The following is a 57,671-nucleotide window of genomic DNA, read 5'->3' on the forward strand; positions in this document are numbered from 1 at the left end:
GGATTCGAACCAACGGCCCCCTCCTTAAAAGGGAGATGCTCTACCGGCTGAGCTAACGAGACATTTTCTGAAATAAAAATGTGATTATGCCAAAATTAGCTCTATTTGTCAAGCTTTTTTAAATCATTTTTGGCATTTTCTCTCCAAATAACGAGAAAATATACTTATAGGTAAAGTCAAAACAAGATATGTAATAGCCAAAATTACATAAGCTTCAAGAGTAGCAAAAGTATAAGAATTTATCTCTTGCGCACTTTGGGTTAATTCATTTACAGCAATAACGCTTAATAAGGAACTATCTTTAATTAAATTTGCAAATTGTCCACTCAGCGGTGCTAAAATATTTTTTAAAGCTTGGGGAAAAATTACATACGCAAAAACCTGCATCTCTTTTAACCCTAAAGCCCTAGCGCTCTCAAGCTGAGATATAGAAATACTTAAAATTCCAGCTCTAAATATTTCAGCTAAGTAAGCAGCAGAAAAACATGATAAAATAATAACTCCAGCCACATATCGATTATCAAGTCCTAAATTATTTGCAATGATATAATATATCAATAATACCTGCACTAGTAAAGGGGTTCCTCTGACAAGCTCTATGTAAAATGTAGATAAAAATCTTAAAAAAACAATCGAACTTAAAGAAAAAGCACAAAAAACTCCACCCAAAATTATACTCAACAATAAAGAAAAAAAACTGATTATTAAAGTATTTAAAAAACCTTGAAGAAATTTTTCTTTATAGGTTGCAATTGCGCTAAAATCAAAATGATAAGCACTTATACTAAAACTACAATAACAAAACAATATTAAAAATAAAATCAAAAGAATTAAATTAGTGATTATTTTTGACTTTGATAGAGGTTTTAAAGGTTTAAAATTCTTATTTTTTTGAGTAAACAAAGACAATAAAAATCTCCAAAATTACAATTTATTCATTTCTTAAAGTATCTAAAATATTAATTTGAGTTGCTTTTTTTGCAGGATAAAAAGATGATAAAGCTATGATTATTAAAGCACCCACAATGGTTAAAGAAAAATCCATTAAAGACAAATCAAGTGGTAATTTACTGGTTCCATAAACATCAACAGGTAAAGTTACAATATCAAAATTTCCCAAAAGCCATAAAGCAAAAAATGCAAGTACCACACCCACTATCATACCACCACCACCAATAAGCATACCTAAGGCAAAAAAACTCTTTTTTACCTCATTTTTGCTTGCACCTAGAGCAAGTAAAAGTGCTATTTCACTGCGACGATTCATTACTATCATCAATAAAGAACTTACTATATTTAAACTTGCAACCAAAATAATAAGCATCAACACTATAAAAAGCGCTCTTTTTTCAAGTTCTAAGGCTGAAAAAAAATTTTTATTTTGCTCCCACCAACCCACCACAGCATAATCATCTTTTAAATAAGATTTAATTTTTTCAACATCCTTAAAAGCATTATCGCTATATACATGAATTCCATCATAATTTGGATTTTTAGGTATTCCAAGTACTTTTTTCAATGCATCAACATCTGTGTACATATAAGCTTTATCATAAAATGCAAGCCCTGAAGTAAAACGCGCTTTAACATCAAAACGTTTAGTTTGCGGTACTAAAGAAAATCCACTAGGATTAAGATTTGAAAAAATAAGTGAAAGTTTGTCATTTTTATGCAAACCAAATTCATCAGTAAGTGCTGATCCTACAAGTATATCAAAACCACTTAAATTCTCATCCTTTAAAGCTTTAGCAACCACTTCGTTTATTTTTTTTTCATCATTAAAATTAACGCCAAAAAGCACACCACCTTCAAAACGATTATCTCCCTTTACAACAACTTGAGTGCTTAAATAAGGGCTAAATAACAAATTTGGAAATGTTTTTCTTAACTCATCTATAAATTCATCATTTACAGGAGCATAGAATTTAGGCAAAATAGTAATAGGATAATTCATCACAAAAAAGCGTTTTTCAAATTCTTTATCAAAACCATTCATAATTGCCATAGCTACAAGCAAAACGCAAAGTCCTACACAAACTCCTAAAAAGGCCAAAAGCATAGAAAGATTGATAAAGGGTTGCTCTTTATCAAATCTTAAATACTTAAAAAGTAAATATTTTAAAACGCTTTTATTCAAGCTAAAATTCCTTGCTTAGGACCACTTTTTCCATGGCATTCTTTAAATTTTTTTCCACTTCCGCAAGGACAAGGAGCATTGCGTGGAACTTTTTTAAATTCAGCTTCGCCAAGATTATCTTCGCTTGCGCCCATTTCTACTGAGCTTTGAAGTAGCTTTTCATTTTCTTCATTGGCTTTATTTTCTAAATTTTGCGCCTCTTCTTGATTAAATTGCACGCTAAAAAGTAGTTTAATACTATCAAATTTAATACGATTGACCAACTCCAAGAAAAGATTATAACTTTCTTTCTTATATTCCACAAGAGGATCTTTTTGATTGTATCCACGAAGTCCTATTCCTGTTTTTAAAATATCCATTTGATACAAATGCTCTCTCCAAGCATTATCCAAAACTTGCAAATATAAAATACGCTCTATATTACGCAATTCTTTAATCTCAAGTCTTAACATCTTTTCATTATAAGAATTTTCAAGAATTTGACTTAGCTTGTCTTGCATTTCAATGACGCTTAAATTCTCAAAATCTTTTTCACTAATCTGAGTTGAACATTCATACAAAATTTTTGCTTTCAAATTTTCAAAATTTACATTAGAACCGCTTTCGTCAAGCATATAATCATTCATTACATTTGCGCTATATTCAGCGATATTTTGAGAAATTTTAGCTCTAATATCATAGTTTTCATCTAAAAGCTCATTACGATAACGATAAATAGTTTTTCTTTGTTCATTTGCTACATCATCGTATTCTAACAAATGCTTTCTGCTTTCAAAATGCAAGCTTTCAACTTTTTTTTGCGCATTTTCAACCGCTCTTGTAACGATTCTTGATTCTATGCTTTCGCCCTCTTCTATGCCCAAGCGATCCATAATACTTTTAATACGATCCCCACCAAAAATTCTTAAAAGATTATCTTCTAAACTTAGATAAAAACGACTTATTCCAGGATCACCCTGCCTTCCTGCACGACCACGAAGTTGATTATCAATACGGCGGCTTTCATGTCTTTCTGTACCGATGATATAAAGCCCACCCAAAGCCCTAATCTCATCATCGATTTTTATATCCACACCACGACCTGCCATATTTGTAGCGATAGTTACAGCACCTTTTTTACCTGCATCTTGGATAATCAAAGCTTCTTGCTCGTGATTTTTAGCATTTAAAACATGATGAGGGATTTTCTCTTTTACAAGCATATTGTGAAAAACTTCACTGCGCTCTATACTTGCGGTTCCTACAAGTACAGGCTGACCTTTAGCATTGGCTTTTTTAATCTCTTCAATTACAGCTTTGAATTTTTCATTTTGAGTTTTATAGATAAGATCATCTTTATCTTGTCTTTTAATAGGAATATTTGTCGGTATAGAAATAACATCTAAACTATAAATTTGAGAAAATTCAGTCGCTTCTGTTTGTGCAGTTCCTGTCATACCTGCAAGTTTATTGTACATTCTAAAATAATTTTGAAAAGTAATATCTGCTAGAGTTTGGCTTTCTTCTTGAATTTTTACATTTTCTTTAGCTTCTAAAGCTTGATGCAATCCTTCGCTAAAACGACGTCCTTCGCTTAAACGCCCTGTAAATTCATCAACAATGATAACTTCATTATTTCTTAAAACATAATGCACATCTTTTTCAAAAAGATTATGTGCTTTTAAGGCTTGATCAAGCTGATGAGCTAAGATAGCATTATCAAGACTGTATAAATTTTCTACGCCAAAAAGTTTTTCAGCCTTAGCAATACCTGCTTCTGTAATTAAAATATTACGATTTTTCTCATCTACTACAAAATCACCCTCAGGTTTTGCAGGGGGTAAAACTGCTTCACCTTTTTGCATTTGTTTAGCTACTTCATTGGCTTTAATATAACCATCTAAAGTACGATTTGTAGGACCGCTGATGATAAGCGGAGTTCTTGCCTCATCAATTAAAATACTATCTACTTCATCTACGATAACAAAATTATGCTCTCTTTGAACTTTTTCAGCTTTTGAAAATTTCATATTATCACGCAAATAATCAAAACCAAACTCATTATTGGTTCCATAAGTAATATCACAATCATAAGCTTGCTTGTGTTCTATATCACTATTTTGAGAAGAAAGCACCACGCCAACACTAAAACCTAAAAAATTATAAATCGCACTCATTTGCTCAGCATCTCTTTTGGCTAGATAATCATTTACTGTAACGACATGTACGCCTTTGCCACTCATGGCATTTAAAACAACAGGTAAGGTCGCTACAAGAGTTTTACCTTCTCCTGTTTTCATTTCTGCGATTTTTCCATCGTGCAAAACCATACCACCGATTAACTGCACATCAAAATGACGCATATTTAAAGTTCTCTTACCTGTCTCTCTGACTATAGCAAAAACATCATTTAAAACATCATTTTCGTTTTTTTCTCCGCTTAAAATTTGCTCTTTAAATTTTGCAAATTCAGCTTTTAATTCATCATCGCTTAAATTTTGATAGTTGCCTTCTAAAGCATTGATTTGTGCTACACGCTTGAAATATTTCTTAACTTCACGATCATTTTTTGTGCCAAACACGGCTTTTAAAGCATTTAAAAACATTTCTAAACCTTTATAAATTTTTCAAACTATCATTATAACGATTATTTAATTAAAATTAGCTAGAATGACATAAAAAATATATTTTTTTAAGGAAAATAAATGAAAAAAACATTCTTGATATTTTTTATTTTTATAGGACAACTTTTTGCCCTTGATCTTAATTTTAATACCTTTTCAAGCAATTTTACCCAAATAGTGAAATCCAAAAACTCTACACTTTCTTATTCTGGGCATTTTATACTGAGTAAAGATCAAGCATATTGGAGTTATGATACTCCTAGTAAAAAAGAGATTTATATCAACAAAAATCAAGTAACCATAGTAGAGCACGATCTAGAACAAGTCATTTTCTCTCATCTTGATAACATTCCAAATCTTAATGAAATTTTCAAAAAAGCAAGTCTTATAGACAAAGATAAACTTGTAGCAAAATATGATAATATAAACTATACAATTAAACTCAATCAAGAGCAAATTCAAAGCATATCCTATAAAGATGAATTTGAAAATGATGTTATAATCAATCTAAACAATCAAATTAAAAATCCAAAAATTAATTCCGATGTTTTTAAGGCAAAAATTCCGCAAAATTATGATATAGTTCGCTAATTTTGCGTTGAATTTTCATCAAGCTTTATATCATAGCCTGTTTGTGGCAAATGATAAGGCTTGCTTGCATTATTTTCTTTGAATATTTGTGGAGGATTGGCGATTAAATCTCTTTTAATTTTTTCTTCTATATCTGGAGTCATTTTAGGTGTATTTAAATTATCTATATTGATTTCTCCATTGTTATTTTTATTTTCTTCATCTGAATCTTTGAAAAGCTGTTCAACTTGTTTGGCTTCTAAATTTGGGACACTAGGAGCTGGGATCTTTTCAACACTAGGAACTTGAGTTTTAGGAACTTCTAAGTTTTCAAGTGCTTTTTTTACCTCACTACCCATACCTTTCTCTTTAGCCTCAGTGCTTTCTAAAAAACGTTTAAACTCCTCTAAATCAAATTTTTCCACTCCACTTAAAGATATGATATATATATCATCTAGTTTAATCTTATATTTCTTATCTAAAAATTTTTCTAAAGTTTTTTTAAAATTATTTTTTCCAATTTCTGTAAAAATATCTTCGTAAAAAAACCCTGAAATTACTGTATTTACAGCATCAATTAACTTATTTTCATTTTCTTTTAAATTATTCCCATCAAATTCCAAAGAAATTTCAACTTTTTTAAGAACATTTGCTCCACTTTTAGAATACAAATCTGTTCTTATTTTATCTATTTCAAGATTTTGAGCATTTAAACTCAAAACCAAAAAAACACTTAAAAATATTTTTTTCATTTAATGCCTTTAAATGATTTGTTCTTGTATTTCGAGATCTAAAAAATTATGTTTTTTATAAAATTCAATCACATTAGAATCTATTTTTAAAATATTAGCAAAATAAAATCCAAAATTTATCTTTTTTGTAGAATAAATTTTTAAAGTATTTGGGTTTGTAGCGCGAGAAAGAGCGACATAAAGCTGTCCATTTTCAAAAATATGATCAATATCACACACTAATTTTTCAATACTCATACCTTGTGATTTGTGTATAGTAATAGCATAAGCTAATTTAATAGGAAACTGTGTAACACTTGCGAGAATATTAACAACAAAATCTTTACCTGATTGCTCAAGTTCTTCCATGAAAAAAGTATAAGGTTCAAGTAAAATTTTCATCCCATTATTTTTAATAATGCTAATATAAATTTTCTCCTCTTCATAAAGAATATCTTCTATAATGCCTTGCTCTCCATTATAATAATTCTTATCCCAATTATTTACGCAAAAAATAATACGAGCGCCTATTTTAATATTTAATTCTTCCAATATATTTAAGCTTCTAATCCAAGAATCAAGCTCTTCATCTTTTATTCTCTTATCTTCTTTTTTAACCTGAGCCTTAAAGCATACAAGCGGGGTCTCAAGTTTGCTTAATTTTTCTTGATTGATATTGTTTACTTTTTTATTGATACCACAAAGTAAAGTATAATCATCTTCTAAATTTTCTAATTCTTTATAATCAATTCGCAAAGATTCAAAAAAGCTTAAAATTTTTTCATCTAAAAAACCTTGTCTAATCAAAGATAAATGGTTATAAAATTCCATATTTTGCGTTCTTTTAGGTTGAGAAAGTTTAATATTCTTAAAATTTAAATCTTGCCAAAAAAATGAAGAAAAAGCATAATAAGAATGGTTAAATAAAGTTTCTTTTTTTTCTTTAATTACTGGAGGCAGTTGAAAAAAATCTCCAACAACTAAAATTTTTCCATTAAATTGAGAATTTTTAAGTCTAAAGCCTATCATTTCAAAAACATTTGCGCTAACCATGGAAATTTCATCGATAATAATAAGCTCAATCGTTTTTAAAAGCTCTTTAAGTTTTGTTAATTTTTCTTTTTGTTTTTGATTGCGATCCAATGCACTTAATTTCATCATATCATCACAATACCCTAAACAAAAAAAGCTGTGTAAAGTAACACCGCCTATATTAAACGCCGATAGAGCACTAGAACCAAGAGCTATGGCTAATTTTTTTTGTTTTCTATAAGATTTGATAAGCTCATTTGTCAAAAAGCTTTTACCAACTCCAGCGCCACCACTTAAAAAAACATTATCATAAGCTAAAATTTTTTCTAGTTTATCAAGCATTATATTTCCTTAGCTTTAATTATAACTATTTTTTCTAAAAGGTTGATTATGAAATCTTGTTTATATTTTACTTTTATAGTGCTATTTTTAACAGCTTGTTCAACAAAAAATTTAACTTCGCTTCATCATGAAAATTTAGAACAAAAAAATGAAAATAAACATTATGCAAAACTTGAATACGAACAAAATGTAAGCATTTTACCACAATTTACTTACAATATTAATTTTGATGCAAAACGATATAAAAAATATTTCTTTAACCCTTGGCATGATTCATTTAAAAACTACAAAGGACAAAATATTTTTTGGTCCTTTCCTTTATATTTAAATTCAAAAAATACTTATTATTTTTTCAATAAACAAATTATTCCGCTTTCATGGTTTAAAAATACTATAAATAACGCAAATATCCAAGAATTTGGCAAACTTAATCAAAAAGCTTTGATTATCCAAAATACAATCATTAAAAATCTTCCAACCCAAAGAGCTATCTTAAAAAGTCCTTTTTTTGAAAATGAAGGAATTCCTTTTGACTATGCAAGCGATGGCATTTTAAATACTGGATCCCCTGTCTTAATTTCACATTTTAGTAAAGATAAGCGTTATGCTTTTGTTTTAGGTGAAGCTGGATTTGGATTTGTTGAAAGTAAAAATTTGGAATTTTTCTCAAACGATAGAGCGAAAATCTATGAAAATCTCAACTTTATCACACCACTAAAAGAAAAATTTGCTATCTATAGCGAGGATGGTAAATTTTTCTTTGAAAGTAGAATTGGTGCTATCTATCCTTACTACAAAGAAGATAAAAACTATTTTTATGGAAAAATAGGTTCTAAAAAATATAAAATTTCTAAAAAAGATGTATCTAAATTTCCTTTACAATTCAATGATAAAAATTTAAAAAATCAACTTTCACAAGTTTTAAATTTGCCTTATGGCTGGGGCGGTTATAATTTTGAAAGAGATTGTTCTTTACTAACTCGTGATATCTTTTCAGCTTTTGGACTTTATCTACCAAGAAATTCAGCTGCACAAAAAAATTCTTTTAATCATTTTGATATAAGCACTCTTAGCAATTCTCAAAAAAAAGATTTTTTAAACCGCTTTGGAAAAGCTTATTTAAGCTTACTTTATTTACCTGGACATATTATGCTTTATGCAGGACAAATTACAGATAATAATATTGCCATACATAATATATGGGGCTTAAGAAAAGATGCAACCCAAAGACTTCTCATAAGTTCTAGCGTCATCACTTCTTTAGAAATAGGAAAAAATGAAATTTTAGAAGATAATTTGCTTTTATCAAGACTTAAAGAAATAAGTTTTATAAATTTAAATGAACAAGAAAAAGAGCAAATAAAAAGCTATCTTGAAAATATACAAAACAAATAAGATTTATTGATTTAATCAATAAATCTTTTAGTTAAATCTGCAAAATATTCTATGCGTCTATCTCGCAAAAAAGGCCACCAACGACGCACATTTTCACTTCTTTTTTTATCTATTTCTATGATTTTTACACATTCGTTTTGAGAATCTAAAAGACAAAGTTCTTCACCTTGAGGGCCAAAAACAAAAGAATTTCCCCAAAATCTAATGCCCTCTTCTATCCCGCTTACATCTTTTTCAAAACCTACTCTATTGATAGCTACTACATATAAACCATTAGCTATAGCATGTCCTTTTTGTACGCCAAGCCAAGCATTGAGCTGTCTTTGTTTTTCTTCATCTTTATCCTTATCAAACCAACCAATTGCCGTGGGATAAATAAGAATCTCAGCTCCTTTTAAAGCCATAATTCTTGCTGCTTCAGGATACCACTGATCCCAACAAATAAGCACTCCAAGCTTACCTAAACTTGTATTTATAGGTTCAAAACCCAAATCTCCAGGAGTAAAATAAAATTTTTCATAAAAACAAGGATCATCGGGTATGTGCATTTTGCGATATTTGCCTGCTATAGAACCATCTTTTTCAAAAACCACTGCAGTATTATGATAAAGTCCGGCACTTCGTTTTTCAAACAATGAAGCAATAAGCACTATTTGATTTTTTCTAGCTATATTTGCCCAAAATTTCACATCTTTTTCATAATCATTAGCATAGTCAAAAAAATCCACATTTTCACTTTGACAAAAATACTCACTTTGATGAAGTTCTCCTAAGCAAACAAGCTCAGCTCCTTGTTTAGAGGCTTCTTCTATAAATTCGCAAGTTTTTTTTATAGTTTGTTCTTTATTTAAATGAAATTTTTGTTGTATTAAAGCGATTTTCATTGTCTTTGCCTTTCTTGTTCTGCATCATCATAAGGATCTAAATGAATTTGTATATCCCATTTTTCATTTTCAAACATCTTACGCACACCTTCTTCTATTTCATCTGAAATTTTATGCGCATTTAAAAGCGAAATTATAGGGCAAAAAACCAAATGCACGCTTAAATAATTACAACTTGGAGTTTTACGCGTCTTTAATTCATGATAGGAAATTATTTCAGGATTATTAGAAATCAAAGTACAAATTTTATCCACTTGTTCCTTAGGTAAAGCCTCATCCATTAAAAAAGCTAAAGCTTTTTTAATGATTTTAAAAGCAGAAAATGCCGTATAAAGACTGATCACTATCCCAAAAATAGCATCAATAATATGTAAATTTGTAAAATAAATCAAAACCAAAGCCCCTAAAGTACAAGCATTGGTTAAGCAATCTGTTTTGTAATGCAAAGCATCACTTTCTATAATCAAACTTTTGGTTTTTTTAGCTACATAATTTAAAAAAAGTACAAGAAAAAAAGTCATAATTAAAGCAAAAATCATCACATAGATGCTTGAATTTAAATCTTTAATTTCTTCTTTATAATAAATCTTTAAAATACTCTCATAAAAAATAAAAATCCCCACGCCAACTATAAAAACACCTTCTAACAAACCCATTAAAGCTTCAATTTTAGAAAAACCAAAATTATAATTTTCATTCGCCTTTTGTGAGCTTTTTTTAAGAGCCAAAAAATTAAAAGCAGAAATAGCAAAATCCATTAAAGAATCAATCGCACTTGAAAGTACTGCAACAGAACCACTTGTTAAGCCTACTATAAATTTAACCAAGGCTAAAACAATGGCACATAAACTTGCTACAAGAGTTGCTTTTTTTTGCAAACTCATCTTAAACCTTTGAAACGATTTTGACAAGAACAATGCAAAGAACCGTTTTGTCGTAAAAACACTCTTGCATCTACTCCTATAATTTTATGACTAGGTAAAGCTTTAGAAAGTCTTTTAGCTATGATTTCATCATTTTTATCCTTATAAAAAGGCACAATTAAAGCATTATTTATAAAAACAAAATTCGCATAAGTTGCGCCCAATCTTCTTCCTTCATAGTATAAAGGATTAGGTATAGGAAGTTCTACTAAATCAAAGCCTGTTTTTTTAAGCTCTTCTTTCATTTTTTGCAAAGGCAAATAATGTTCATCCTCTTCATCTTCACAAATACAATGTGCTATGGTATTTTTATCTATAAATCTTGCTAAGGTATCGATATGATGATCTGTATCATCACCTTTTATGAAACCATTTTCTAGCCAAATAATTTGCTTTAAACCAAAAATTTCTTTTAATTTTATATCAATTTGGGTTTTGTTTAGATGAGAATTTCTATTTTCATTTAAAAGACAATGAGAGCTTGTAAGCATCACACCCTCTCCATTAAAGTCAATACTTCCTCCTTCTAAAATAAAATCAACCTTTTTAAGTTCCTCTTTAAATTTTTCTTTAAAAAGCTTAGAATTTACAGCATTATCAAGCTCACTTTGAAATTTATTTCCCCAAGCATTAAAAGTAAAATCAAGAGCCTTTAAACGACCATTTTCTATTATATCTATAGCTCCAAAATCACGTATCCAAGTATCATTGGTATCACATTTAAAATACTCTACATTTTTTATATCTTTAAAATTTTCAAAATCACTCTGTTTAGGAGCTATAAGTAAAACTTTTTGAAATTCACTCACTGCTTTTACAAATTCTTTATAACTTTGCAAAATTTCCTCTAAATAGGGATTCCAATCGCTTTTTTCATGGGGTAAAGAAAGCATGAGGTATTCTTGCTCACTCCATTCAGGAATTGATTTTATCATTTAACTACCTTTTTTGATAATAAAATTATAATTGTATCATTTTTTAGACTTTTGTCAAATTTAAGAAGATTACCTCGATATTTCGAGGCTTTAGGGTATTATTTAAAAAAGATCTTCATTTCATCATTACTTAAAACAAGTTTTCCATTTTCATTTGAAATTTTAAAAATTCCTTTGAAATTTGAAAGGAAAGAATTTTCAAAATCCATTACATCCATTGGATGACAAAGCATTTGAGTTGAAGCTACGCGATCACCTTCGATTTGCAAAGTATCCACCTTAGTTTGGTAAGAACCAAAAAAACGATTACACCCTGAATAACCATAAAATTTATTATTTTCAAAACTAATATTTGGACTTTCCTCTGCGTTTTTTGGATTAAAAGTTTTACCATTAACTATAATTTTTTCTATTTTGAAAAGCTGATTTTGTACAAGTTCATTATTACCTTTAGAAGTAGATGAAGTAACAGAAGTACTAGCACAACCTGCAAAAAAAGTTGCAGCTAAAGCAATTTGAAGCGTTTTTTTCATTTTATTCCTTTAAATTTGAAATTGGTTAAGTTCGCTTTCGAGATTATGACACACTATTTTTAACTCATCTACAACTTGAAGTAGAATTTTAGAAATTTCTTCATTCTTTTCACTTACTTCAACATTTTCTTGCATACGAGAAAGTAAATTTTATATATTCTCTTGGGAAATTTTTATTTTTTCAGTACATTGAGTTACCAAAGCCCTAGCATCTTCGTTACATAATTTAACCTCATTAGTATCATCAACCAATAAAGCGGTGTCATCATTTAAAGCTTGTATACTTTGAGTATTTTTCTTTAATTCTGCGTTAACCTCATTAATACTTTGCAAAAGCTCTTTTGTAATTTGAGCTACATTTCCCAAAAATTCTTCACTGTTCTGAGCCAACTGCCTATCATCCTCAGCAATTACAGAAAAACCTAGTCCAAATGCACCAGCCCTAGCTACTTCTATGCCAGAGCATTTAGGGATGGTAATTTTGTTTTATCTGCGATCTTATCCATCATTTGAGTTGCTTTTTGTATATTACCTGCTTGATTGACCATGTTTTCAACTTTTTTAGCCAATTCATTTTCATTTTGGGATACTATTGATACTTTATTAGCAACATTAAACAAAGATTTAAGCATTTGCTCTAATAATAAAAAGGATTTTTCATTGGCACTATTTGCCTTATTTGACAAACTAGCAAGTTCTCTAAGTTCATTGCCAACATTTGCACCAAGTTTAAAACTTTGATCTATTTGCTTATGACTTTGTGAACTGATATCACTTAAAAAATAGCATTTGAATTTAAAAGATTGCTTTGTTTTTCTACATTTTTTAAATTATGACTTGCACTGCTAACTGTCTTGTGAGTTTTTTCGATAAATTGATTGATATATCCACAAGCTAAAGCAATTTCATCTTGACCTTTAACTGAAATACGAGCTTTTAAAATTGCCGCTTCCTTGAGCTAATTCTTTAGCATGATTTAAAAGCTCTAAAACGGGCTTTCCAACAACAACTTTAAGCATTAAAAGAACCACCACAAAGGGTAAAAATCAAAGCAATAGTAAATATTATAATATAAGATTGACCGGTTTTGCTTATATCTTTTTAAACACCTTCTAAAGAATGTGATATATCCATAACCCCAATCACACTTCCTGCATTAGCATTTCATGACAAGTAACACAACTTTCATCTGCAATCAAAGGGCGTATCAATCTTAAATACACAACACCATTTATATTTTCTTCTAAAGCTTGAATTTTAGGATTTGAAAATTGTTCTATAATACGCTTATCATTTGAAATTTGAGGGGCTTTCATCTCAAAAAGATCTATAGTATCTTTTGAAGGATAAATTTTAATATCACTAATACCCTCTATACTTTTTACATCTTCAATGGCTTCTTTAATTTTTTCAGGATCTCCTAAATTCATAGCCATTCTCATTGTTTGAAAAACAGAAGTACTTACGGTATTTAAATTTGCCCTGCTCATTTTATTGGCAGTATTTTTAAAATCCAAATTTAAAATCACTTGCATTACAATGAAACTTATAAGCAACACCACAAAAATTGCAGCAGAAACCTTAAATCCTATAGTTTTAAACATCATAGTTTCCTAAAAATAAAATTTTTCGGAAATATTTTACACATAATTTATTTAATTTTTATTGAATTATGTGTAAAAAACATAACATTCCATTAAACTTAATGTAAGAAATGTCTTACTCCTGTAAAATAAAGCGCCATACCATACTCATCAGCCGCCTTTACCACTTCATCATCTCTTATACTTCCGCCTGGTTCTACTATAGCTTTAACCCCTACTTTACTTGCTTCATCTATGCTATCTCTAAAAGGAAAAAAGGCTTCACTTGCTAAAACGCAACCTTGCAAATCAAGTCCCATTTCTTTAGCTTTAGCGATTGCTGCCTTTGCTGCATCGATTCTACTTGTCATACCCATACCTATAGCCACCATAGCGCCATTTTTTACATAAACAACATTGTTTGATTTGGTAAACGCTGCTATTTTCATAGCGATTTCAAGATCTTTTAATTCTTCCTTACTTGCCTCTCTTTGACTCATAAGCTTTGCATTTTTAAGCTCATCTTCGCCCACTTCATCGCTGTTTTGATATACAAAACCCCCATCAATATGTTTAAAATCATATTTATCAAAACCGCGGATTAAAAATGGACTTTCTTGAGTGAAAATTTTAATGCGTTTTTTACCTTCAAACACGGCTAAAGCTTTTTCATCTACATTGGCTGCGATGATTACTTCTACATAAATTTCATTGATTTTATTTGCTAAAGCCTCATCAAGAGTTCCATTGATTGCAACCACTCCTCCATAAGCACTAACGCTATCGCATTTTAAAGCATGTATATAGCTTTGTACTAAATTTTCTTTTATAGCAAAACCGCAAGGATTTCCATGTTTTACTATAGCAATAGCTGGAGCTTTATCGAAACTACTAGCTAAATTTAAAGCTGCGTTAATATCGGTTAGATTATTAAAACTTGCTTCGCCTTTAAGGGCTTTGAAATTTGCACTAAAAAAGGCATCAAACTCATATAAAGCCCCTTTTTGATGTGAATTTTCTCCATATTTTGTATCAAATACTTTTTGCCCTACTATAAATTTACTCGCTCCAAAACCTCCGTTAAAGCGTTCATTCATATAATTTGCAATATAAGCATCATAATTTGCCGTATGCTCATAAGCTTTTATCATCAAATTTAAACGAAAATTCTCATCATTTTGACCTTTTTTTAAAGTCTCAATCACTTTTTCATAATCAAGCGGATCGCAAAGTACCATCACATCTTTATAGTTCTTTGCTGCACTTCTTATCATCGCAGGCCCACCTATATCGATATTTTCTATAATTTCATCAAAATCATCACTCATAATAGTGGTTTTTTTAAAAGGATATAAATTTACACAAACTAGATCAATGCCTAAAATTTCATTTTCTTTTGCTTGTTTGATATGATTTTCATCGCTTCTTTTGTGTAAAATCCCACCGTGAATCTTAGGATGCAAAGTCTTCACACGCCCTTCAAAAAGCTCAGGACTCTTTGTAAAATCACTCACTTCTATAACTTTTATTCCATTTTCTTTTAAAAGCTTAAAAGTCCCGCCTGTTGAAAGAATCTCAAAGTCTAAATTTTCAAGCTCTTTGCCAAATTCTACTATGCCTTCTTTATCACTCACACTAAGTAATGCTCTCATTTTTACCTTTCTAAATGTTTTTTAACTTTTTCGTAAGCTTCGTTGATTTTTTGAAATTTCTCTACACCGATTTTAAGCTCTTCTTCACTAACATTGTTTGCATTTAAAATATCAGGATGATATTTTTTTGCTAAATTGCGGTATTGTTTTTTTACTGCATTTAAATCTGCATTATTTGAAAGTTCTAAAATAGCAAAAGCTTCATCAAGGCTTAATTCTTTTTTAGTACTTTTTAAATTTGAAAGACTTGCTATAAAAGCGTCTAATTCGCTTTTTGCTATATCAAAGGCTTTAGCGATTTGCTCTAAAATTTCACGCTTTTTAGCATTAAAATCTGCATCGATTAAAGCCATAAAAACAAGCACACGCAAGACATTAAAACGCTCATTTTTAGGCAAAGGCACTTCTTTTAAAAAATCTTTTGCCACATAAAAAGCATCACTTAAATTTTCTTTATGTTCATTAAAACTTGCTTTTAAAAAAGCTCTTTCTTTTTCATCTTTGGCATTTGCATCTAAAAGATCTTTGATCATTTCAGCTTCATTTTCACTTACCCTACCATCACTTTTTGCAATTTTTGCCAAAAGTGCGATAACATAGTAATTCATACGCCTTTTAAACTCATCCATTCTTTCTTCCATAACCCCACGAGCAAAACCCTTAGCAAAGCCTTTGGCTCCTCTTGTAGCTGAGTTTAAAAAATCCTGTTTCCCCCAAGTTTTATAATACCAGTAAAACACCAAAATAACGAGTATAATTAAAACTAAAGTCATTGGATTTGCTCTTTAAAACTTTCAAAATAAAGCTTGTCAAGTTCAGCCTTGCTTAACTCAATGTTATCAAGTTTAAAATGTTTTTGGCTTGTACTCACACCTAATTTATAAGCTTTTACTCCAAATTCTTTGGCTAAATTTAAAAAAGCTTCTTCATTTTCTTTGCTAAGCCCTACTATAGCACGACTTGCACTCTCATCAAAAATCATTTTTTCATCATCAAAACCACTTGTTAAATTTACACCCACACTAGAAATAGCAAACATTTTTGCCAAAGTCATAGCAATACCCCCTATTCCTACGCTATTGGCACACTCAAGTAAAGAATTTTGATTGGCTTTATAAAGCAAATCCCAAAGTGCAATTTCAGCTTTATAATCAAGCTCTTTAAGACTTCCTGATACTTTTTTATCTTGGATTTTCATTACCATAGATCCACCAAATTCCCCTAAACTTTCACCCAAAAGATAAACACTTAAATTTTCTTTTTCAAAATTAGCTTTTAAGGTTTTATTTGCATCTTCTAAAACCCCTACGCTTACTATAGTAGGACTTGGATAAATACTTACGCCTTCAGTTTCATTATAAAGTGAAACATTGCCGCTTACTACTGGGGTATTTAACTCTTTACAAGCTTCTTTAATGCCTTCGCAACCTTGTGCAAATTGCCACATCACTTCAGGATTTTGCGGATTTCCATAATTTAAACAATCACTTATTGCCAAAGGCTTAGCCCCCGTGCAAGCAACTTTTCTTCCTGCTGAAGCTACTGCTAAAGCTGCTCCTATTTTAGGATTTACATAATTTAAGCGTGAGTTACATTCTATAGCCATAGCCACACTTGCACCATTTTCTTTGATACGAATAACACTAGCACCTAATCTTCCATCAGCTTTTATAGTATTGGTTTGCACACTTGAGTCAAATTGATCATAAATAAAAGCTTTGTTGTTAATATTTTCATTTTGAAGCATTTGTATAAAAAGCTCTTGAATGCTTAATTTTAGCTCAAATTTATAATCTTTAATTTCACTTAAATATTTTGGCTCACTTATAGGACGACTTAAAATCGGCGCTTTTTCACTTAGAGGCTCGATAGGAATAAGCCCTACAAGCTCATCATGCCAAAAAAGCTCCATTTTTCCTGTATTGGTAACTTCACCTATAACCACAGCATCTAAATCCCATTTTTTGAAAATTTCTATAACCTTATCTTCATAGCCTTTTTTCGCACAAATAAGCATTCTTTCTTGAGACTCGCTAAGCATTAACTCATAAGGAGTCATACCGCTTTCACGTATAGGAGTTTTATCTAAGTAAAGTTTCATGCCACTGCCACTTCTTCCTGCCATTTCAAAAGAACTTGAAGTAAGCCCTGCAGCACCCATATCTTGAATACCCACAATATAATCAGTTTTAAAAAGCTCTAAACAAGCTTCCATAAGAAGTTTTTCACTGAAAGGATCGCCAATTTGCACTGTAGGACGCAAAGATTTGCTTTCTTCATTGAAGCTATCACTTGCCATAACCGCTCCACCAAGTCCATCACGCCCTGTTTTTGAACCCACATAAATCACAGGATTTCCTACACCTTCAGCCTTAGCATAAAAGATATCTTCACTTTTACAAACCCCTAAAGCAAAGGCATTAACTAAGATATTTCCATTAAAACACTCATCAAAAGCACATTCTCCACCTATAGTTGGCACACCCATGCAATTTCCATAATGAGAAATTCCATTTACCACACCTTTAACAAGGTATTTTTGATGTTTGCCGCATTTTTCATCATGAATATTGCCAAATTTTAAAGAATTTAGCCCTGCAACCACTCTTGCACCCATAGTAAAAACATCACGCAAAATTCCCCCTACTCCCGTAGCCGCACCTGCAAAAGGCTCGATAAAGCTAGGATGATTGTGACTTTCTACCTTAAAAACTGCTGCCATACCTTGCCCAATATCAATAACCCCTGCGTTTTCTCCTGGGCCTTGAATCACCCAAGGTGCTTTAGTTGGAAAACCATTAAGATATTTTTTACTGGATTTATAAGAGCAATGCTCGCTCCACATCGCAGAAATAACCCCAAGTTCTAATAAATTTGGCTCGCGTCCTAAAATTTCTAAAATTTGTGCATATTCTTCATCACTGATTTTATGTGCTTTTATGGTTTCTTTGTCCATTTTTATCCTTTCATTTTCCTAAACAAAAATTACCAAACATTTCGTCTAAAATTTCATCTCTTTGAAAATCTTTGGTAAATCTTGCAAGTTCATTAATCGCTAAATTAAGCTCAAAAGCAAAAAGTTCTAAAGAACTTTCCTCTAAAAGCCCTTTAGCTCTAAAAATCGCTTCACTTGAAATTTTACAAGCATTAATAAGATCTAAAGAACTTACCATAATACCTTCGCTATCAAAAGAATTAAAATAATTTTGCAATTCTTCTTTTAATAAAGTGATGTCTTTTTGAGCACTAAGCTTGATAAAATTTTTATTTTGAGTATTTTTGAAAACATTTTCTAAATCACTTTTATTTAAAATCCAAAAGATTTTTTTATCAGTATTTGCTAATAAGTCAAAAATTTTCTCATCTTCTTTATCTTGCACTCTTGAAGCATCAAAGACTGCCAAAATAATATCTGCATCTTCTAAACTTTTTTTACTTAAAGCTACGCCGATTTGTTCTATAACATCTTTACTTTCCCTAATACCCGCTGTATCTATAATGCGTAATAAATGCGTTCCTAATTTAAAGCTCTCTTCTATAGTATCACGAGTGGTGCCTGCTATATCTGAAACAATAGCTCTTTCATAAGAAAGCAAGGCATTTAAAAGCGAAGATTTGCCTACATTTGGCTTACCTACAATAGCGATTTTAAAACCTTCTATGAGTCCTTTTTTGCTTTGAGAAAGCGTATAAATTTCTTTTAAAATTTTAGAATTTTCTTCACACATAGTAGAAATTTGTTCTAATAAATCAGAAGGTAAATCATCATCAGCATAATCAATACTAGTTTCTACAAAAGCTAAAGTTTTAACCAAATCTGTGCGAATTTTTTCTAAAAGTTCTCCTAAGTTTCCTTGCATGTTGCGTGCTATAATTTTAGCTGCAAGTGCAGATTTTGAAAGTATGAGATCTTGTATATTTAAAGCTTTTAAAGGAGTCATTTTGCCATTTAAACACGCTCTTTTGCTAAATTCCCCTGCTAAAGCAAGTCTTGCTCCTAAACTCACAAGTTCTTCGAGTAAAACTTCACTCACACTAAATCCTCCATGAGTTTGAAACTCTACTATATCTTCCCCTGTAAAACTATAAGGGGCTTTAAAATATATCATTATAGCTTCATCGATAATTTCATTATTTTGATTAAAAAGTTTTGTAAAAGTAGCATGGCGTGGGGTAAGTTTGGTTTTGTGGCTAAGCTTTAAGGCAAATTCTAAAGCCCTTTCACCGCTTAATCTTACAATAGAAATCGAACCCACACCATGAGCTGTGGCAATAGCCGCTATAGTATCACTCATCTTTTTTGAAAAAGTCGTTTATTACAACAAATCTTTGATCATTATTTTGCTTAATTCCTACATACTTATCTGGAAATTTAGCTCTTAACTGCTCTAAAGCGATTTTTATCAAAACCCCATCCAAAGGTTTGGTTTGTCCGCGTCCATGAATTTTAATTTTTTCAATCACGTTTTGTAAATAAAGCTGCATACCTTGAATTTGATTTTCTAAAAATTGAGCGATCTCAAGGCGCACTAAAAGATTATATTTTAAATTGATCCAATTATGTAAAAGATAAGAAATAGCCTTGTAACGATGTGCTTCTTTACCTATCATCAAAGCAGCATCTTCCCCATCCAATCGAATCAAAACGCAATCTTCATCATACATTCTAAGTTCACTAAGCTCTATTTTAAACTGGGAGCTTTCTAAAAGTTTTACAAGCTGAATGCGAATCTCATCTAAAATATCCTGAGTATTACGCACTCCTTTGCTTTCTCGATGAAAACTATCAAAAATTTCATCACTTTTTACTGTATATTTTTCTTTTTGGCTTTTATTTTTTTCATTTTTTGTTTCAATCTTGTTTTCTTGTTTTGGCTCATGTGTTTCTGGTTTGTGATTTTTTGAACTTGTAAATTCTTTTTTAGGATTTTTTTTCAAAATCCTTTTTTTTGCTTTAGCCTCTATAATTGCCTTTTTTCTTCCAAATCCAAAAAAACCTTTTCTTGGATGCTGAATAATCTCATATTCTAAGTCCATCACGGAACATTCTAAACTTCTTGAAGCTTCTGTTAAGGCACTTTGAAGATCAATGGCTTCGATTTTCATTTTTCATGCTCCGCTTGTTTTTTGTGATGTTCTTTAGCAAATATTTTATTGATAACCCATTGTTGAACCAAAGAACAAAGGTTATTTACAAACCAATAAAGCGTAAGTCCTGCTGGGAAAGTGATAAAGAAAAAAGTAAAAATCACTGGTAAAAATTTCATAATCTTAGCTTGCATAGGATCTTGTATAGTCATAGGTGTAATAAGTTGTTGTAAAAACATCGTTGCACCCATTAAAATAGGCAAAATGAAATAAGGATCCATTACCGATAAATCATGTATCCAAAACGCCCAAGGAGCTGCTTTTAGCTCAATAGCATTAAGCAAAACGCGATAAATAGCAAAGAAAATAGGAATTTGTAAAAGTATAGGCAAACAACCACTCATAGGATTTGCACCATGTTTTTTATAAAGCTCCATCATGTGCATATTCATTTTTTGTGGATCGCCTTTATAACGCTCTCTAATATCTTTCATTTTAGGAGCAAGATCTTTAAGTTTATTCATAGAAATCATAGACTTATAAGTTAGCGGGAATAAAATAATACGCACAATTAAAGTCATCACAACGATAGCCCAACCCCAATTTCCTATATACTGATGCAAGAAATTCAAAAACTCAAACATAGGCTTAGCAATAAAAGTAAACCAACCATATTCAACAACTGCTTCAAGGCGTGGATCTATACTTCTTAAAATCACATGTTCTTTAGAGCCTATATAGCCCCCTGCTTTAAATTCATTATCACTATAAGCAAAAACTATAGGGTTTTGATTAGCATCCTTGCTGATTGCCACATTTAAAGGTTTATCAAAATTATAAAAGAAAGTTGCATAGTATCTATCAAAAGCCGAAGTCATTACGACATTATTAGCACTTTCATCCTTTTCTACATCTCCATCTTTATAAGTTTCGATGGTTTCTTTATTATCCATTACCAAAGCACCATGAACTGTATAACTATCTACGGCAATATTTGGACGATATCCTGGACTTATAAAATAATTTGCATTCTTGCTGAGTTTAACTTCTATCTCATAATTTCCTTTTGGATAAAAAGTAATATCTTTTTCGATTTTCAATCCAGAAAGATTTTGAGTGAGTTTTAAAACTTGACTTCCATTTTCATCAACAAAAAGATTGCTAGCGTTAGCAACATAAGGAATTTTAAAAGCCTCTGAGTTAATACTTGGATCACTAAAACGCATTTCTAAAGGATAAGGACTATTTTCCTTGCTAACAAGATTTATAAATTCTCCTTTCTCATTTTGGTATTTTTTATCTTTTAAATAAAAAGCAGAAATTCTACCAAAAGAGTCAATTTGTGCTTCAAAATGCTTGCTTTGAACCTTAGATATCACACTATCTTGTGAAACTAAAGCTGCACTTGGAGTATTTGTGGTGGTATTTTGTATATTAGGAGTGTTATTTATGCTTGTGTTTTGTTGATTTTGTTGTGTAATGTTTTGTTCTATTTTTAAAGGTTGTTTTGGAATGAAAAAATAATCGTAAACAACAAAAAATAAAAAAGAAATCACAACAGCTAAAAGTATACGCTTTTGCTGAAAAATATTATTTGAATTATTCACTGATTTGTCCTTTTAAAGATGATTTTTATAAGATAAAAACTTTTATTTTTATAAGGTATATATAAAAAACAAAGTTGTTTTTTTGCTAAAAATATAGGCTTAAAACATAAATTTATAGGATAAAAATTTTTAGAAACTCTAGGATAATCAAAACCCCCTTTAAAAAAAGGGTTGCATCTTAAAACTCTAAAAAAAGTAGAAAAAAAAGCTAGAAAAAAATTCTTTTTTTGAAACTGCCAAAGCGCATACTCAGAACAACTAGGATAATACCTACAAGCAGCGGGTTTTAAAGGGCTTAAGAATTTCTGATAAAAACGGAGTATTTTTAGGCATATCATTTGAAACATTCTAGTTTTTTCAATCCCCATTTTAGATTTTTTTCTAACCTAGAAAAAGAAAGTTCAGTGATTTCATTTTTAGCTACAAAAATATATTTGCCATCTCGAAGATATCTTTCAAACTTAGCAAACAAAGCCCTTAAAATTCGTTTTGAACGATTTCTAACCACTGCTTTTCCAACTTTTTTACTAGCAACAACTGCTATTTTTTTTTCATAACTATTCAGATAAAAAATAATCACACCTTCGCAATGCCATTTTTTACCTATTTTGTATACAGATGAAAATTCCTCGTTTGTGCTAAATTTATCAAAATTTTTCACACAGCAAGTCTTTTTCTACCTTTAGCGCGTCTTGCATTGATCACCTTGCGACCATTTTTAGTTTTCATACGAACACGAAAACCATGAGTACGTTTTCTTGGAGTGCCATGTGGCTGATAAGTTCTTTTCATTTGATTTTTCCTTAAAAAATTATAAAATAAACTTGTATTTTATCTTAATCTTACTTATAAATTGCTTTTGATTAAGAGTAATTTTTAAATTCTTTTGATAAATTTTGAAATTATTTTTAAAAGGTTAAAAATGTCAGAATTTAAAATTATTGATTTAAGACAAGAAGATTTAGATATTTTACAAGAAATGATCATAGAATTTGCAAAATACGAAGATATGTTAGATTTTCTTCAATGCACGAAAGAAAAACTGGAACATTCTTTACTAAAAAATAAATTTGCTCGTGCTTTTTTGTTAAAAGAAAATGAAAAAACTATAGGCTATATGATTTATTTTTATACTTTTTCGTCTTTTTGGGGCAGCGGTGGAATTTATCTTGAAGATATTTATATACGAGAAAATTTTCGTAAAAAAGGTTATGGAAAAGCTGTGTTTAAATTTTTAGGAGAAATTTGCAAAAAAGAAAATTTAAAAAGACTCGACTGGGTTTGCTTAAATGATAATATTTTAGGTATTAATTTTTATGAAAGTTTAAACGCTAAACATCTTAAACAATGGAGAAATTATCGTCTAAGTGGAGAAAATTTAGAAAAATTGTGTGATTTATGATAAGAAGTCTTTATTATTTAAAAGCTATGGGATTTAACTTTGTTGATACACATACAAACCACTTTGAACAAGTACAAAATTTTCAAGAATTAAAACAACTTGTTTCATCTTGCACCTTATGCCAATTTTCCAAAACAAGAAAATTTAGTCTTATGGAACCTAAGATAAAAAATGTCAAATTGCTAATTCTTGATGTTTTTGGGCAAAAGAGTGAAAATGAAAGCGGAATTTTACTTAATTCAAAAAAAGGTGAAAAATTAAAACACTATATTTATCAAATTTTAGGGCTTTGCGATGAAGATTTTTATTTTTCTTATTTATTTAAATGTTTTTGTAATGGAAAATTTGATGATTTTTCGCTACAATCTTGCTTACCATTTTTCTGGAACGAACTAAAACTGATTCAACCTGCTTTTTTGCTTTGTCTAGGAGAATACACATTTAAAAACTTGGGATTTAAAGATTATCACATTTTAAAAGGTGAAGTTTTTGCTTATAAAAATTTTTTCATAATGCCAAGTTATGATTTAGATTTTATAGAAAAAAATCCAAGTTATGAAAAAAATTTCATACAAGATTTAAAAAAAATTAAAGGATTTTTATGAAAAAAATATTTTTAATATTTTTCTTATCTTGCTTTTTGCTTAATGCAAAAGAGCAAAAATTAGTCGATGTAAAACCTGTTGAAAATTTTTATCCTAAATTAAGCGTTCAAGAATGCAACACAAATTGTCTTTTTGATCTTTTAGAGTCAAGATTGTATCTCAGTTTTTTAAGTGAATTTGCAGACCAAAACGATCAATTTTTATCTAATGTTTATGCAAAATTATTAAATTCCATTACTGATTTTGAAAAAAATGTTCAAAAAATTACTTCTGTTAAACTTGCGATAATTATCCCAGAAAAAACCATAAAAAGCTACTCAAATACTATAATAAATTCAAGCATAGCCTATCTTTTAAGACAAAGAGCTGAAATCAAAGTAAAAGTTTTTTTAACCGGCACAGAAGATAGTGATAAAATTCGAGCCGCGCTTGATGCAGCACAAGCTCAAGGATATCAGTATGCCATAGCTGGATTTACCTTAAAAGGTGCTAATGAGTTGAAAAATTACTCAGGAAATATGAAAATTTTCATACCGACTATCCATAAAAACAACATACAAATTTCAAATCAAAATATTATTTTTGGAAGTATTGACTATGATGCTCAAATTGCCACACTTTTAAGCAAATCAAATGCTAATATCGCAATATTTAGCGATGGCTCTGCCTTATCAAGCAATCTAAATTCAAGAATTCTTGCTCAAAATAATAATGCTAGAATATATACCATAGAAGGCGAGAAGCTTGATTTTAGCAGGCTTTTAAGATCACAAGGTGGAGTTAATAATGCCTCAATATTTTTTAACACTCCATTGATCAAAACAGCTCTAGCAAGTTCTCAACTAAGAATTTATAACATTCATCCTTATGTGCTTTTATCCACTCAAATCAACTATAATCCAACATTTTTAAGTTTAACACAACAAGGAGATAGAGAAAATTTTATCATTGCTAATTCTATCAATAACCACGATGATAACTTAGTCTATCTTAATGAAATTTTTAATCAAAGTATAGATTATAACTGGATTGCTTATGCTACTAGCATAGGAATTGATTACTTTTATACCGAATTCCTAAATAAAAAAAGCGAAAGTTTATTTGATGAGAAAATCAAAAATTCTCAAGTTGATTACAAAGTGCGTCTTATGCAAGGTAAGCAAGCAAGCTTTGAAGAATTAAAATAATTCTTCAAAGAGCTTTTTTAACTGCATATCCATTCTAGCTGGTTTTTCGTTTTTAATAAAAGCTAAAGTTGATTCCATTTTAAAAAACAAAATTTCATCTTTATAAATTTCTTGTAAAATTTCCACAGAAGCATTTTTGACTTCTAAAATTTTTGTTTTAATCTCTATCATATCTCCAAGTTTTGCAGGTTTTAAGAAATTGCAATTTGCTTTTGTAAGTAAAAAATGTCCCTTAGACGCATCAAAAATATCTACTTTTTTATTGAAAAAAAATTTCACTTCTTGCTCTCTCGCAAAATTTTAAATAATTACTATGATACACCACTCCACCCGCATCAGTATCTTCATAATACACACGCATTTTCATCGCTTTACCTTAAAAAATATTTCACATTTAAAAAACATTAGATTATACAACGGAAATTCTTTGATATCGCTTTTTAGTTTATATTAAAAAATTCCGTCCAATCTTAATTTAATAAAGCTTTTTAACTTCACTGGGAGGGGGTATAGAGAAATTTTGTTTTAAACTTTCCATTGTTACCTTCTTAAGCATCAACGCTTTTGCAGCCACTCAAGCAAATACTACAGACAATCGAAATTTCAATATTCCAAAGCATTATTTTAATGATAACGAACTTTATGATAAAACCAATTCTACTTATAAAAAACTCCAAGGTATAAATTATTATGCTAAGAGTTCTAAACAATATATTAACAATATTTAACAATCATAAACCAAATATTACAAATATAAACGATTTAAATTTTAACATTATTTACTTACTCCTGATATGAGAGAAGATGAAGTTCTTTCTTTTAAAGCAAGGCATGGTGTTAATACAGCCGATCGTAGTATAAAAAAAACAGTTAGAGTGCTTCCTTTTTTAATCACAGCAAAAACCGATCATGCTGATGCAAGTTATAACAAACTTATATTAGAACAAGGAGAACTTAGTTCGGTTTTTTATCTTAAACCTAAAGATACTCATATAAAAACCCTAGTAATTCCAAAAGCAATCAACGCATGAATTTCTTAATGAGTTCTACCTTTACTCATTATAGTAATGCAAGCTATAACCAAACCATACTTCAAAAAGATGCCCATATTAGTATGGGAGTTGAGAACACTTATGATTTAGCCTTAAATGGTTCTCCTTATTTAATCGGAGCTATAGCCACTTATGGAGATTCTACAAATAATAGTTTAAATATAAAAGCAGGTAGCAGTGTAGAGTTTTTTACTTCCTTGCCTAAAAAAGATAAAAATGGTAATAATACCTTTGATGAAAGAATCACTCACCTTGTAGGTGGTTTAGCTTATTAAGGTAATGTAAAAAACAATAAAATCTTTATCAAAGATGCTAATATAATTATCCATAATCCAAGCAAAGCTTATGCTAGTTTAGCTGCTGCTCATATTAGCGCAGGTTATATAGATAGCGAATCAGATAAAAACTTTCAAGCCAGTAAAAACCTTTTAGACATAGATAGTTTTAATCTTGATATGTATATGAACCATGATAAACAACCCTTAGCTTATAATTCTGTTTTATTTGCTGATTTTTTGGGTGGAAAAACCGAACAAGGACAAGCCTTAGATAATACTATCAATATTAAAAGATATTAAAAACCTAAAAAAATAAAAACAATGAGAACATTTTTGCTCAAGCTTTGTTTAACTTCTACGCAGGAGCTTATAATAATGGAGAAGTAAATTATAATACCTTAAACATAGAATTAAAACATCCTTTAGAAATCGCTAATAACTTCTTAGGTTATAACCAACATTCTTTTTATGGTGACTTTGCAACTAAAGGAGTTAATCATAATACCATTAACATTAAAAACGATCTTACCACAACCGATCTTTCTCAAAGCTATAAAGATGCTTTAAATATTATAGCTGCTAGAGCCTTAGAAGGCAGTGCTGATTATAATAAAGTTTATATTAATAATTCTATGTCAACCTTACCTGTATACATTTATACAGCTAAGAAAAACCTTCTTAATAATCAAGACTTTTATCCTAGTAGTGCTAATAACAATAAAGTATCGATTAAAGATTTTGCTTCTTTTAGAAATCTAACTGTATTAACAGAAGCCAAAGAAGCTTCTTATAATACTATAAATTATAACAATGTTCAAAGCATTACTGATGCAAGTAATATAGATAAAGGTTCTAAAATCATCATAAGAGCTTTAGATAAAGCCAATCATAATATCATAGAAATAAAAAAACTATTCTTCTAATGCAGCTGATAATGCTTATTTGATTATGGCTTATAATGAAGCTGCTTATAATAAAATCATTATCAATGATACTTTATTTGGTGTAGCTTCAGATAAAAGAGAAGGGATTTTAAGTATTATAGCTAGACTTTCAAACAATGGCCATGATAATACCTTAATCATAAACAATCTCAATCTTGATGAGTATAAAAATAACAATTCTGTTTTTATAGCTCCTTCGGCCATTACAGGTTTAAGTGAAGCTAAATCTTATAATAATACCTTATATAGGCGGGAATTTAAATATATTTAAAAACACTTTCATGATATATTAGCAGGAGCCTTAGTACATTATGAAGATAATTATAGTGCTTCTAATGCTATAACTCCTTCAGATATCAGTTTAAGTAAAAACAATAGACTGATTTTAAATACTAAAGTTGAAGCTAGAATTATTAATAACTTTGAGCATTATTATCTTCTTATATCCAATAAAATCAACACAACTCCCCTTTTTGAAGTCATACGATGCTCCTATTAATATTTCTAGCTAGGGAGTATTAGCTCTTTATACCCTCAAAGAGTAATACCCTACCTTAAAAATAAAGAAATCTTAATCTTACAAAGTGAGCAAGGTTTTATAGATGAAAACTCTAATACTTTAAATCAAGAAGAACTTCAAAGCTTTATTGAAAAAATGCAAAAAACAAAGAAGATTTTAAACTAAGTTCTATAGATAGATTAAAAAAGATGAATTTACAAAAGCTTTCTTATGAAGCAAGAATATCTCAAGATGGCAAAAGCATTTACGCAAGGATAAAATAAATCATTCCTATCTTAAAGATAGGAATGATTTATTTGTATTTTTATAAATATAAACAAAAGATTCTTAAATCTTAATCTTACAAAAAGGAGCAAGTCATGAAAAAGTTAAATAAACTTTCTTTGTCTTTAGTTATAGGTTCTTTCTTTTTACACAAAGCTATGCTTTACCAAGTGGGGGTAAGTTCACTTATGGAACAAGTGGAAGTATAAGTGTTAGTGGTGGCACTATGAATATCTCAGGAAGCAAAACAAACTCTGTTATCCAATGGGGTGGTGGTTTTAATATAGCAAGTGGTGAAACTGTAAATTTTGGACAAGGAAAAACTAACCAAAATTATTTAAATATTGCCTATGGTTCTAAAAGCTCTCATTATAGATGGAACACTCAATGGTGGAAGTATTAATGCAAAAAAATTGTTCTGTCTGCTTCATCAATATAGGATAAGGCAAAAGATGGAAAACTTTCAGCATTTGAAGGAGATCCTAAAACAATATCACCTGTAATTAAATCCAATGCAGGAAATGTTATAAATTTAGAAACTATGACAGTACGAGAAGGGATTGCTATGGTGGGAAAATATGTGACGGAATATGATTCTAATAATAATCATGGTAGATATTTTTTTACAAGCACAATAGAAAAACCGGCTTATTTGTATATTTACAGCCCTAATGATTTTTTTACATCTTTAGCAGCAAATGGGCCATCTATGACAGGTGCTACAAAATCTTTAGTTGGAACAGGAGCGATAAAAAATCGTGAAAACTATAAAGAAACTAGCGATCTTATTGCTAAAGATAACATCTCAAATGAAGTTCTAAATTCTATATTTAATGACTTGAAATTTAATTCTAGTGTTGATATTAGCGACTTAAGTAAATTTTATAAAGATGGAAAAATATTAACAGCTGATGAATTAACAAGCATTAATCAAAGTATGGATTTTATTACTGCTTTATATGGACAAACTCAAGATAGCAATAATGCAACATTTGCAAACGCTTTAAAGGAAGTATTGGGAAATTCTTATGGTGATCTAGGAAAAGCTAATCAAGTCATTATTAAAACAAAGGAAATTCTTTCTCAAAATTCCTAAAATGACCGAAGGGCAAGAAAACGCTCAAAAAACTTACGATACTGCTGTAAATGCTTATAATGAAGCAGTTAAAGCTTACAATACAGCTCTAAGTGGTATAACAGGTAATAATGGCGATAAAGTTATTGCAGGTTTAAAACAAGCTGTAGATAAAGTTTCTAGTGATTTACAACAAGCTACAATAGCTCTTCAAATCGCTACAGCGAGTACTAATTCTAGTTTAGAAAATTCTAATAAAACTTTAGCAAGTGCGAGCATAAATGGAACTAGTCATCTTACAGTCAATGAAAATATAGTGCAAACTATAAGCCAGTATCCATTATAAATTTAGGATCTAACAACTCCAACAACGGAAACGATGGAACCGATTCAGGTGATATTAACAATGGTAACAACAACAGTTCTAATAATAACCCAAATGATACCATAGGACAACAAGAACCTGACATTGCTACAGCTTTGTTTATGCAAACTACAGATGAAGATCCAAATATCAATGAAGATGATAAACAAGCAAGTATAGATGAAGCCAGCACTCAATTAAGTGGTAATGCTTGTATAGTATCAGATAATTTTAAAGCAGGAAATCCTTGCTCAAGATAATTAAATTCCAAAAGGTTAAAAGCCTTTTGGATCTTGTTAAAAATTAATAAAACAAAATTTAAAGATTAAAAATCAAAAAAGATTGATAATCAATCAAACAAATATAAAAAATAAAGAAAAATAAAAAGATAAAAAGAAAGAAAAAATAAAAACAGAAAAAGCAAAAAATAAAAAAGATTAAAAACTAAATCTATAAAACAAGCTCTTATGAAATCATTGAAAAGGAAAAACACAAATGAAACGCATTATCTTACTATCTAGTTTAGCTATCTTAAGCCTTTATGCTAGTGATACTAAAGATAATAAAAAACCATACAAATGTTAGAACAATCTCCTTATAAAGAAGATGCTAACTTAAAAAACTACAATAACACTTTAAAAGTAAAAGATGGAGTGATTATCATAGATCATTCTAATACTAGTGATAATAATAATTCAAAAACCACTAACACAAAGAAAAACACTCAAAAAGATAATAACAACACTCAAAAAAATCAACCTAACTTGTCTAATGATAATACTTTAAAAACTAAAACCCCAAATTCAAACACTCCTTCTTTAAAAAATACTTCTAAAGAAGAATCAATTCATAAAGTTAGCTTTAACTTTCATATTACCAATAAAAACATAAACTTTAAAGATCTAGGTTTAGATGAGCAAGTTTTACAAGAAGCCTTAAACGATTACAAAAAAGAAAGTATTTCAGTTCAAGACTTACAAGATATAGCCAATATTATTTCTTATTATGTTCAAGTTAGTGGTTATCCTGCTGCTACAGCTTATATCCCACAACAAGAACTAAAAGATCAAATTCAAATCAATATCACCTTAGGTGTTTTAGGTAAATATGTGGTTCAAAACAATTCTAGTGTAAGAGATTATGCTATAGAAAGCAAATTACCTAATCATAAAGGTGAAATCATCACTACTAAATTAGTAGAAGATGCGGTTTATAAAGTCAATGAAATGTATGGCATACAAACCCTTGCTTCTTTAAAAGCAGGAGATAATCTAGGTGACACAGATATAGTGATAGAAACTACCCCTAGTGATAGCTTTGTTTCTGTATTGTTTTATGGGGATAATTACGGTATAAAAGAATCAGGCAGATATAGGGGTGGTACTAGCATGAGTTTTAATAACATAGCTCATCAAGGAGATAGTCTAATGCTTACTTGCAAAGAAGCGATGAAGCACAAACTAACTATGGTATAAATTATACTACTTTCTTGGGGAATTTAAAAATCACTCGAAGCTATTCTAAAGGAAACTATGCTTTATGGGGAATTTGGAGAGAATTTGACTTTATAGGAATTTCTGAAAATCTAGGTATAAATTTAAAATATCCTTTGGGGATTACGACTTATAATTCTTTTTATTTAACTTCAAGTTATTATCATAAAAAGCTTAGTAATTCAAGATTAAATATCATGACTATAGATAAAAGCTCTGATACAATAAGCTTTGGTATAGAAGGAGTTTATAATGGCATTAGTAATGATAGTTTTTCTTATAGTGCTAATGTAAGCTATGGTAATGTTAAAGATGAAGGTATGACTATAGTAGGTATAGGAACAAGCAAAGTAGGTGGAGTAGAATTTGGAAAATTTGCTAAACTCAATGTCAATCTTAACAATGCTTATTTCCTTAATGATACCTTTACTCATCTTTTTAGTTTAAATTATCAACAAGTTATCAATGGATCTACATTAGATAGTAGTGAAACCATATCTTTAGGAGGTCCTTATGGAGTAAGGGCTTATAATAATGGAGATGGAGAAGGAGATAATGCTGTAGTAGCCAGCTTTGGACTTAGAATGGCTACTCCTTTAAAAGATTTTTATATTACTCCTTTTTATGATATAAGTTATTCTTGGTATGAGAATGATTCTTATACAAACTATATAGATGCTTATGATTTACAACTGCTTTATAATAAAACAGGGAATTTTTATGTCAAGTTTGATTTAGCTAGAGCTTTAAAGAAGTATAAGCTAGATGATGATTATAGTTCTAAAGCTTATGTAATCTTTAGAAAGTATTTTTGAGTTATTTTTGATCAAATATTTAATGCATATAATTTATATTGCCATAAAAGCTTTTAATGTTATAATTTAGCATTAAAAGCAAATGTCAAGGATAAAAATGCAAGAAAATTTACTTGAAAAACAATTTCTAAATCACCCTTTATACGCTAAAATTCAAGAACTTAAAGCTCTCAATCTTGCTTGCAATTTTTCTTTAGATGATAGTGTAAATTTATCTACAAATTCTCAAGCCAAAGATGAAATCTTAGCTATAGCAAAAGAACTTAAACCATGGAGAAAAGGTCCTTTTAAAATAGACGATCTTTTCATCGATACAGAATGGCAAAGTTTTATTAAATTCAACATTCTAAAGCCTTTCATGAACGAAATTTCTCAAAAATGCGTTGCTGATATAGGCTGTAATAATGGTTATTATATGTTTAAAATGCTTGAATTTAATCCTGCAAAACTCATAGGTTTTGATCCTTCTATCAAATACCGTTTGCAATTTGAACTCATTAACGCTTTAGCTAAAACTCCTATAAAATACGAACTTTTAGGCGTAGAAGATCTTCCAAGCTATGGCTTGAAATTTGATGTGATTTTCTGTCTTGGGGTGATTTATCATAGAAGTGATCCTATAAAAATGCTAAAAGATTTAAAAGCAGGACTTAATAAAAATGGAGTTGTTTTTTTAGATACCATGTATATAGAAGATGAGAGAGAAATCGCTCTTGTGCCTAATAAAACTTATTCTAAAATTCCAAATATTTATTTTGTACCAAGCATTAGTGCATTAAAAAACTGGTGTGAAAGAGCAGGATTTAAAGAATTTGAAGTTTTGGCTACAAAAAAAACCGATGAAAACGAACAAAGAAAAACAGAATGGATAGACTCTTTTTCGCTGGAAAATTTCTTAGATCCAAAGGATAAAAATCTTACCATTGAAGGCTATGAAGCACCCAAAAGAGTTTATATACGCATTAAAATATAAATTCTTTTTATTTTTTACCGATATTGAAAATTAGATATTTTGAAGTAGATAAGTAGAATTTAAAGGTTAGATATGGCAAAAAAAGATAATTTTGAAGAATATGCACAACTTGAAGAATACGCATCTGCAGAAGATATATCTCGCGTTAGAGCAGAATTACTCACTTGTCCTGAATTAAACACCTCGCTTGCTGGAACCATTATAGAAATTGATAAAAACTATGCCAAATCAATTTTAATAACCACAAGCGAAATGGTAGCAGATGATCAAAGATTGATTTTTGATGCCTTTATTTTCGCTGCGGCAAACTATGTAGCACAAGCCTCTATCAATAAAGAATTTTCAGTGATTATTGGATCAAAGTGTTTTTTTTATGCTCCGCTTAAATTAGGCGATGTTTTAGAACTTGAAGCTCATGCACTTTTTGACGAAACCTCCAAAAAAAGAGATGTAAAAGTGGTTGGACATGTTAAAGAAGTTAAAATGTTTGAAGGAACGATACAAGTTGTTAGCACCGATGAGCATATATTTAAACTCAAGCGTCCGCCACTTAACACTGTTAAACCTACAGAAAATCAAGAACAAGGTGCCAAAATCAACAATCCAGAAGCTGTAGCAGCTGCATTAATGGCCTCTGTGGGTGGAAAATAATCAAGGAGTCATTTTAATATCTACCCAATTTTTTGGGCAATCCTTATGATAAGTTCCACTTCCATCATAATACTCTTTACAATCATCATAAAAACGATTTGAAATCCCTCTTTCATTTACAAAACATCCAGAAATTCCTAAAGCTAATAGCACCATTAAAGTATATTTTTTCATGTTTTTCCTTAGAATTTATTGTGTTTTCTCCATTTATAAGGCTCTATAGGATTACTCTCTTTCCAAAGACCTAAATGATTTTTCTTAGCATTTTCTTGTTCTTTGGTATAAGCGTTACTATAGTAAGTATCAGCCCAAGCATAGCCTTTGCTTACTAAAAATCGATTAATATCAACATCATTAAGCTTTACAATAGCAACAATTCTACCATAAGTATCTTTATTTTTATAAATAATTTCAACTTGTTTGCCGCTTAAAATTCTACTTAAAGCTTCTTTTGATTGCTTTCCAAAACTTTGTTTAAGTTCTGGTGCATCTATACCAAAAAATCTTATTCTAGCGAGTTTGTTTTCATGATTAACTTCTATAGTATCTCCATCAATAATTCTAACTACTTTTCCTTCAAAACTAGAATTTTGGGCAATATAGTTCTGGATAAAAACAACTACAAGAGTGAAGATTAATACAGAAAAAAGTTTTTTTGGATCACTTAATAATTTTCTTAGATTAAATAATTTTTTATAATTTATTCTCATTTTTTAATCATTTTGCCTTTAAATTTTAAAAAATATGCCATAATTTTATCAAAACAAAGGAGATAAAATGCAAAATGTTATAGAAAATTTTAAACAATTATGCAAAATTCCTCATTGCAGTTATGAAACAGAACAAATGAAAGAATTTTTAAGCTCTTACGCCAAAGATAAAGGCTTTAAGGTGAGTGTAGATAAGGCAGGAAATATCCATGCCATAAAAGGCAAACCAAAAATTTGTCTACAAAGCCATTATGATATGGTCTGTATGGGCGATGCACCAAACTTAGAAGTTTATGAAGAAAATGGCTTTTTAAGAGCCAAAAATTCAAGTCTTGGTGCAGATAATGGCATAGGTATAGCCATCATGATGAGTGCTATGGCTGAATTTGAAAATTTAGAATGTCTTTTTACAAACGATGAAGAAGTAGGACTCATGGGAGTGAATTCACTCGAGCACACTTTAGAATCTAAAATGCTTTTAAATTTAGATCATGAAAGCGATGATGAGATCATGATAGGCTGTGCAGGTGGAGTAGATATAGAAGCAAGTTTGTCTTTTAATACCCTTAGAAAAAAGGGTAAAATTTATGAGCTTTGTGCGCAAAATTTTAAAGGTGGACACTCAGGCATAAATATCATACGCAATGAAAAAAGTTCCATCAAAGAAATGGCTAAATTCATACAAGAGAATGAAGGAGAAATCATTTCTTTTGAAGGCGGAGAAAGAATCAATTCTATACCTAAACACGCCAAAGCTTTAGTGCATTTTAAAGATGAAGTAAAGAGTAATAACTGGATAAAATGTGAATTTAAAGAAGAAGGCGAATTTGAAATTTGCGATCAAAGTAAAAAACTTTTAAGCCTTATAAATTCTTTCACTCATGGAGTTAGAGCTTATGATGAAAATCTAGATATAGTTCAAACAAGCATTAACCTAGCTACTTTAAGAATGCAAGATAACCAAATCAAATTCGCACTTTTTGCAAGATCTAATATACTTGATGGACTTAAGCAAGTAGAATTTGAAACTTTAGAATTTTTCAAGGCTTTTGATTTTAAAGTAAGAAGTTTTAATTTCTATCCACCTTGGGAAGGCAAACCAAACGCACTTAGCGACATGGTTTTTAAAGCGCTTAAAAAAGTATCGCCTAATGCCAAAGTTTCAGCTATCCATGCAGGGCTTGAGTGTGGCATTATAGAGAAAAAACAAGAGCTTTTATGCGCTTCTATAGGCCCAAATATCCATAATCCTCATTCAACTGATGAGCATTGTGAAATCGCTTCAGTTGAAAAAATATCTAAGGTTGTTTTTGAAGTTTTAAAAGACAATGCTTAATTCTTTAATCTTGCTTCTTGCAAAAACGCGTTTTAACAAAAACACGCAAAGCAAGGAACAAGATCCCACTATAGCAAGATAAATACCCAAATACTCTTTATAAAAAGCATTAACTATAAAAGGGGTTAAAAAACCTAAAATCGCATAAGAAATATTATAAGCAAAACTAAGCCCGCTAAATTTCAGTTCACTTTTAAAAATTTGCGTCATAAAAACAGGCGCGAAAGTAATAATACCTTGTGCAAAACAAGCCAGTAAAAAATAAAATAAAAAATTCTCATCATAAAAACTAAAAAGCACACCAAAAATAATAAAAGCTATACTAAAAATAAAACAAATCCTATAGCTTCCCCATTTGCTTGCTAAAAAACCTTGAAATAAAGCTCCAAAAATCACCGCTAAAATAGCAAAATTTTGCACCCATAAAGCAGAAGTTTTACTCATAGCTAAAAGACTTTCAAAATACTTAGGTAAAATCATCAAAGTTGCCACACCGCTTGTTAAAACCATGGTCATTAAAAAACAAACAAGCATACTCATTTTATGAGTTTTTAAAGCTTCGAACAATGGAAAACTTAAAATTTTCTTTTCATTTTGAACTTTTATAAATTCTGGAGTTTCGCTGAGTTTATTTCTTAAAAACAAAGCTAAAATTCCAAAAAATCCTCCTATGATAAAAGGAATTCTCCAAGCATAGCTTTGAACTTCTTCTGGGGTAAAATAAGATCTTATGCCTAAAGTGGCAATATTTCCTAGCAATAAACCTATGGTTAAAGTCGCTGAAATAAAACCAAGAGCTAAAGGAATTTGACGCCCTTTGACAAATTCGCTCACATAAATCCAAGCTCCGCTCACCTCAGTTCCAACGGCTAAACCTTGCAAAATGCGTATAGTAAATAAAATCAAAGTAGCAAATATACCTATACTTTCATAACTTGGCAAAAAAGCTAAAGCAAAACTAGGCAAAACCATCAAAAGCATAGAAATATAAAAAATATTCTTTCTTCCATATCTATCAGCAAAATGTGCCATCACAATAGAACCAAAAGGACGCGCTAAATAAGCAGCACCAAAGGCTATATAAGCATTTATCTGCATCCAAAAAGCATCATTTTGCGGAAAGAATACCTTAGCAAAAATATCCAAAAAAAAGGCAAAAAGCACAAAATCATAAAATTCTAAAATTCCACCCAAAGAAGCATAAATAATATTTTTGTATTTTTTTTGCATATTTTATCCTAAATCAATATAAAGGGCAAAAAGCCCTTTATTAAATTTTTCCACCTTCAATCACTACATCATCAGCCTTAACATCATCTCCAAAATGAGCTTTTAAAGTTTCATCATAAGCCTTGTGAAAAAACTGCTCTTGGCCTAGTTTAATGATCAAATTATCGATAAATTCTTTAAGTTCTTTATCGCCTTTTTTAACCGCTGGTGCGATAACATCTTTGTTACCTAACTCTTTGATACCCATTTTAAAATCAGGATGATCTTTCACCCAAGCAAAAAGCAAGGTATTATCATGACTTAAAGCATCGCCTCTTTTATCCATCAAAGCGGCAAAGGTTTCGGTATTTTGATCATATTTTAAAGTTTTAATATTAGGATAATTTTGCGTAAAATAAGCATCTGCTGTTGTACCTTTGTTTAAAAGCAAGGTTTTATCTTTTAAATCTTCTACGCTAGTTATATTACTATCCTTTGGTACAGCTACGCCTAAAGCTACCTTCATATAAGGCAAGCAAAAATCAACCTGTTCTGCCCTTTGCGGAGTTTGAGTAAAATTAGCCAAAATAATATCTACTTTATTTGATTTTAAAAACTCAACCCTATTTGCAGCTTCAACAAGAACAAATTGCACCTTATTTTCATCGCCAAAAAGTTCTTTTGCTATGCGTTTAGCTAAAGCTATATCATAGCCTTGATTGTTTCCTTTTTCATCTACATAACCAAAAGGTGGTTTATCGCCAAATACCCCAATCCTAACAACTCCATTTTGCTTGATCTTATCAAGAGAATTTAAAGTTTTAGAGTCAGAATTTCCTCCACAAGCAGCCAATACTACTGCAACAAAGGTCGTTAAAACACTTAGAAGTATTTTTTTCATACATTTCCTTTCTTTAAAAATAAGCTTAAAGCTGTTGCAAAAATATATAATAATTGCAAAGTTAATTATACTTAAAATTATAAATAATGCATTTGAAACAAACTAAAAAGATTTTCCTATGTGTAAAAATGTAATTAATCACACACTCTCTTTTAGTATTGTTTAAATTTTAAGTAAAAAAAGATATAATCTTTTTTTTAAATTTTTTAAGGAGAAAACTATGAAAAAAGGTATTTTTCTCTCTATTGGAATAGCTGTTTTGTTTTCAGCTTGCGGAAATTCCATAGATGAAAAAACAGTTAAAAAATATGAAAATCAACTAAATCAAACAGTTAAACAAGAAATTGCAAGTCTTTCTCAGGACTCTGGAATAAAGATTGAATTTTCTGATTTTAAATGCAATGCAGATGGTGATTTTATAGCGTGTTTAAGTCCAAATTTCAAAACTCTTGCAAAAGATAATAACGATGAGTATCAAGAACTATTTCAAGCAAAAAATATCAAAATTCGTTCAAATGAAATTTACAAAGGCGAAGCAAATACATCAATTAGCATTAAAGAATATTACAACGATCTTTTTAAAAACCAAAAAAGCATACAATCAAATTTGGTTTTTGAAGATTTTAAACTTGGAGAAAAAGTTGTTAGTGACATCAATGCAAGCTTATTTCAACAAGATCCAAAAATCAGATCTTTTATCAATAAATTAAGCTCGGATTCTTATACTTTATCATTTGATAACTCTATAAACAAACAAGAAAACAATTATCTAGATAATCTTGATATAAAATTTTATAACGCAAAATTAAATTTCAATACAAATCTAAATATAAATCTAAAAGAAGATTTGCTTAATTACCTTGATTCTAAGGGTATAAAATTTAACACTCAAACTTTAGCTATGGATGAACAAGCTATCAATGAACTTCTTAATATAGCAAACTACGAACAAGCTTCAGATTTTAGCAATACAATCCAAAAATACATCATCTTAAACAATTTTAAAATTGATTCAACTCTTAAAACCGAAGGCGTATTTAGTAGCTATATAACAACTGCTAAGGAAAATTTACAAACCTTAAAAACTCAAAGTCAAAATGAAGAACAAGCATTAATCTTTGATAAAGCTTTAGCTATTTTAAACAATATCACTCAAAATGATGATTATAAACTCAATCTTGATTTAAAATTTAAAAACATCCCTGTTAGTGACTATAGCACACAGGGAATCGACAGCATAGAAAAACTAAGCATCAACAATCAAGATGCCACAGAAGCGTTAAAAATTATACTTCCATTTATCATGTTTTCTATGTTAATGGGCGGAGCGTCATTTTAAATTTTAAAATGATAAAAACTTCAAAAACATTAAAAGCAAGATTAAATTTCTTTGCTCTTAATGTTTTCATAACATTAACAAAAAAGGCTAAAATGAAAATTTTATTCTCCCCTAGTGAAAGCAAAAATGAAAATTGTACAAAAAATCCCATCGATGAAAACTCATTTATATTTAAAGAATTATTTCCTTATAGAATGGAAGCTTTAAAGCATTATGGAGAATTTATCAAAAATGCAAGTTTAAAAAAATTACAAGAACTTTTTGGCATTAAAAACGAAAATGAAATTGATAAATTTAAACACGACTTAAAACAAGCTCCCACTCAAGAAGCTATATTGCTTTATACTGGGGTAAGTTATGAATATCTTAATTTTAAAGCTTTAGATAAAAAAAGTCAAGCTTATATTTTAGAAAATACTCTTATATTTTCTAATCTTTTTGGCGTTGTAAGAGCTAATGATACCCTACCTTTTTATAAATTCAAGCAAGGGGCTAAAATAGGAAATTTTGCCATAGAGAAATTTTATAAAGAACATTTTAGTAAAGCCTTAGATGAATACTTAGAAAATAAAGAAATACTTGACCTTAGAGCAGGATTTTATGATAAATTCTACACCCCAAAAAAGAAATTTTATACTTATAAATTTGTAAAAAATGGTAAAGTCATCAGTCATTTTGCTAAAGCTTATAGGGGAATTTTACTCTCCATAAGTGCAAAAAACCAAATAAAAAACAATAAAGAGCTTTTAGCAAACCTTCCTTCAAACCTAAAACTCAAAGAAATTCAAATCAAAGGTTTAAAGGAAGAAATTGTGCTTGAAATTCTAGATTAGTTTTTATTTTAAGTATTTTAAAGCTAGCTTCGCATAATAACTTGCAGCCCTAGCTAAAAGCTTATCATTAAAAACATAACTAGAATTATGTAAATAAATGTCGTTTTCATTTTCTAAAAAAGCATAGGCACATTTTTTCATTTCGCAAAAAAATCCAAAATCCTCACTTGCCATTAAAGGACGATGATTAAATTCACAATTTTTTTCGCCAAATAATTCTTTTGCAACCTCACTAGCAAAATCCACAGCTTCATCGTTATTCATAGTCACTGGTGCAACAACATTTTTATTGATTTTAATCTCTATATCATTAGCCTGTGCAAGACCTTTACAAATTTTATAAATTTTTTCTTCAGTTAGCTTTCTAGTTTCATTATCTAATGCTCTAACACTCATTTTAATCGTTGCAATATCTGGAATGATATTAAAAGCATGTCCTGCATTAAAAGCTCCTATGCTTACAACTGCTGAATTTTGGGGATCAACATTGCGAGATACTATGCTTTGTAAAGCCACAACAAGTAAAGAAGCAGCATAAATAGGATCTTTTGCCTTTTCTGGAGCACTTCCATGACCACCTCTTCCAATAACTTCAATGCTATAACTATCCGAAGAAGCCATCATCGCACCTTTTTTAAGATAAAATTTCTTATCGCTACCAAAAGGCATATTGTGCCATCCAAAAACATAATCACTATCAAATTTTTCAAACAATCCATCTTCTATCATTGCCTTAGCACCACCCAAACCCTCTTCAGCAGGTTGAAAATAAAGATTTAAAGTGCCATTAAAATTCTGACTTGCTAAATACTTTGCAGCAAGCAATAAAGAAGTAGTATGTCCATCATGACCGCAAGCATGCATTACATTTTCTTTTTTGCTTTTATAAGGCAAATTTGTGCATTCTTGCAAAGGCAAAGCATCCATATCTGCACGAAGTCCTATTTTTTTATCGCTATTCCCCTTTTTTAAAACCCCCACAACGCCTGTTTTTCCTATTTCCTCATAAACCTCATAACCAAATTCTTTTAATTTTTGCGCCACTAATTTTGCAGTACATAATTCATCAAAACCAAGCTCAGGATTTTCATGAATTTGATGACGAATTTTTTCAAATTCGCCTTGTAAGTCTAGTATTTCTGGAATTAAATTCATTCTATTTTTCTCCTTGTATAAAATTTTCTCTTCTAGGTAAAACAAATTGTGCTAAGATCGCTGAAATAAAAATCAAAGCAAAAATATAAACAAAACCCAAAGTAAAACTATGGGTTTTATCAACACTCCAAGATACTACCCATAGGTTAAATGATAGTATAACAAAGGTAATACTCCAAAAAGCACTCATAATATAAGCAGTTTGATTTGGGTTGGAATTTTTTAATTCTGAAGGTAGATTAAAGAAAAATGGAAACCACATAGAATAAAAAATGCCTGATAACACAGCAAAAATCTGTATCAATACTAAATTTTGTAAAAATAACATACAAAATCCGCATATAAAAATACACGCTCCTCCAGACAATAGCATTATTTTAAAAGAAATATTTTTTCTTTTAAAAAATAATCCAAGATAAGGACCAAAAATTTTCGCAACTACTATCATGCTAGTGATTAAAGTAGCTTGCTGAGTATTTAGGGCAAGATCATTTGAAATCAAAGGCATTAAAGACCCTGTTGCTGCCCAAGAGATACTAAAAACAGCATAAACACTAAAAATGATAAATTCAACTCCAATGCGTCTAAAATGAAATAAAAGTGATTTTTCCATATCAAAATCCTTTTTAGATATTTATTAAAATATAACATAAAAAAATAAGATATTTATTATCTTTAATTATTTTTTTAATTTAATTATTTTTTTATATATTTTTTTGTTACTTTTCGAAAATTTATATATAAGTTTAAAGATAAAAAAACTAAAATACAAAATAAAAAAACCCGTAAAAGTTTTTTGAAGTATTTAAATGATATATTTCAAAATCTAGTTTTAAAAAGGAAAAATATGGAATTTTTAGCATTTATTTTTTTGATTATTATATTTTTATTTGTAGTCTTTATCATCGTTACTCGCTATGAAAAAAAGATAAAATTACTCAACCAAAACATACAAAATATGAAAGAAGATATAGCCGATCTTAAAGAAACAACTCAAAAAAATCGCTCTTTAATTGAAAAAAATCGCTCTAATATAGAAAATATAATAAAATAAAACTAAGAAAGATTTGCGATAAGCTTATAGTGTTTTTTCTGATTTATCATTAAAGTAAAAATTTTTTCACTTGAATTTTCGCTTTTATTTTTATAAATCATACTTTTTAAAAACGGAAAAAGCATCGTACTAGAAGTTTTACCTTGTAAAATAATATGCATAGAGCCTTTTAAAATTCCGTACTTATAGCTCATACCGCTTGGAAATATATCAAGATTAAAACTTAAACTATCTTCATTACTATCATAATTTAAAATTTCAATTTTAACAAAGCTAATTTCTTGATCTTCTTGAGATAAATTTTTAAAAATTTCAAGTTTTTCATGTTTTTTGATAGTAACAACTTCTTGCTTACTTTCTTTAAAATCAGAAAGAAAATTTTCATTTTTAAAAATTCTTGAAAAAAATTTTAAATTTTTAAATTGCATACTTGTTTGTTTTGTGTTTTCATGTATTATTTTTTCGGATTTTAAGATGTTGTGTTCTATATCATCTTCTTGGTTTTGATTATCTTTGTTTGATTTCATGTCAAAATCTTCAACGATAATCATATCTTCACTATCACAAATATTAAAATGTTTTACAATTTCTTCAAAAGTAAAACTGTCATCACTAAATTCCAAAAGATCTACATTTGAAGTGATAAAATCAACACCATCTCGTTCTTCAATCTTATCTTTAATCACAAAAGCATCAACACAAAAGCACGATCTTTGAATTTCATATTCAGAACTTTTGCCTTTAAATACTATCTTCATCATCACAAAGCTTTTGCTATAAGTTCTAAAGGACTAGCAAAAACAACCTTGCTTGAATTTTGTTCTAATGCATTTGAAATTTGCATTCTGCAAGCTGAACACTCGGCACTTACCACACTAGCCTTACTTTCATCGATCATTTGTGCTTTTTTAAGCCCTACACTTAAGGCTCTATCATAATAATCCGTTTGCATACCCACCCCGCCAAAACCGCAACAAGTATTAGAATTACTCATTTCTACAAAATGATAATTTGTTTTTAAAAGTTCTCTTGGCTCTTTAAAAACCCCTTGCATTTTTCTTGCATGGCAAGGATCGTGATAAGTAATGCTATAATTAATTTTATTTTTTGTTTTTAAAATTTCTTCTAAAGAAGTAAATTTATAAAAATACTCGCTAGCCATATATATCTTAGATGACACACATTTTGCGCGTTTTGCCCAGTCTAAATCATTTTGCATTATAAAAAAATGTTCATAATCTATCTTTAACATAGCCGAACAAGTGGCCTCAGGAACTATAATAGCATCTAATTTTTCTAATTTTTTTTCAAAATACTCAATATTTTTTTTAGCCAAAACTTCAACACTTTTAAAATCACCCGTAAAAAATTGCGGCGCTCCACAACACACTTGTTCTTTCATCAAATCCACATTGATTTTTAATTCCTTAGCGATTTTAAGCACTGCATTAGCCGTATCTATGTAAAAATAATTCGCCAAACAACCTACAAAAAAACCTATTGTTTTTTCTCCATCATTATTGATAAATTTTGGATTAGAATTTAAGAAACTTTTTTTATTAAAACTTGTAAGCAATCTTCCCTTTTTAACAAAAGGCATGGAAAATCTTGCCTTCATACCTGTATTTTCATTCTCATTTTGAATTTTAAACGCACAACTTTGAAACACATAGCCAAGCTTAGCTACCAAATCTAAAATTTTGCGTCTTCTTAAAAAGAAAAAAATAAGTTTTTTATACCAAGCTATACCAAATTTTTTAGCTATATCATAACGAACTTCTTCTATGGCATTATCTACTCTTAATTTACTTGGACATACTTCAACACAATTGGTGCATAAAAAACAAGATTCAAAAACTTTCTTAGCTTCTTTATCAAGCTCTAGACTTCCCTCTTTATAAGCAGCTAAAAGATCTAAAAATCCTCTTGGACTAGTAATTTCATCGCGATTTTCTTCATGTATAGTACAAACAGGTATACATTTGCCACATTTAACGCAAGCATCACTTATTTGACTAAATTTCATCTTACACCGTTTTTGAGAATACTTTTTTATCTTCACTAATGTTTTTCATATAAGCATCAAAACACATAGCAATATTTCTTATAAGCAAAACGCCTGTTTCATTGACTTTGATAAAATTTTCATCAAAATTAATAAAATCTTTGTATTCTTCCAAAGCTTTTAAATCCTCTTTAAAATACTCCTGAAAATCAATGCAAAATTCTTTTTCTATTGACTTGATATCAAGCTTAAAATTTGCCATTAACTCCATAATCACTGCTTTTCTAAGCTCATCATCATCGCTTAAAGCTACGCCTCTTTCAAAAGGCAAAACTCCTCTATCTAATGCAGCTTCATAACTTGACATATCTTTAAAATTTTGCGCATAATGTCTTTGCCCTTCGCCTATACTTGTAAGCCCAATACCGACTAAATCAGCACCGCCTTTGGTAGTATAACCTTGGAAATTTCTATGCAAAGTTCCATTTTCTAAAGCTTTAAAAAGCTCATCATTTTCTTTTGCAAAATGATCCATTCCTATCATTTTATAACCATTTTTGCTTAAAAATTTCTCACAAAATTCTAAAATTTCAAGCTTAACATCAGGACTTGGCAAGGTATTTTCATCAAATTTTCTCATATTTTTCTTAAGCCAAGGCACATGAGCGTAATTAAAAATCGCCAAACGATCAGGGTTTAAAAGCATAACTTTTTCTAAAGTTTGTGTAAAGCTTTGTAAATTTTGATAAGGCAAACCATAAATTAAATCCATATTTACAGACTTTATCCCTTTGCTTCTTACAAGATTTAAAGCATTTTGTGTTAATTCAAAAGGCTGGATGCGATGAATTTCTTTTTGAACTTTTTCATCAAAATCCTGCACTCCAAAGCTGATACGATTAAAGCCATTTTGCGTTAAAACTGTGGCTTGTTCCTCATTTAAAAAACGCGGATCGATCTCACAGCTAATCTCTACATCTTTAGAAAAATTTCCAAAAACAGATCTGATTTTTAAAATCAAATTTTGAAGTTGTTTAGCACTAAAAAAAGTTGGAGTTCCGCCCCCAAAGTGCATTTGCACCACTTCTCTTTTAGTATCTAAAATAGTACTTAAAATATCAAGCTCTTTAAAAATATAAGTTAAATACCTTTCTTTACTCTCTTCTTTGGCTGTATAAATAACATTGCAACCACAAAAATAACAAGCACTCCTACAAAATGGTAAATGAAAATAAAGCGATAAAGATCTATCTTGCTTTTTTAAAATTTCTATATATTCTTCGTATTTGAAATTTGCATTAAACTCTACTGCTGTAGGATAAGAAGTGTAGCGTGGTCCTGCTTTAGAGTATTTTACAAAAGCTTTATAATCTCTCATTTTGGTTTACCCTTTCTATCATCGCTTGCATATCTACAAATAAATTTGGATGCTCTTGTTTGATTTTAGAAATTAATTTTTCAAGATCAATACTAACTTCCATGGTGCCATTTTGCGCCTTTTGCTTGATCTCATCCATAGCAACCGTCCAAACATCGTTAAAATCTACAGGAATTTGTTGATAAATCGCCTTTTCTAAACGCAATTCAAAATTCTCTTTTTGACTTTGTTTTAAACTTTCAAGTATATTCTTAAGACTTTGCAAAGAAAGCAAAGTGTGAATTTCATCGTTTTCATCGATCACAAACCAAGGCTCAGGAGAATCAAAACTTCCATTTTCAAGAACTAAACATTTTTCGTTTTCATTCTCGCTTTGCTTCATTTTAAAAATCGTTCTATCTTTTTTCTTTATTCCTAGATTTTGACTAAATTCATCAATGCGTTTTAAGCAAGTGCTATACTTTTCTAGCTCTTTCATTCTCTTCCTCTCTGATTATCCAAAAAGCAAAGCAAGGCTTTTACCACATAAAGGCGATTTCTTGCTTCTTCAAAAATCACATCTGCATGTTTTTCAAAAATTTCTTCACTCACTTCATAACCCCTATAAGCAGGCAAACAATGAAGCAATATCGCGTCTTTATTGGCAACGCTCATAGCCTTTTTATCGATCATAAATCCTTCAAATTCTTTAATCTTGCGTTCTTTTTCATTCTCTTCACCCATAGAAACCCAAGTATCGGTAATGACTACATCTTTATCCTTTAAGGCTTCAAATTTATCATGACTTAAGGAAATTTTAGCTCCTGAAATCAAAGCCTGTTTCATAGCAAATTCCCAAATTTCAGGGCTAATTTTATAGTTTTTTGGTATAGCTATACTAAATTCAAAGCCCAAAATCGCAGCCGCAATAAGCCAAGAATTGCACATATTGTTACTATCTCCGATAAAAGCAACTTTTGCTATACCATTTTGCATCTTATTCCATTCTTTGATAGTAAGCAAATCTCCTAAAACCTGAGTAGGGTGATAAAGCTCGCTTAAAGCATTGATCACAGGGGCTTTAGAATATCTTGCAAATTCGAGTAAAGTTTCATGTTTATTGACTCTCATCATCACAAAATCAACCATCGCCCCTACCACCCTAGCTGTATCCTTTACAGGCTCGCCACGACTAAGTTGTAAATCATTGCTACTTAAAAATAAAGCCTTTCCGCCAAGCTCTGTTATGGCTAATTCAAAGGCCATTCTTGTTCTTGTAGAGTTTTTTTCAAAAATCATTGCTAAAGTTTTATCTTGTAAAAGTTTTTTAGGCTCTTTTTTTAACTCGCTAGCATGATTTACAAGGCTTAAAATTTCCTCCTTAGAACAATCTCTTAAAGTTAAAAAATGTTTCATTTTTCTCCTTTTAACATTTTAGCTAATTCTTTGGCATGATAAGTGATGATAAGCTTTGCCCCTGCTCTTTTAAAAGCTATCATAGTTTCATACAAAACTTTTTCATAATCAATCACTCCTGCATTTTTAGCTGCCTTTAACATAGCATACTCTCCGCTTACATTATAAACACACAAAGGCAAGTTAGAATGAAGGGATATTTCTTTAACCACATCAAGATAAGCAAGAGCGGGTTTTACCATCAAAATATCAGCTCCTTGTGCTTCATCTTCCAAGCTTTCTTCTAAAGCTTCTTTACCATTAGCAAAATCCATTTGATAGCTTTTTCTATCTCCATAACTTGGAGCTGATTCTGCTACATCTCGAAATGGCCCATAATAACTTGAAGCAAATTTAGTAGAATACGCCATTATAGGCAAATTTTCAAAACCTTCTTTATCTAAAGCTTTGCGCAAAGTAGTGATAATACCATCCATCATTCCACTAGGTGCTATCATATCTACCCCTGCTCTTGCGTGAACTAAGGCTTGTTTGGCTGAAATTTCTAAAGTGACATCATTATCCACACTTTTTGTTTTTGGATTGATAATCCCACAATGCCCGTGATCTGTGTATTCGCAAAAACAAAGATCACTGATTATAAAAAGATCTGGAAAATTTTTCTTAATCTCTCTTATACTTCTTGCAACAAGCCCTTCATCATCTAAAGCATCGCTTCCACAGCTGTCTTTTTTCTCATTTTCCAAAACGCCAAAAAGTATAATGGCTTTAATGCCTAAATTAACTACATTTTGACACTCTTTTAAAATTTCATCTAAACTCATTTGAAACACATCAGGCATAGAAGAAATTTCTTTTTTTATCCCCGTTCCATTAACCACAAAAAGCGGATAAATCAAATCATTTACACTTAAAGAATTTTCCCTTACCATAGATCTTAAGTTTTCATTAAGCCTTAATCTTCTAAATCTTTTAAACATTTTTTTGTCCTTTTTTTGCTAAAATCTTAACATAAATTTGATTATAGAGAGTAGTAAATGGAAATAAAAATTTCAGAAATTGCGAATTTACCTAGCAAATGGGGAAATTTCCAAATGCAAAGTTTCAAAGAAAACGATAAAGAACATTTATGCATATTTAAAAACACTCCAAAAGATACACTCAATCTAAGAATTCATTCAGAGTGCTTAACAGGAGATGCTTTAGGAAGTTTAAAATGCGACTGCGGAGAACAGCTTGAATTTTCACTAAAATATATAGAAAAGAATGGCGGAATGGTGATTTATCTTAGACAAGAAGGAAGGGGTATAGGGCTTTTTAACAAGGTTAATGCTTATGCTTTACAAGATAAAGGTTTTGATACGATTAAAGCAAATCATCAGCTTGGCTTTAAAGCCGATGAGAGAACTTATGAAATTGTAGAATTTATACTCAAACACTATGAAATTTCTAAGGTTAATTTACTCACAAATAACCCTGAAAAGCTAGATTCTATCAAAGAAAAAATCATCACACGCATACCGATTTTAATAGAACCTAATCGTTTTAATGTAGAGTATTTAAACATAAAACAAACTCAAATGGGACATCTTAAATAAATGATTTTTAAAGATTATGATTTTTTGCAAAACTACGATTTAAAAAACTTTGAAGAAAAGGTAAAAATTTATAAAGAATTATTATCTAAATTTAACCGCATTCACAATCTTACTCATTTAAAAAATATAGATGAAAATATCTTTGATAGTATTAAAATTTTAGATTTTTATGATTTTTCTAAAGCAAAAAATATTGCCGATATAGGAAGTGGCGCAGGATTTCCAGCTGTATTTTTAGCTTTTTTACTGCAAAGCAATTTTCATCTTTTCGAACCCAATCCCAAAAAAGCTGCCTTTTTGCGGACATTAAAAATAGAATGTGAACTTCCAAATTTACATATTTACAAAGAAAAAGTTCAAGAATACAAGAATACCTTTAAAGCTGATATCATCACTTCAAGAGCCTTAATGGATGTCAAGCCTTTGCTTGAAATTTGCAAAAATCTAAAAGATGAAAATACAGTTTTTATTTTATGGAAAGGTAGTGAAATTTATCAAGAACTTGAAAATATAAAAGATTATGAAATTTTTGAAAATAATTTAAGAAGATATTGTATTTTAAAGTAGCCCTAAGGCTACTTTTTATTCTGCTAAATCAGCATTAAAACTGATATCCACTAAAGGCCAAGAAATTCCACCATGTCCTGCAGCAACATCGCTTAATGCTTTTAATGCTTTAGAACCATTTTTAAAAGTATGCAAATCAAGTTGTCCTTTAGCTTCAAATTTATTATCTTTGATGGTATAAGTTAAAGGTACAATAGTACTTTTTTTATCCATAGTAATTTTTGCTGAAATAACGCCTTTATTTTCACCCGCAATCACATCTTGAAAAACAACTTTAATATCCGTATCTCCCAATAAAGCAGGGAAAAATACTTTTGTGATATTATTGGTTATAATATCATTGCCTTCACCCATAAAAGCATTGCTTGGCTTTATGGTAGCTTTAGCGCCTTTAAGATAACTTGCCAAATCCTTTATACTTTTAGAAAATTTATATTCTACATTTTTAAATTCACCTTTTGTTCCTATCATATCTTTAGTTTTATATCCTTCAAAAGAAACCTTTAAACTATCTTCTTTAAAAGATACAGCACTTAAAGCCGAACCTAACAAGCAAGAACTTAAAACACTTACAAGAATTTTTTTCATCTTTATTCCTTTTTAATAAATTTAATTAATGAATTAAATTATATTCTTAGTTGATTAATAAAATAAAATTTTCTAAAATAAAAAATAATTTTTATTACCAAAGTATACCTTTAAAAGCTAAGGTTAAAAAATATCCTCCAAAAATCAAAACAAGCCCTAAAACAAAAGCCAAGCCAAATACCCTAGAGCCACTTTTTAAAAATTTTTTAAAGTCAATTTGCAAGCCTAAAGCTGCCATAGCAAAAACGATACATAAAGTACAAAGTGTTTTACCTAAAGAGATAATATCACTCGTAGCAATACCTAAAATACTTTCTTTGCTTGCTAAATAAGTATTTAAAACTATCATGCCTAAAAATGCAAAAGCAAAATAAGGTATAGTGATACTTTTTGCAGTTTTTCCACTGCTTGAATGTTGATTTTTAGCGAAAAAATAAGTCACTATAAGCAAAAAAGGCACAAGTAAAATCACTCTCATCATTTTTATAATCACTGCAACATTAGAAGCACCTTGCTCAAATCCTGCCATATCCTTTGCCATTTCAGCAGCACCTGCGACATTTGCCACCTCATGCAAAGTAGCTCCCATAAAAACACCCATAGCATTTTGATCAAAAAAAGGAAAAAGATTTAAAGAAAAAGCTATGGGATATAAGAACATAAATACAAGTCCAAAAATCACCACCGTACCTACAGCTAAAATTCCCTTAAAAGGATCACTTTTCAAACTTGACTCTAGTGCTAAAACCGCTGCCGCACCGCAAATCGCACTTCCAGCTCCAACAAGCATAGAAGTTTCTTTATCGAGTTTAAAAATTTTCGTTCCCACAAATAAAGCAATAATAAAAACAAAAAATATCACTATAGCAGAAAGCAAAAATCCTTTCAATCCTACGCTTAAAAGCTCAGTTAAAGTGATATTAAAACCATATAAAACAATGCCAAGTCTTAAAAGTTTTTTCGCACTAAAATGCACTCCGGCTTGAAAATGATGTTGGTATTTAAAAAACCAAGGAGAAAGCAACACTCCTATGATAATAGCAAAAGCAGTCGCTGCTAAATGAGTGGTATCTTTGATACTTTGAACACTAGAAAGATACATAGCAAAAATCACTATACAAGCAGTAAAAAGCAAACCCTTAAAATTTGATCGCACTATAGCCACGCTATGTGCTAAAAAACTTGTTTTCATTTATTTTCCTTTTTGTAAATTTTGTGTTATTATATTTTTTTTATTAAAATTATAGAAATATATTATTTTAATTTTTATAATAAATTTTTTTTATTAAATAAAGGAATCACTCATGAAAATCAAAGATATGGAAATATTTTTAGATCTTTTAAACACTCAAAGTCCAACTCATACAGCCAACAATTTTTCCATAACTCAACCTAATGTTTCAATAGTAATTAAAAATTTAGAAAATAAATTTGATGGCATTTTATTTGAAAGACTTGGAAAAAAACTCTTACCTACACCAAAAGCTTTAGAACTAGGAAAAAATTGGTTAAAAATTATACAAGCCTACTACCAAAGCTTAGAAAAATTAAACGACGAAAGTATGCTCTTAGGGGAAATAAAAATAGCCTCAACTCAAAGCATTTCTGAACATTTTTTAGCTCCTATTTTATTTGATTTTAAGGCAGAATTTAAAAACATAGAAATTCGCTCTCAAACGCAGAATTCAAAAGAATGTTTAAATTTACTAAAAAACGGAAATATAGAATTTGCAATCATTGAAGCAGAACTTGATCCAGCTTTAGTGGAGTATGAAAATTTAGAAATAAATTTTTGGCAAGATGATGAACTTATAGTAGCTACAAGTGATAAAAAACTCAATGAAAAAGAATTTTATATCGATGAACTTTTGGAACAAAAGTGGATTTTAAGAGAAGTAGGCTCAGGCTTAAGGGATAAATTTTTAAACGAAATTGGTGCAAGCTCAAAAAAACTTAATATTTTTCTTGAACTTGATAGAATGGCTGCGATTAAAGAACTTGTTTTACAAAAAAAAGCAATCTCTATTTTTTCCAAAAAAAGCATAGAAAAAGAATTAAAAAATTCAACACTTTATGAAATTAAATTAAAAAATATCGACCTAAAGCGTAAATTTTATACCTTAAAAAGAAAAAATTATAATTTTAACAGAGCTTTAGAAAAATTTGAAAAAATATTCAAATCATAAACATAATAACCGATTTATATAGAAAGTTAAGCAATTTTTAGATAAAATCCAAAGCTTATATAAATTTCAAGGATAATCAATGAACGCCAAAACTCAAGAAGCTGAATTAGAAGAATTATTTCAAGAAAATGCAAAAGATTACATCACATATGAAAAATTGGTAAAATATCTTACAAAACAACCAAGTGCATCAACCGCTAAAAAAGTGCAAGCATTAATGAAAAAACACAAAGTGCAACTTTTTTCAGCAGCTGAAATTGCACAAATGAAAAACATAGAAGATGCAAAAAGACTTCAAGAAGAAAAACAAAAACTCCAAGATACAAGCCTTGAGAACGAATTTGATTTAGCCAATGAAAACGATTTATTAGAATGGAGTAGATCAGACTCTCCTGTTCGTATGTATTTAAGAGAAATGGGACAAATTGCTTTATTAAACAAAGATGAAGAAATTGAAATTTCCAAAAAAATAGAACTTGGCGAAGATATTATCATTGATGCTTTTTGTTCTGTGCCTTATTTGATAGATTTTATTTTAGATTATAAAGAACCTTTAATAAACAGAGAAAGAAGGGTAAAAGAACTATTTAAAAGCTTTGACGATGAAGAAAAAAGTGATGATAAACTTGATGAACTTGATATAGATGAAGATGAAGAAAACGAAACAGAATTAGAATCAGACGAAGAAAATACTAAAAAAAACAGCAAAAAAGAAGATGAAAGAACTTTAAAAGTTATAGAAAAATTTAAAGCTCTAGAAAAAGCTAAAAAAGATTGGCTAAAAACATCCAAAGACAAAGAAAGTGGAGATGAGCTTTTAGATAAATTAAGCATTGCGTTCAAAAAAAATATTTTAAAAGAAAAATTAATGGATCTAGGCCCTACTTCAAAACTTATTAGCGAAATCGTAAAATCAATGGAAACTGCACTAAAAAGTGATGAAGAATTTGACAAAGAACTTAAGCGTTTAGAATACCGCTTACCTATGTTTTCTGATGAACTTAAAAAACGCCATGCAGATATTTTAAAAGATATTACAAAATTGAGCAAAGAAGAAATCACAGAGCGAGCTTTAGAAACAACCATGGTAAGCACTTATATGGAAATTAAAAAACTATTTCAAACTAAAGAAGCCAGTGAAAAAAGCTTTGATCTTGAAAAATCACGCTTAAAAGAAATTTTAGAGCAAATTAAACGCGGTAAAAAAATCTCTGATGAAGCAAAAGGAAGAATGGCAAAATCAAACTTGCGCCTTGTTGTAAGCATAGCTAAACGCTACACAAATCGTGGTCTGCCTTTCTTAGACCTTATCCAAGAAGGAAATATAGGTTTGATGAAAGCTGTGGATAAATTTGAATACAAAAGGGGTTATAAATTTTCCACTTATGCGACTTGGTGGATCAGGCAAGCTATTTCAAGGGCTATAGCTGATCAAGCAAGAACCATAAGAATTCCAATCCATATGATAGAAACCATCAATCAAATTAACAAAATTATCCGCGAACATCTACAAAAAGATGGAAAAGAACCTGATGTCAGTGTTATAGCTAAAGAAGTAGGTTTAAGCGTAGATAAGGTTAAACAAGTTATTAAAATCACAAAAGAACCAATTTCTCTTGAAGCTCCAATAGGAAATGAAGATGATGGTAAATTTGGAGATTTTGTTGAAGATAGAAATTCACTTTCTCCAATGGATCATATCTTAAAGGATGATTTAAAAGAACAAATTGATGAAGTTTTAGATCAATTAAACGATAGAGAAAAAGCGGTAATTCGTATGCGTTTTGGTTTAATGGATGATGAAAGTGATAGAACTTTAGAGGAAATTGGAAAGGAACTCAATGTCACTCGAGAAAGAGTGAGACAAATAGAAAGCTCAGCTATAAAAAAACTCAAACACCCTAAAGTAGGAAGAAAACTAAAAAATTATATAGAAGGTTGGAAGTAAGAGTCAATCTCCTTACTAAAAACCCAGATCTTTTTCTTCTTTTAACTTGCGTACATGTTCAAAAAAAACTAATTTTCCGCTATGTTTTTTTAAATTTTTAAATTCCTTAATATCAAATTCTAAACACAAGATAGAAGAAGTTGGAAAAGAAGCTAAACATAGCGAACTTAATAACTCTCCAAGCTCCATTAAACTAGGATTATGACCCACTAAAAATACTTCATTAAACTCATCATCAATATCTTGCAGAATTTTTAGCAAATTTTCAACATTGCAAAGATACAATCTTTCATCAAAACAAATTCTATTTTTATCAAAATTATAAAATTTGGCTATTTTTTTCGCTGTTTTAGCGGTTCTAACAGCAGGACTTGATAGCACCAAATCAGGATGAATTTCATGCGAAGCAAGATTTTTAAAAAGTTTTTTTAAATCTTCCTTTCCACTCTTAGTAAGTTTTCTTTCAAAATCATCGATGTCTTCACTCTTACTTGCTTTTGCATGTCTTATAATATAAATTTTTTTCATTTTACCTCTTTTATTTTAGCTAAAATATAACCACACATAAACCCGAAAATATGACCATACCAAGCAACATTTACCCCCATAAGCAATGGCACAAAACTCATAAGTAAAATTGCCACTATAAGTCCTTTTGTGCTATTTTTATCAATAACAGCATAAAAGCCCATTAAAACACAAATTGCACCACTAGCGCCTATGACATTTATATTTTCTCCAAAATATTTAAAATCAAAATACACATAAAAAACACTTAAAAGTGAGCACAACAATCCGCCAATAAAATAAATAAAAATAAAACACAAAGCACCCAAATAAGTTTCTAACATACGCCCAAATTGAAACAAAACTATCATATTTAATATAAGATGAGTTAAATTTCCATGTAAAAACATTGAACTTAAAAGCTGCCAATAAGCTCCATTAAAAAATAAAATATTCAAACCAAGGATATTGTAATAATCATAAGAAATCAAAAAATAACATAAAATATTTAAAAAAATTAAAAAAATTGTAAGCAAAATATAAAACCTTTATTTTTTATAATATTGTCTTAAAATTCACATAAAATTCACATAAATTCTTTACAATTTTACTAAAAAATAATTTAGGAAAAATATTGAAAATTAAATTTTTAAATATTATTACTATTTTAAGTTTATCTTTAAATGCTGATATAATAATTTCTGCTGATAATTTACCAAATGTTTCTAAAGAATTTTTACAACATAATTTCAAAGCGCCTATAGGGATCGTGCAAAAAGACAAAAATTCCTATGAAGTCTATCTTAGCGATGGAACAGAGCTTGAATTTGATATAGATGGAGCTTGGAAGGAAATTGAAAATAAAGCCTTTCCTTTTGATCTAGATTTTTTACCTCAAAATTTAGCCAATATCATCAAAAACGAATTTCCAAATACAAAAGCTAGAGAAATTGAAAGAAAAATCAACCATTATAAGATTAAACTTGATAACGATATAAAAATTCTTATAGATTTTAATGGAACTATCTTATATAAAGAATTTGATGATTAAACATATCATTAAACCTGCATTATATCTTTAACATCGTCATATTCTATCTTTTCTTTTTCAAGCAAAAGCTCTGATAATTTTAAAATTTTATCCTTCATAGAATTTAAAAATTCATCCATTTCTTTTTTTTGTTCACTTAAATTTGACTCTTTCAACATATCAAAACTCAACATATAATCAAGCAATTCTTTAATCTTTAAAAAATCATCTTGCGAGTTAGTATAACTTTCATTGTAAATCAATCTCATGGCTCTAGAACCAGCCAAATAAACTTTTATACGATTGATAAGCTCTGATTTTGATCTTATATTATGCTCATATTCTTTAAAACGATCTTCAATGAGAGTGATTTTTTCAAATCCTATGTCAAAATAATACGCACTCAAAGCTTTTGCAGCTTGATAAGTGGCTTGAATTTTCTTCTCTTCATTATTAAAACTTAAAATCTTTTTCTTACCTAAAAGAACTTTATTTAATACAGCATAAAAATCGCTTTCCTCAACTAAAGCACTATTTCTTCTTAAAGCATTAATTGCTGCTTCATTGACCAAAGTTTCAAGCCCTGCTCCACTAAAACCTACGCTTGCTTTAGCGATTTTATTTAAATTGATATTATTGTTTTTATCTTTCATATAAATTTCTAAAATTTTAAGTCTATCCTTAAAATCAGGCAAAGATAAAAAAATTCTCCTATCAAAACGCCCCGAACGCAATAAAGCAGGATCCATAAGTTCGATTTTATTTGTCGCAGCTATAACTATAACCCCGCTATTGTCCTCAAAACCATCCATTTGAGTTAAAAGTTGATTTAAAGTGCTATCTCTTTCAACATTTGACATTTCTCCTCTTGCCTTACCTACGGCATCTATTTCATCAATAAAAACTATGCTAGGCGCCATCATTTTAGCTTTTGAAAAAAGCTCTCTAACTCTTTTTGCACCCATACCTACATAAATTTCAACAAAACTTGAACCACTTTGATAAAAAAATGGCACCCCTGCTTCTCCTGCAACTGCTTTTGCTATCAATGTTTTTCCTGCACCAGGTGGGCCTACCATTAAAACACCTTTTGGCATTTTTACACCAAATTCTTTATATTTTTTAGGATTTTGTAAAAAATCCACAAGTTCGCTTAGCTCCATTTTAACTTCATCAACACCTGCTACATCATTAAAAGTAATATTTGAAATCACAGGTTTTATATGAGAACTTTCTAAATTTATATTTGAATTTTGAGCTTGAGTGTGATTTTGATTCTTATTTGATATTGGATATTTAGCCAACTCTTTTTTACGAGCAAAATAACCAAGACTTATAAAAAGTGCGATAATAAAAATAAGTAAAACAAAAAACACCCAAAGCGTATTATCTTTTTTAACCTCTACGGGAACTTTTGATAAAAGTGTTTTTATATCTATGCCATCTTTTATAATTACGTAATTTTCACCTTCTGCCTTAAGCCAAATTTCGTCTTTATCAATCACAGCTTTTTGGATTAAATTTTGGCTTAATAGACTTTGATAAAGATTTTCATCTATATATTTAGGTTCATTTTTAAAATATAAAATTCCCAAAAGCATACATAAAACCATAAAAGATGCTAAAATTATCTTTTTATTTTTCATTATCTAGCCTTTTAAATTTGTAAAGTTAGACTTTTCTTGTACTTCATATTCAGATATAACGATCCATTCTTTAGCTATATCTTTATCACTTTTAATTTTGATCTTATTAAAAAACTGATCATAACCCTCAAAAAAACCATCTTTTTGATTTTCTACCAAAACTTCAAGTGAAACTTGATTTTTTTTCCTAAATTCATAATTATTTTTTTCTACTATGGATTTTAAAGTGTTTAGCCTTTCTTTAGCTAAAGTTCCATTTATCACATCTTTCATGGTAGCAGAATGCGTGTTGTTTCTAGGGCTAAAAATAAAAGCATGGATATGAGTGAGTGGAAATTCTTTAAAATTTCTTAAAGCTTCTTGCCATAGCTCTTCACTCTCGCCTGGATGAGCTACTATAAAATCCGTCCCTAAAGCATATCCTTTGCTTGCTATAGTATTAAAAAGCTTTAAATCATTATCCGTATGTGATCTTCTTCTCATTATACGAAGCATTTTTTCACTTGTATGTTGCAATGCAATATGTAAATGCCTTTCAAGCCAAGCTTCATCTAAAATTTCTAAAAAACTTTCATCAAGCTGTGCAGGTTCTAAACTACCTAACCTTATGCGTTTTATACCTAAAATTTGTCCCATTTTTTGCAAAAG

57 protein-coding genes and 5 pseudogenes (1 of these 62 running past the window's edge) are annotated in these 57,671 nt (G+C 29.7%); 23 read left to right on the forward strand and 39 right to left on the reverse strand.

Going from position 1 to position 57,671, the window contains the following annotated elements; all coding sequences use genetic code 11:
- Nucleotides 1-123: 123 nt before the first annotated feature.
- The 3 genes from AJ889_RS05195 to secA are packed head-to-tail and all read right to left on the reverse strand — an operon-like array spanning nucleotide 124 to nucleotide 4,722.
- Nucleotides 124-909, reverse strand: a complete 786-nt coding sequence (locus AJ889_RS05195; RefSeq protein ID WP_002853310.1) for an amino acid ABC transporter permease — start codon at nucleotides 907-909, stop codon at nucleotides 124-126.
- 22 nt (nucleotides 910-931) lie between these two features.
- Complete coding sequence (locus AJ889_RS05200) at nucleotides 932-2,137, reverse strand: ABC transporter permease (RefSeq protein WP_002853329.1); 1,206 nt, start codon at nucleotides 2,135-2,137, stop codon at nucleotides 932-934.
- A complete protein-coding gene (secA, locus tag AJ889_RS05205; protein WP_002858134.1) occupies nucleotides 2,134-4,722 on the reverse strand; it encodes a preprotein translocase subunit SecA in 2,589 nt (862 codons plus the stop codon). Before secA ends, AJ889_RS05200 begins: the two co-directional genes overlap by 4 nt.
- Nucleotides 4,723-4,821: 99 nt before the next feature.
- Between secA and lolA the strand changes: the two genes are divergently transcribed.
- Nucleotides 4,822-5,331, forward strand: a complete 510-nt coding sequence (lolA, locus tag AJ889_RS05210; protein WP_002853302.1) for a LolA-like outer membrane lipoprotein chaperone — start codon at nucleotides 4,822-4,824, stop codon at nucleotides 5,329-5,331.
- Here lolA and AJ889_RS05215 read toward each other — a convergent pair.
- A complete protein-coding gene (locus AJ889_RS05215; protein ID WP_002873180.1) occupies nucleotides 5,328-6,062 on the reverse strand; it encodes a hypothetical protein in 735 nt (244 codons plus the stop codon). The genes lolA and AJ889_RS05215 overlap by 4 nt on opposite strands.
- 9 nt (nucleotides 6,063-6,071) lie before the next feature.
- Entirely contained in the window at nucleotides 6,072-7,415 is a 1,344-nt protein-coding gene (gene pif1 / locus AJ889_RS05220; RefSeq protein WP_002867436.1) for an ATP-dependent DNA helicase Pif1, read from the reverse strand.
- 48 nt (nucleotides 7,416-7,463) lie between these two features.
- Here pif1 and AJ889_RS05225 point away from each other — a divergent pair, with 48 nt between their 5' ends.
- Entirely contained in the window at nucleotides 7,464-8,810 is a 1,347-nt protein-coding gene (locus AJ889_RS05225; protein ID WP_032584392.1) for an SH3 domain-containing C40 family peptidase, read from the forward strand.
- A gap of 11 nt (nucleotides 8,811-8,821) precedes the next feature.
- Here the strand turns inward: AJ889_RS05225 and AJ889_RS05230 are convergent, their stop codons facing one another.
- From AJ889_RS05230 to rpmH, 15 genes and pseudogenes are all read right to left on the reverse strand, one after another.
- Nucleotides 8,822-9,694: an N-carbamoylputrescine amidohydrolase gene (locus AJ889_RS05230; RefSeq protein WP_002859227.1), complete on the reverse strand. Its 873-nt coding sequence runs from the start codon at nucleotides 9,692-9,694 to the stop codon at nucleotides 8,822-8,824.
- Entirely contained in the window at nucleotides 9,691-10,578 is an 888-nt protein-coding gene (locus tag AJ889_RS05235) for a cation diffusion facilitator family transporter (RefSeq protein ID WP_002853697.1), read from the reverse strand. Before AJ889_RS05235 ends, AJ889_RS05230 begins: the two co-directional genes overlap by 4 nt.
- Entirely contained in the window at nucleotides 10,575-11,552 is a 978-nt protein-coding gene (locus AJ889_RS05240; protein WP_002859225.1) for an agmatine deiminase family protein, read from the reverse strand. The genes AJ889_RS05235 and AJ889_RS05240 overlap by 4 nt, the downstream gene beginning before the upstream one ends.
- A gap of 98 nt (nucleotides 11,553-11,650) precedes the next feature.
- Nucleotides 11,651-12,085 carry an META domain-containing protein gene (locus tag AJ889_RS05245; RefSeq protein WP_032584394.1) on the reverse strand — a complete coding sequence of 145 codons (435 nt, stop codon included), beginning with the start codon at nucleotides 12,083-12,085 and terminating at the stop codon, nucleotides 11,651-11,653.
- Nucleotides 12,086-12,094: 9 nt separating this feature from the next.
- Nucleotides 12,095-12,771 (reverse strand): annotated as a pseudogene (locus tag AJ889_RS09865) (methyl-accepting chemotaxis protein).
- Between the two features lie 456 nt (nucleotides 12,772-13,227).
- Nucleotides 13,228-13,689, reverse strand: a complete 462-nt coding sequence (locus AJ889_RS09870; protein ID WP_002869903.1) for a membrane protein — start codon at nucleotides 13,687-13,689, stop codon at nucleotides 13,228-13,230.
- A gap of 98 nt (nucleotides 13,690-13,787) precedes the next feature.
- The gene (gene purH, locus AJ889_RS05260; protein WP_002935188.1) at nucleotides 13,788-15,320 is read right to left on the reverse strand and encodes a bifunctional phosphoribosylaminoimidazolecarboxamide formyltransferase/IMP cyclohydrolase; all 1,533 of its coding nucleotides are present in this window, start codon (nucleotides 15,318-15,320) and stop codon (nucleotides 13,788-13,790) included.
- A gap of 2 nt (nucleotides 15,321-15,322) precedes the next feature.
- Nucleotides 15,323-16,093, reverse strand: coding sequence for a DnaJ family molecular chaperone (locus tag AJ889_RS05265; RefSeq protein ID WP_002860711.1), 771 nt, complete (start codon nucleotides 16,091-16,093; stop codon nucleotides 15,323-15,325).
- Nucleotides 16,090-18,276, reverse strand: coding sequence for a phosphoribosylformylglycinamidine synthase subunit PurL (purL, locus tag AJ889_RS05270; protein WP_032584396.1), 2,187 nt, complete (start codon nucleotides 18,274-18,276; stop codon nucleotides 16,090-16,092). The genes AJ889_RS05265 and purL overlap by 4 nt, the downstream gene beginning before the upstream one ends.
- Nucleotides 18,277-18,286: 10 nt before the next feature.
- On the reverse strand, nucleotides 18,287-19,615 hold the full coding sequence (mnmE, locus tag AJ889_RS05275) for a tRNA uridine-5-carboxymethylaminomethyl(34) synthesis GTPase MnmE (protein ID WP_002860712.1): 1,329 nt from the start codon (nucleotides 19,613-19,615) through the stop codon (nucleotides 18,287-18,289).
- Nucleotides 19,608-20,426: a Jag N-terminal domain-containing protein gene (locus AJ889_RS05280; protein WP_002869900.1), complete on the reverse strand. Its 819-nt coding sequence runs from the start codon at nucleotides 20,424-20,426 to the stop codon at nucleotides 19,608-19,610. Before AJ889_RS05280 ends, mnmE begins: the two co-directional genes overlap by 8 nt.
- Complete coding sequence (gene yidC / locus AJ889_RS05285; protein WP_002867428.1) at nucleotides 20,423-22,015, reverse strand: membrane protein insertase YidC; 1,593 nt, start codon at nucleotides 22,013-22,015, stop codon at nucleotides 20,423-20,425. The genes AJ889_RS05280 and yidC overlap by 4 nt, the downstream gene beginning before the upstream one ends.
- Nucleotides 22,012-22,353, reverse strand: coding sequence for a membrane protein insertion efficiency factor YidD (yidD, locus tag AJ889_RS05290; protein WP_002869899.1), 342 nt, complete (start codon nucleotides 22,351-22,353; stop codon nucleotides 22,012-22,014). Before yidD ends, yidC begins: the two co-directional genes overlap by 4 nt.
- On the reverse strand, nucleotides 22,350-22,676 hold the full coding sequence (gene rnpA / locus AJ889_RS05295) for a ribonuclease P protein component (RefSeq protein ID WP_002859217.1): 327 nt from the start codon (nucleotides 22,674-22,676) through the stop codon (nucleotides 22,350-22,352). Before rnpA ends, yidD begins: the two co-directional genes overlap by 4 nt.
- Nucleotides 22,673-22,807, reverse strand: a complete 135-nt coding sequence (gene rpmH, locus AJ889_RS05300) for a 50S ribosomal protein L34 (RefSeq protein ID WP_002776864.1) — start codon at nucleotides 22,805-22,807, stop codon at nucleotides 22,673-22,675. The genes rnpA and rpmH overlap by 4 nt, the downstream gene beginning before the upstream one ends.
- 130 nt (nucleotides 22,808-22,937) lie before the next feature.
- Between rpmH and AJ889_RS05305 the strand changes: the two genes are divergently transcribed.
- From AJ889_RS05305 to AJ889_RS05315, 3 genes are read left to right on the forward strand one after another with little or no spacing between them, the layout of a single operon-like run.
- Nucleotides 22,938-23,417 carry a GNAT family N-acetyltransferase gene (locus AJ889_RS05305; protein WP_002867426.1) on the forward strand — a complete coding sequence of 160 codons (480 nt, stop codon included), beginning with the start codon at nucleotides 22,938-22,940 and terminating at the stop codon, nucleotides 23,415-23,417.
- Nucleotides 23,414-24,022 (forward strand): uracil-DNA glycosylase family protein, encoded by a 609-nt coding sequence (locus AJ889_RS09430; protein WP_002859215.1) that lies wholly within the window; start codon nucleotides 23,414-23,416, stop codon nucleotides 24,020-24,022. Before AJ889_RS05305 ends, AJ889_RS09430 begins: the two co-directional genes overlap by 4 nt.
- Complete coding sequence (locus AJ889_RS05315; protein ID WP_032584398.1) at nucleotides 24,019-25,209, forward strand: hypothetical protein; 1,191 nt, start codon at nucleotides 24,019-24,021, stop codon at nucleotides 25,207-25,209. Before AJ889_RS09430 ends, AJ889_RS05315 begins: the two co-directional genes overlap by 4 nt.
- On the opposite strand, the pseudogene AJ889_RS05320 reads toward AJ889_RS05315, so the two are convergent.
- Nucleotides 25,201-25,576 (reverse strand): annotated as a pseudogene (locus AJ889_RS05320) (YbgC/FadM family acyl-CoA thioesterase). The gene AJ889_RS05315 and the pseudogene AJ889_RS05320 overlap by 9 nt on opposite strands.
- 142 nt (nucleotides 25,577-25,718) lie before the next feature.
- On the opposite strand from AJ889_RS05320, the pseudogene AJ889_RS09205 reads away from it, so the two are divergent.
- The 9 genes and pseudogenes from AJ889_RS09205 to AJ889_RS05365 all read left to right on the forward strand — a co-directional run bounded on the left by AJ889_RS09205 (nucleotide 25,719) and on the right by AJ889_RS05365 (nucleotide 33,638).
- Nucleotides 25,719-27,995: pseudogene (locus tag AJ889_RS09205) on the forward strand (hypothetical protein).
- A 498-nt stretch (nucleotides 27,996-28,493) separates the two neighbouring features.
- Nucleotides 28,494-28,670 carry a hemagglutinin gene (locus AJ889_RS09665; protein ID WP_011049821.1) on the forward strand — a complete coding sequence of 59 codons (177 nt, stop codon included), beginning with the start codon at nucleotides 28,494-28,496 and terminating at the stop codon, nucleotides 28,668-28,670.
- A 138-nt stretch (nucleotides 28,671-28,808) separates the two neighbouring features.
- A complete protein-coding gene (locus AJ889_RS05345; RefSeq protein WP_224362619.1) occupies nucleotides 28,809-29,363 on the forward strand; it encodes a hemagglutinin in 555 nt (184 codons plus the stop codon).
- A gap of 1 nt (nucleotide 29,364) precedes the next feature.
- On the forward strand, nucleotides 29,365-29,688 hold the full coding sequence (locus AJ889_RS05350) for a hypothetical protein (protein ID WP_032584410.1): 324 nt from the start codon (nucleotides 29,365-29,367) through the stop codon (nucleotides 29,686-29,688).
- Between the two features lie 140 nt (nucleotides 29,689-29,828).
- On the forward strand, nucleotides 29,829-29,966 hold the full coding sequence (locus AJ889_RS09435; protein WP_172178820.1) for a hypothetical protein: 138 nt from the start codon (nucleotides 29,829-29,831) through the stop codon (nucleotides 29,964-29,966).
- Nucleotides 29,954-30,042, forward strand: a pseudogene (locus AJ889_RS09925) (hypothetical protein); the annotation flags it as partial. The gene AJ889_RS09435 and the pseudogene AJ889_RS09925, both read left to right, overlap by 13 nt.
- Before the next feature lie 317 nt (nucleotides 30,043-30,359).
- Nucleotides 30,360-32,014 (forward strand): annotated as a pseudogene (locus tag AJ889_RS05355) (ShlB/FhaC/HecB family hemolysin secretion/activation protein).
- Nucleotides 32,015-32,096: 82 nt separating this feature from the next.
- The gene (gene cmoB / locus AJ889_RS05360) at nucleotides 32,097-32,987 is read left to right on the forward strand and encodes a tRNA 5-methoxyuridine(34)/uridine 5-oxyacetic acid(34) synthase CmoB (RefSeq protein ID WP_002859209.1); all 891 of its coding nucleotides are present in this window, start codon (nucleotides 32,097-32,099) and stop codon (nucleotides 32,985-32,987) included.
- 72 nt (nucleotides 32,988-33,059) lie between these two features.
- Nucleotides 33,060-33,638: a hypothetical protein gene (locus tag AJ889_RS05365; RefSeq protein WP_070293286.1), complete on the forward strand. Its 579-nt coding sequence runs from the start codon at nucleotides 33,060-33,062 to the stop codon at nucleotides 33,636-33,638.
- Here the strand turns inward: AJ889_RS05365 and AJ889_RS05370 are convergent, their stop codons facing one another.
- Together AJ889_RS05370 and AJ889_RS05375 are read right to left on the reverse strand one after the other, a co-directional pair.
- Nucleotides 33,639-33,812, reverse strand: a complete 174-nt coding sequence (locus AJ889_RS05370; RefSeq protein ID WP_002853638.1) for a hypothetical protein — start codon at nucleotides 33,810-33,812, stop codon at nucleotides 33,639-33,641. It abuts the gene before it with no gap.
- A gap of 8 nt (nucleotides 33,813-33,820) precedes the next feature.
- Nucleotides 33,821-34,348, reverse strand: a complete 528-nt coding sequence (locus tag AJ889_RS05375) for a thermonuclease family protein (RefSeq protein ID WP_002853671.1) — start codon at nucleotides 34,346-34,348, stop codon at nucleotides 33,821-33,823.
- A gap of 67 nt (nucleotides 34,349-34,415) precedes the next feature.
- Between AJ889_RS05375 and AJ889_RS05380 the strand changes: the two genes are divergently transcribed.
- Nucleotides 34,416-35,684 (forward strand): M20/M25/M40 family metallo-hydrolase, encoded by a 1,269-nt coding sequence (locus AJ889_RS05380; protein WP_052775773.1) that lies wholly within the window; start codon nucleotides 34,416-34,418, stop codon nucleotides 35,682-35,684.
- On the opposite strand, the gene AJ889_RS05385 is transcribed toward AJ889_RS05380, so the two are convergent.
- Both AJ889_RS05385 and AJ889_RS05390 read right to left on the reverse strand, forming a co-directional pair.
- Entirely contained in the window at nucleotides 35,667-36,914 is a 1,248-nt protein-coding gene (locus tag AJ889_RS05385; protein ID WP_002853620.1) for an MFS transporter, read from the reverse strand. The genes AJ889_RS05380 and AJ889_RS05385 overlap by 18 nt on opposite strands.
- A 40-nt stretch (nucleotides 36,915-36,954) precedes the next feature.
- A complete protein-coding gene (locus AJ889_RS05390; RefSeq protein WP_002860724.1) occupies nucleotides 36,955-37,794 on the reverse strand; it encodes a cysteine ABC transporter substrate-binding protein in 840 nt (279 codons plus the stop codon).
- Nucleotides 37,795-38,014: 220 nt separating this feature from the next.
- Between AJ889_RS05390 and jlpA the strand changes: the two genes are divergently transcribed.
- Nucleotides 38,015-39,133, forward strand: coding sequence for a lipoprotein adhesin JlpA (gene jlpA, locus AJ889_RS05395; protein WP_004308480.1), 1,119 nt, complete (start codon nucleotides 38,015-38,017; stop codon nucleotides 39,131-39,133).
- 92 nt (nucleotides 39,134-39,225) lie between these two features.
- Complete coding sequence (locus AJ889_RS05400; RefSeq protein WP_032584418.1) at nucleotides 39,226-39,966, forward strand: YaaA family protein; 741 nt, start codon at nucleotides 39,226-39,228, stop codon at nucleotides 39,964-39,966.
- A gap of 3 nt (nucleotides 39,967-39,969) precedes the next feature.
- On the opposite strand, the gene AJ889_RS05405 is transcribed toward AJ889_RS05400, so the two are convergent.
- Nucleotides 39,970-41,121: a M20 aminoacylase family protein gene (locus AJ889_RS05405; protein ID WP_002860727.1), complete on the reverse strand. Its 1,152-nt coding sequence runs from the start codon at nucleotides 41,119-41,121 to the stop codon at nucleotides 39,970-39,972.
- 1 nt (nucleotide 41,122) lies between these two features.
- Nucleotides 41,123-41,734, reverse strand: coding sequence for a hypothetical protein (locus AJ889_RS05410; RefSeq protein WP_032584420.1), 612 nt, complete (start codon nucleotides 41,732-41,734; stop codon nucleotides 41,123-41,125).
- 234 nt (nucleotides 41,735-41,968) lie between these two features.
- Between AJ889_RS05410 and AJ889_RS05420 the strand changes: the two genes are divergently transcribed.
- Nucleotides 41,969-42,175 (forward strand): membrane protein, encoded by a 207-nt coding sequence (locus AJ889_RS05420; protein WP_002853356.1) that lies wholly within the window; start codon nucleotides 41,969-41,971, stop codon nucleotides 42,173-42,175.
- A gap of 2 nt (nucleotides 42,176-42,177) precedes the next feature.
- Here AJ889_RS05420 and AJ889_RS05425 read toward each other — a convergent pair whose 3' ends face one another.
- Genes AJ889_RS05425 through hemB form a run of 6 tightly spaced genes read right to left on the reverse strand, consistent with a single transcriptional unit; the run spans nucleotide 42,178 to nucleotide 47,933 of the window.
- Nucleotides 42,178-42,939: a DUF5416 family protein gene (locus AJ889_RS05425; protein WP_011049828.1), complete on the reverse strand. Its 762-nt coding sequence runs from the start codon at nucleotides 42,937-42,939 to the stop codon at nucleotides 42,178-42,180.
- Nucleotides 42,936-44,201 (reverse strand): (Fe-S)-binding protein, encoded by a 1,266-nt coding sequence (locus AJ889_RS05430; protein ID WP_002860729.1) that lies wholly within the window; start codon nucleotides 44,199-44,201, stop codon nucleotides 42,936-42,938. Before AJ889_RS05430 ends, AJ889_RS05425 begins: the two co-directional genes overlap by 4 nt.
- A 1-nt stretch (nucleotide 44,202) precedes the next feature.
- Nucleotides 44,203-45,558 (reverse strand): oxygen-independent coproporphyrinogen III oxidase, encoded by a 1,356-nt coding sequence (gene hemN, locus AJ889_RS05435; protein ID WP_002870056.1) that lies wholly within the window; start codon nucleotides 45,556-45,558, stop codon nucleotides 44,203-44,205.
- Nucleotides 45,545-46,036 (reverse strand): DUF2603 domain-containing protein, encoded by a 492-nt coding sequence (locus AJ889_RS05440; protein ID WP_002853412.1) that lies wholly within the window; start codon nucleotides 46,034-46,036, stop codon nucleotides 45,545-45,547. The genes hemN and AJ889_RS05440 overlap by 14 nt, the downstream gene beginning before the upstream one ends.
- Complete coding sequence (gene argF, locus AJ889_RS05445; RefSeq protein ID WP_002870055.1) at nucleotides 46,033-46,953, reverse strand: ornithine carbamoyltransferase; 921 nt, start codon at nucleotides 46,951-46,953, stop codon at nucleotides 46,033-46,035. Before argF ends, AJ889_RS05440 begins: the two co-directional genes overlap by 4 nt.
- On the reverse strand, nucleotides 46,950-47,933 hold the full coding sequence (hemB, locus tag AJ889_RS05450) for a porphobilinogen synthase (protein WP_032585061.1): 984 nt from the start codon (nucleotides 47,931-47,933) through the stop codon (nucleotides 46,950-46,952). Before hemB ends, argF begins: the two co-directional genes overlap by 4 nt.
- 57 nt (nucleotides 47,934-47,990) lie before the next feature.
- Here hemB and ribA point away from each other — a divergent pair, with 57 nt between their 5' ends.
- Together ribA and rsmG are read left to right on the forward strand one after the other, a co-directional pair.
- On the forward strand, nucleotides 47,991-48,551 hold the full coding sequence (gene ribA, locus AJ889_RS05455; protein ID WP_002853056.1) for a GTP cyclohydrolase II: 561 nt from the start codon (nucleotides 47,991-47,993) through the stop codon (nucleotides 48,549-48,551).
- On the forward strand, nucleotides 48,552-49,118 hold the full coding sequence (gene rsmG / locus AJ889_RS05460; protein ID WP_002855974.1) for a 16S rRNA (guanine(527)-N(7))-methyltransferase RsmG: 567 nt from the start codon (nucleotides 48,552-48,554) through the stop codon (nucleotides 49,116-49,118).
- 15 nt (nucleotides 49,119-49,133) lie between these two features.
- Here the strand turns inward: rsmG and AJ889_RS05465 are convergent, their stop codons facing one another.
- Nucleotides 49,134-49,706 (reverse strand): hypothetical protein, encoded by a 573-nt coding sequence (locus AJ889_RS05465; protein WP_044258726.1) that lies wholly within the window; start codon nucleotides 49,704-49,706, stop codon nucleotides 49,134-49,136.
- A 94-nt stretch (nucleotides 49,707-49,800) separates the two neighbouring features.
- Nucleotides 49,801-50,898: a YeiH family protein gene (locus AJ889_RS05470; RefSeq protein WP_002853043.1), complete on the reverse strand. Its 1,098-nt coding sequence runs from the start codon at nucleotides 50,896-50,898 to the stop codon at nucleotides 49,801-49,803.
- Between the two features lie 112 nt (nucleotides 50,899-51,010).
- On the opposite strand from AJ889_RS05470, the gene AJ889_RS05475 reads away from it, so the two are divergent.
- Nucleotides 51,011-51,892, forward strand: a complete 882-nt coding sequence (locus tag AJ889_RS05475) for a LysR family transcriptional regulator (protein WP_002855820.1) — start codon at nucleotides 51,011-51,013, stop codon at nucleotides 51,890-51,892.
- 79 nt (nucleotides 51,893-51,971) lie between these two features.
- Nucleotides 51,972-53,840, forward strand: coding sequence for an RNA polymerase sigma factor RpoD (gene rpoD / locus AJ889_RS05480; RefSeq protein WP_002853451.1), 1,869 nt, complete (start codon nucleotides 51,972-51,974; stop codon nucleotides 53,838-53,840).
- Nucleotides 53,841-53,855: 15 nt separating this feature from the next.
- Here rpoD and AJ889_RS05485 read toward each other — a convergent pair whose 3' ends face one another.
- Both AJ889_RS05485 and AJ889_RS05490 read right to left on the reverse strand, forming a co-directional pair.
- Nucleotides 53,856-54,368, reverse strand: coding sequence for a histidine phosphatase family protein (locus AJ889_RS05485; protein ID WP_002852934.1), 513 nt, complete (start codon nucleotides 54,366-54,368; stop codon nucleotides 53,856-53,858).
- Nucleotides 54,365-54,883, reverse strand: a complete 519-nt coding sequence (locus tag AJ889_RS05490; protein ID WP_002853058.1) for a rhomboid family intramembrane serine protease — start codon at nucleotides 54,881-54,883, stop codon at nucleotides 54,365-54,367. Before AJ889_RS05490 ends, AJ889_RS05485 begins: the two co-directional genes overlap by 4 nt.
- Before the next feature lie 98 nt (nucleotides 54,884-54,981).
- Here AJ889_RS05490 and AJ889_RS05495 point away from each other — a divergent pair, with 98 nt between their 5' ends.
- The gene (locus tag AJ889_RS05495; protein WP_002853001.1) at nucleotides 54,982-55,398 is read left to right on the forward strand and encodes a PepSY-like domain-containing protein; all 417 of its coding nucleotides are present in this window, start codon (nucleotides 54,982-54,984) and stop codon (nucleotides 55,396-55,398) included.
- Nucleotides 55,399-55,406: 8 nt separating this feature from the next.
- Here AJ889_RS05495 and AJ889_RS05500 read toward each other — a convergent pair whose 3' ends face one another.
- Nucleotides 55,407-57,023: an AAA family ATPase gene (locus AJ889_RS05500; protein ID WP_070293288.1), complete on the reverse strand. Its 1,617-nt coding sequence runs from the start codon at nucleotides 57,021-57,023 to the stop codon at nucleotides 55,407-55,409.
- A 3-nt stretch (nucleotides 57,024-57,026) separates the two neighbouring features.
- Nucleotides 57,027-57,671, reverse strand: partial view of a tRNA (N(6)-L-threonylcarbamoyladenosine(37)-C(2))-methylthiotransferase MtaB gene (gene mtaB, locus AJ889_RS05505; protein WP_002858158.1) — the 3' portion only. It continues 606 nt past the right edge of the window; only the last 645 of its 1,251 coding nucleotides appear in the window; its start codon lies beyond the right edge, outside the window; its stop codon occupies nucleotides 57,027-57,029.

Origin of the sequence: Campylobacter sp. BCW_6468 (assembly GCF_001762865.1) — a bacterium.
Lineage (GTDB): Bacteria > Campylobacterota > Campylobacteria > Campylobacterales > Campylobacteraceae > Campylobacter_D > Campylobacter_D jejuni.

Bases quoted from the DNA above. Each gene is read 5' to 3' on its own strand.
- secA (WP_002858134.1), bottom strand. From the start codon at position 4,722: ATGTTTTTAAATGCTTTAAAAGCCGTGTTTGGCACAAAAAATGATCGT.
- lolA (WP_002853302.1), top strand. From the start codon at position 4,822: ATGAAAAAAACATTCTTGATATTTTTTATTTTTATAGGACAACTTTTT.
- AJ889_RS05215 (WP_002873180.1), bottom strand. From the start codon at position 6,062: ATGAAAAAAATATTTTTAAGTGTTTTTTTGGTTTTGAGTTTAAATGCT.
- pif1 (WP_002867436.1), bottom strand. From the start codon at position 7,415: ATGCTTGATAAACTAGAAAAAATTTTAGCTTATGATAATGTTTTTTTA.
- AJ889_RS05225 (WP_032584392.1), top strand. From the start codon at position 7,464: ATGAAATCTTGTTTATATTTTACTTTTATAGTGCTATTTTTAACAGCT.
- AJ889_RS05230 (WP_002859227.1), bottom strand. From the start codon at position 9,694: ATGAAAATCGCTTTAATACAACAAAAATTTCATTTAAATAAAGAACAA.
- AJ889_RS05235 (WP_002853697.1), bottom strand. From the start codon at position 10,578: ATGAGTTTGCAAAAAAAAGCAACTCTTGTAGCAAGTTTATGTGCCATT.
- AJ889_RS05240 (WP_002859225.1), bottom strand. From the start codon at position 11,552: ATGATAAAATCAATTCCTGAATGGAGTGAGCAAGAATACCTCATGCTT.
- AJ889_RS05245 (WP_032584394.1), bottom strand. From the start codon at position 12,085: ATGAAAAAAACGCTTCAAATTGCTTTAGCTGCAACTTTTTTTGCAGGT.
- AJ889_RS09870 (WP_002869903.1), bottom strand. From the start codon at position 13,689: ATGTTTAAAACTATAGGATTTAAGGTTTCTGCTGCAATTTTTGTGGTG.
- purH (WP_002935188.1), bottom strand. From the start codon at position 15,320: ATGAGAGCATTACTTAGTGTGAGTGATAAAGAAGGCATAGTAGAATTT.
- AJ889_RS05265 (WP_002860711.1), bottom strand. From the start codon at position 16,093: ATGACTTTAGTTTTAATTATACTCGTTATTTTGGTGTTTTACTGGTAT.
- purL (WP_032584396.1), bottom strand. From the start codon at position 18,276: ATGGACAAAGAAACCATAAAAGCACATAAAATCAGTGATGAAGAATAT.
- mnmE (WP_002860712.1), bottom strand. From the start codon at position 19,615: ATGAGTGATACTATAGCGGCTATTGCCACAGCTCATGGTGTGGGTTCG.
- AJ889_RS05280 (WP_002869900.1), bottom strand. From the start codon at position 20,426: ATGAAAATCGAAGCCATTGATCTTCAAAGTGCCTTAACAGAAGCTTCA.
- yidD (WP_002869899.1), bottom strand. From the start codon at position 22,353: ATGATATGCCTAAAAATACTCCGTTTTTATCAGAAATTCTTAAGCCCT.
- rpmH (WP_002776864.1), bottom strand. From the start codon at position 22,807: ATGAAAAGAACTTATCAGCCACATGGCACTCCAAGAAAACGTACTCAT.
- AJ889_RS05305 (WP_002867426.1), top strand. From the start codon at position 22,938: ATGTCAGAATTTAAAATTATTGATTTAAGACAAGAAGATTTAGATATT.
- AJ889_RS09430 (WP_002859215.1), top strand. From the start codon at position 23,414: ATGATAAGAAGTCTTTATTATTTAAAAGCTATGGGATTTAACTTTGTT.
- AJ889_RS05315 (WP_032584398.1), top strand. From the start codon at position 24,019: ATGAAAAAAATATTTTTAATATTTTTCTTATCTTGCTTTTTGCTTAAT.
- AJ889_RS09665 (WP_011049821.1), top strand. From the start codon at position 28,494: ATGAATATCTCAGGAAGCAAAACAAACTCTGTTATCCAATGGGGTGGT.
- AJ889_RS05345 (WP_224362619.1), top strand. From the start codon at position 28,809: ATGACAGTACGAGAAGGGATTGCTATGGTGGGAAAATATGTGACGGAA.
- AJ889_RS05350 (WP_032584410.1), top strand. From the start codon at position 29,365: ATGACCGAAGGGCAAGAAAACGCTCAAAAAACTTACGATACTGCTGTA.
- AJ889_RS09435 (WP_172178820.1), top strand. From the start codon at position 29,829: ATGCAAACTACAGATGAAGATCCAAATATCAATGAAGATGATAAACAA.
- cmoB (WP_002859209.1), top strand. From the start codon at position 32,097: ATGTCAAGGATAAAAATGCAAGAAAATTTACTTGAAAAACAATTTCTA.
- AJ889_RS05365 (WP_070293286.1), top strand. From the start codon at position 33,060: ATGGCAAAAAAAGATAATTTTGAAGAATATGCACAACTTGAAGAATAC.
- AJ889_RS05370 (WP_002853638.1), bottom strand. From the start codon at position 33,812: ATGAAAAAATATACTTTAATGGTGCTATTAGCTTTAGGAATTTCTGGA.
- AJ889_RS05375 (WP_002853671.1), bottom strand. From the start codon at position 34,348: ATGAGAATAAATTATAAAAAATTATTTAATCTAAGAAAATTATTAAGT.
- AJ889_RS05380 (WP_052775773.1), top strand. From the start codon at position 34,416: ATGCAAAATGTTATAGAAAATTTTAAACAATTATGCAAAATTCCTCAT.
- AJ889_RS05385 (WP_002853620.1), bottom strand. From the start codon at position 36,914: ATGCAAAAAAAATACAAAAATATTATTTATGCTTCTTTGGGTGGAATT.
- AJ889_RS05390 (WP_002860724.1), bottom strand. From the start codon at position 37,794: ATGAAAAAAATACTTCTAAGTGTTTTAACGACCTTTGTTGCAGTAGTA.
- jlpA (WP_004308480.1), top strand. From the start codon at position 38,015: ATGAAAAAAGGTATTTTTCTCTCTATTGGAATAGCTGTTTTGTTTTCA.
- AJ889_RS05400 (WP_032584418.1), top strand. From the start codon at position 39,226: ATGAAAATTTTATTCTCCCCTAGTGAAAGCAAAAATGAAAATTGTACA.
- AJ889_RS05405 (WP_002860727.1), bottom strand. From the start codon at position 41,121: ATGAATTTAATTCCAGAAATACTAGACTTACAAGGCGAATTTGAAAAA.
- AJ889_RS05410 (WP_032584420.1), bottom strand. From the start codon at position 41,734: ATGGAAAAATCACTTTTATTTCATTTTAGACGCATTGGAGTTGAATTT.
- AJ889_RS05420 (WP_002853356.1), top strand. From the start codon at position 41,969: ATGGAATTTTTAGCATTTATTTTTTTGATTATTATATTTTTATTTGTA.
- AJ889_RS05430 (WP_002860729.1), bottom strand. From the start codon at position 44,201: ATGAAATTTAGTCAAATAAGTGATGCTTGCGTTAAATGTGGCAAATGT.
- hemN (WP_002870056.1), bottom strand. From the start codon at position 45,558: ATGAGAGATTATAAAGCTTTTGTAAAATACTCTAAAGCAGGACCACGC.
- AJ889_RS05440 (WP_002853412.1), bottom strand. From the start codon at position 46,036: ATGAAAGAGCTAGAAAAGTATAGCACTTGCTTAAAACGCATTGATGAA.
- argF (WP_002870055.1), bottom strand. From the start codon at position 46,953: ATGAAACATTTTTTAACTTTAAGAGATTGTTCTAAGGAGGAAATTTTA.
- hemB (WP_032585061.1), bottom strand. From the start codon at position 47,933: ATGTTTAAAAGATTTAGAAGATTAAGGCTTAATGAAAACTTAAGATCT.
- ribA (WP_002853056.1), top strand. From the start codon at position 47,991: ATGGAAATAAAAATTTCAGAAATTGCGAATTTACCTAGCAAATGGGGA.
- rsmG (WP_002855974.1), top strand. From the start codon at position 48,552: ATGATTTTTAAAGATTATGATTTTTTGCAAAACTACGATTTAAAAAAC.
- AJ889_RS05465 (WP_044258726.1), bottom strand. From the start codon at position 49,706: ATGAAAAAAATTCTTGTAAGTGTTTTAAGTTCTTGCTTGTTAGGTTCG.
- AJ889_RS05470 (WP_002853043.1), bottom strand. From the start codon at position 50,898: ATGAAAACAAGTTTTTTAGCACATAGCGTGGCTATAGTGCGATCAAAT.
- AJ889_RS05475 (WP_002855820.1), top strand. From the start codon at position 51,011: ATGAAAATCAAAGATATGGAAATATTTTTAGATCTTTTAAACACTCAA.
- rpoD (WP_002853451.1), top strand. From the start codon at position 51,972: ATGAACGCCAAAACTCAAGAAGCTGAATTAGAAGAATTATTTCAAGAA.
- AJ889_RS05485 (WP_002852934.1), bottom strand. From the start codon at position 54,368: ATGAAAAAAATTTATATTATAAGACATGCAAAAGCAAGTAAGAGTGAA.
- AJ889_RS05500 (WP_070293288.1), bottom strand. From the start codon at position 57,023: ATGAAAAATAAAAAGATAATTTTAGCATCTTTTATGGTTTTATGTATG.